53 protein-coding genes (2 of these 53 only partly in view) are annotated in these 56,435 nt (G+C 62.7%); 35 read left to right on the top strand and 18 right to left on the bottom strand.

The window, feature by feature from the left end; translation table 11 throughout:
- From AC1D3C_RS03930 to AC1D3C_RS03895, 8 genes are all read left to right on the top strand, one after another.
- Nucleotides 1-419: the 3' portion of an ABC transporter permease gene (locus AC1D3C_RS03930; protein WP_477481952.1), read on the top strand. Its footprint begins 610 nt before the window's first position; only the last 419 of its 1,029 coding nucleotides appear in the window; its start codon lies off the left edge, out of view; it ends in the stop codon at nt 417-419.
- A 97-nt stretch (nt 420-516) separates the two neighbouring features.
- A complete protein-coding gene (locus AC1D3C_RS03925; protein ID WP_040124508.1) occupies nt 517-1,458 on the top strand; it encodes an ABC transporter substrate-binding protein in 942 nt (313 codons plus the stop codon).
- Between the two features lie 74 nt (nt 1,459-1,532).
- Complete coding sequence (locus tag AC1D3C_RS03920) at nt 1,533-2,546, top strand: aldo/keto reductase (protein ID WP_477481951.1); 1,014 nt, start codon at nt 1,533-1,535, stop codon at nt 2,544-2,546.
- Nucleotides 2,547-2,549: 3 nt separating this feature from the next.
- Nucleotides 2,550-3,368 (top strand): amidohydrolase family protein, encoded by an 819-nt coding sequence (locus AC1D3C_RS03915; protein WP_477481950.1) that lies wholly within the window; start codon nt 2,550-2,552, stop codon nt 3,366-3,368.
- 4 nt (nt 3,369-3,372) lie between these two features.
- Nucleotides 3,373-4,380 (top strand): zinc-binding alcohol dehydrogenase family protein, encoded by a 1,008-nt coding sequence (locus tag AC1D3C_RS03910; RefSeq protein WP_477481949.1) that lies wholly within the window; start codon nt 3,373-3,375, stop codon nt 4,378-4,380.
- A gap of 11 nt (nt 4,381-4,391) precedes the next feature.
- Nucleotides 4,392-4,721 carry an L-rhamnose mutarotase gene (locus AC1D3C_RS03905; protein WP_247137278.1) on the top strand — a complete coding sequence of 110 codons (330 nt, stop codon included), beginning with the start codon at nt 4,392-4,394 and terminating at the stop codon, nt 4,719-4,721.
- A 50-nt stretch (nt 4,722-4,771) separates the two neighbouring features.
- Entirely contained in the window at nt 4,772-5,506 is a 735-nt protein-coding gene (locus AC1D3C_RS03900) for an SDR family oxidoreductase (protein WP_247137270.1), read from the top strand.
- 17 nt (nt 5,507-5,523) lie between these two features.
- Nucleotides 5,524-6,801 carry an L-fuconate dehydratase gene (locus AC1D3C_RS03895; RefSeq protein WP_477481948.1) on the top strand — a complete coding sequence of 426 codons (1,278 nt, stop codon included), beginning with the start codon at nt 5,524-5,526 and terminating at the stop codon, nt 6,799-6,801.
- Here AC1D3C_RS03895 and AC1D3C_RS03890 read toward each other — a convergent pair.
- The gene (locus tag AC1D3C_RS03890) at nt 6,798-8,219 is read right to left on the bottom strand and encodes a mannitol dehydrogenase family protein (RefSeq protein ID WP_477481947.1); all 1,422 of its coding nucleotides are present in this window, start codon (nt 8,217-8,219) and stop codon (nt 6,798-6,800) included. The genes AC1D3C_RS03895 and AC1D3C_RS03890 overlap by 4 nt on opposite strands.
- Nucleotides 8,220-8,422: 203 nt before the next feature.
- Between AC1D3C_RS03890 and AC1D3C_RS03885 the strand changes: the two genes are divergently transcribed.
- Nucleotides 8,423-9,706 carry a cystathionine gamma-synthase family protein gene (locus AC1D3C_RS03885; protein WP_477481946.1) on the top strand — a complete coding sequence of 428 codons (1,284 nt, stop codon included), beginning with the start codon at nt 8,423-8,425 and terminating at the stop codon, nt 9,704-9,706.
- Between the two features lie 46 nt (nt 9,707-9,752).
- Here the strand turns inward: AC1D3C_RS03885 and AC1D3C_RS03880 are convergent, their stop codons facing one another.
- The 3 genes from AC1D3C_RS03880 to AC1D3C_RS03870 all read right to left on the bottom strand — a co-directional run bounded on the left by AC1D3C_RS03880 (nt 9,753) and on the right by AC1D3C_RS03870 (nt 12,045).
- Complete coding sequence (locus AC1D3C_RS03880) at nt 9,753-10,145, bottom strand: hypothetical protein (protein ID WP_477481945.1); 393 nt, start codon at nt 10,143-10,145, stop codon at nt 9,753-9,755.
- Nucleotides 10,146-11,043: 898 nt separating this feature from the next.
- Nucleotides 11,044-11,607, bottom strand: coding sequence for a YdeI/OmpD-associated family protein (locus tag AC1D3C_RS03875; RefSeq protein WP_477481944.1), 564 nt, complete (start codon nt 11,605-11,607; stop codon nt 11,044-11,046).
- A gap of 108 nt (nt 11,608-11,715) precedes the next feature.
- The gene (locus AC1D3C_RS03870; RefSeq protein WP_477481943.1) at nt 11,716-12,045 is read right to left on the bottom strand and encodes a hypothetical protein; all 330 of its coding nucleotides are present in this window, start codon (nt 12,043-12,045) and stop codon (nt 11,716-11,718) included.
- 369 nt (nt 12,046-12,414) lie between these two features.
- On the opposite strand from AC1D3C_RS03870, the gene AC1D3C_RS03865 reads away from it, so the two are divergent.
- Nucleotides 12,415-12,705, top strand: a complete 291-nt coding sequence (locus AC1D3C_RS03865; RefSeq protein WP_477481942.1) for a GIY-YIG nuclease family protein — start codon at nt 12,415-12,417, stop codon at nt 12,703-12,705.
- Nucleotides 12,706-12,905: 200 nt separating this feature from the next.
- Here the strand turns inward: AC1D3C_RS03865 and AC1D3C_RS03860 are convergent, their stop codons facing one another.
- The 4 genes from AC1D3C_RS03860 to AC1D3C_RS03845 all read right to left on the bottom strand — a co-directional run bounded on the left by AC1D3C_RS03860 (nt 12,906) and on the right by AC1D3C_RS03845 (nt 19,635).
- Entirely contained in the window at nt 12,906-13,538 is a 633-nt protein-coding gene (locus AC1D3C_RS03860; protein WP_477481941.1) for a hypothetical protein, read from the bottom strand.
- A 482-nt stretch (nt 13,539-14,020) separates the two neighbouring features.
- Nucleotides 14,021-16,237 (bottom strand): FAD-dependent oxidoreductase, encoded by a 2,217-nt coding sequence (locus tag AC1D3C_RS03855; protein WP_477481940.1) that lies wholly within the window; start codon nt 16,235-16,237, stop codon nt 14,021-14,023.
- Between the two features lie 175 nt (nt 16,238-16,412).
- Nucleotides 16,413-17,621, bottom strand: a complete 1,209-nt coding sequence (locus AC1D3C_RS03850) for an acetyl-CoA C-acetyltransferase (RefSeq protein ID WP_477481939.1) — start codon at nt 17,619-17,621, stop codon at nt 16,413-16,415.
- A 220-nt stretch (nt 17,622-17,841) separates the two neighbouring features.
- Nucleotides 17,842-19,635, bottom strand: a complete 1,794-nt coding sequence (locus AC1D3C_RS03845; protein WP_477481938.1) for an acyl-CoA dehydrogenase C-terminal domain-containing protein — start codon at nt 19,633-19,635, stop codon at nt 17,842-17,844.
- 494 nt (nt 19,636-20,129) lie between these two features.
- Here AC1D3C_RS03845 and AC1D3C_RS03840 point away from each other — a divergent pair, with 494 nt between their 5' ends.
- The 3 genes from AC1D3C_RS03840 (at nt 20,130) to AC1D3C_RS03830 (ending at nt 26,040) form a co-directional block, all read left to right on the top strand.
- Complete coding sequence (locus tag AC1D3C_RS03840) at nt 20,130-24,062, top strand: peptidoglycan-binding protein (protein WP_477481937.1); 3,933 nt, start codon at nt 20,130-20,132, stop codon at nt 24,060-24,062.
- Nucleotides 24,063-24,310: 248 nt separating this feature from the next.
- The gene (locus AC1D3C_RS03835) at nt 24,311-25,237 is read left to right on the top strand and encodes a sulfite exporter TauE/SafE family protein (protein ID WP_040124482.1); all 927 of its coding nucleotides are present in this window, start codon (nt 24,311-24,313) and stop codon (nt 25,235-25,237) included.
- Entirely contained in the window at nt 25,237-26,040 is an 804-nt protein-coding gene (locus AC1D3C_RS03830) for a TIGR02186 family protein (RefSeq protein WP_477481936.1), read from the top strand. Before AC1D3C_RS03835 ends, AC1D3C_RS03830 begins: the two co-directional genes overlap by 1 nt.
- Here AC1D3C_RS03830 and AC1D3C_RS03825 read toward each other — a convergent pair whose 3' ends face one another.
- Nucleotides 26,041-26,559, bottom strand: coding sequence for a winged helix-turn-helix transcriptional regulator (locus AC1D3C_RS03825; protein WP_105401668.1), 519 nt, complete (start codon nt 26,557-26,559; stop codon nt 26,041-26,043).
- 94 nt (nt 26,560-26,653) lie between these two features.
- Here AC1D3C_RS03825 and AC1D3C_RS03820 point away from each other — a divergent pair, with 94 nt between their 5' ends.
- The 5 genes from AC1D3C_RS03820 to AC1D3C_RS03800 all read left to right on the top strand — a co-directional run bounded on the left by AC1D3C_RS03820 (nt 26,654) and on the right by AC1D3C_RS03800 (nt 31,018).
- Nucleotides 26,654-27,214, top strand: coding sequence for a dihydrofolate reductase family protein (locus AC1D3C_RS03820; RefSeq protein ID WP_477481935.1), 561 nt, complete (start codon nt 26,654-26,656; stop codon nt 27,212-27,214).
- Nucleotides 27,215-27,304: 90 nt separating this feature from the next.
- A complete protein-coding gene (locus tag AC1D3C_RS03815; RefSeq protein ID WP_477481934.1) occupies nt 27,305-29,095 on the top strand; it encodes a chloride channel protein in 1,791 nt (596 codons plus the stop codon).
- A gap of 159 nt (nt 29,096-29,254) precedes the next feature.
- On the top strand, nt 29,255-30,127 hold the full coding sequence (locus AC1D3C_RS03810; protein WP_477482007.1) for an alpha/beta hydrolase family protein: 873 nt from the start codon (nt 29,255-29,257) through the stop codon (nt 30,125-30,127).
- 85 nt (nt 30,128-30,212) lie between these two features.
- Complete coding sequence (locus AC1D3C_RS03805; protein ID WP_477481933.1) at nt 30,213-30,650, top strand: universal stress protein; 438 nt, start codon at nt 30,213-30,215, stop codon at nt 30,648-30,650.
- Nucleotides 30,651-30,766: 116 nt separating this feature from the next.
- Nucleotides 30,767-31,018, top strand: coding sequence for a hypothetical protein (locus tag AC1D3C_RS03800; RefSeq protein WP_477481932.1), 252 nt, complete (start codon nt 30,767-30,769; stop codon nt 31,016-31,018).
- A 243-nt stretch (nt 31,019-31,261) separates the two neighbouring features.
- Here the strand turns inward: AC1D3C_RS03800 and pdeM are convergent, their stop codons facing one another.
- Nucleotides 31,262-32,002: a ligase-associated DNA damage response endonuclease PdeM gene (gene pdeM / locus AC1D3C_RS03795; protein WP_477482006.1), complete on the bottom strand. Its 741-nt coding sequence runs from the start codon at nt 32,000-32,002 to the stop codon at nt 31,262-31,264.
- A 32-nt stretch (nt 32,003-32,034) separates the two neighbouring features.
- A complete protein-coding gene (locus AC1D3C_RS03790; RefSeq protein WP_477481931.1) occupies nt 32,035-34,557 on the bottom strand; it encodes a ligase-associated DNA damage response DEXH box helicase in 2,523 nt (840 codons plus the stop codon).
- A 95-nt stretch (nt 34,558-34,652) separates the two neighbouring features.
- Between AC1D3C_RS03790 and AC1D3C_RS03785 the strand changes: the two genes are divergently transcribed.
- Both AC1D3C_RS03785 and AC1D3C_RS03780 read left to right on the top strand, forming a co-directional pair.
- Nucleotides 34,653-35,153, top strand: coding sequence for an Rrf2 family transcriptional regulator (locus tag AC1D3C_RS03785; protein WP_477481930.1), 501 nt, complete (start codon nt 34,653-34,655; stop codon nt 35,151-35,153).
- A gap of 47 nt (nt 35,154-35,200) precedes the next feature.
- Nucleotides 35,201-35,665, top strand: a complete 465-nt coding sequence (locus AC1D3C_RS03780) for a carboxymuconolactone decarboxylase family protein (protein WP_040124467.1) — start codon at nt 35,201-35,203, stop codon at nt 35,663-35,665.
- Between the two features lie 32 nt (nt 35,666-35,697).
- On the opposite strand, the gene AC1D3C_RS03775 is transcribed toward AC1D3C_RS03780, so the two are convergent.
- On the bottom strand, nt 35,698-36,339 hold the full coding sequence (locus AC1D3C_RS03775; RefSeq protein ID WP_046635608.1) for a YitT family protein: 642 nt from the start codon (nt 36,337-36,339) through the stop codon (nt 35,698-35,700).
- Between the two features lie 105 nt (nt 36,340-36,444).
- Nucleotides 36,445-37,383, bottom strand: a complete 939-nt coding sequence (locus tag AC1D3C_RS03770) for a class I SAM-dependent DNA methyltransferase (RefSeq protein ID WP_477481929.1) — start codon at nt 37,381-37,383, stop codon at nt 36,445-36,447.
- A 128-nt stretch (nt 37,384-37,511) separates the two neighbouring features.
- Between AC1D3C_RS03770 and AC1D3C_RS03765 the strand changes: the two genes are divergently transcribed.
- The 3 genes from AC1D3C_RS03765 to AC1D3C_RS03755 are packed head-to-tail and all read left to right on the top strand — an operon-like array spanning nt 37,512 to nt 39,630.
- Complete coding sequence (locus tag AC1D3C_RS03765) at nt 37,512-37,778, top strand: DUF6460 domain-containing protein (RefSeq protein ID WP_247031264.1); 267 nt, start codon at nt 37,512-37,514, stop codon at nt 37,776-37,778.
- Nucleotide 37,779: 1 nt separating this feature from the next.
- A complete protein-coding gene (locus AC1D3C_RS03760) occupies nt 37,780-38,268 on the top strand; it encodes a CAP domain-containing protein (RefSeq protein ID WP_477481928.1) in 489 nt (162 codons plus the stop codon).
- Nucleotides 38,269-38,271: 3 nt separating this feature from the next.
- The gene (locus AC1D3C_RS03755; RefSeq protein ID WP_477481927.1) at nt 38,272-39,630 is read left to right on the top strand and encodes an MATE family efflux transporter; all 1,359 of its coding nucleotides are present in this window, start codon (nt 38,272-38,274) and stop codon (nt 39,628-39,630) included.
- On the opposite strand, the gene AC1D3C_RS03750 is transcribed toward AC1D3C_RS03755, so the two are convergent.
- Together AC1D3C_RS03750 and AC1D3C_RS03745 are read right to left on the bottom strand one after the other, a co-directional pair.
- Nucleotides 39,606-40,697: a quinone-dependent dihydroorotate dehydrogenase gene (locus tag AC1D3C_RS03750; protein ID WP_477481926.1), complete on the bottom strand. Its 1,092-nt coding sequence runs from the start codon at nt 40,695-40,697 to the stop codon at nt 39,606-39,608. The genes AC1D3C_RS03755 and AC1D3C_RS03750 overlap by 25 nt on opposite strands.
- Nucleotides 40,694-41,044, bottom strand: a complete 351-nt coding sequence (locus AC1D3C_RS03745) for a DUF952 domain-containing protein (RefSeq protein ID WP_173426776.1) — start codon at nt 41,042-41,044, stop codon at nt 40,694-40,696. Before AC1D3C_RS03745 ends, AC1D3C_RS03750 begins: the two co-directional genes overlap by 4 nt.
- Nucleotides 41,045-41,126: 82 nt before the next feature.
- On the opposite strand from AC1D3C_RS03745, the gene AC1D3C_RS03740 reads away from it, so the two are divergent.
- The 3 genes from AC1D3C_RS03740 to AC1D3C_RS03730 all read left to right on the top strand — a co-directional run bounded on the left by AC1D3C_RS03740 (nt 41,127) and on the right by AC1D3C_RS03730 (nt 43,161).
- A complete protein-coding gene (locus AC1D3C_RS03740) occupies nt 41,127-41,546 on the top strand; it encodes a hypothetical protein (RefSeq protein WP_040124458.1) in 420 nt (139 codons plus the stop codon).
- Nucleotides 41,547-41,633: 87 nt separating this feature from the next.
- The gene (locus tag AC1D3C_RS03735; protein WP_040124457.1) at nt 41,634-42,281 is read left to right on the top strand and encodes a response regulator; all 648 of its coding nucleotides are present in this window, start codon (nt 41,634-41,636) and stop codon (nt 42,279-42,281) included.
- Between the two features lie 214 nt (nt 42,282-42,495).
- The gene (locus AC1D3C_RS03730; protein ID WP_040124456.1) at nt 42,496-43,161 is read left to right on the top strand and encodes a S24 family peptidase; all 666 of its coding nucleotides are present in this window, start codon (nt 42,496-42,498) and stop codon (nt 43,159-43,161) included.
- Between the two features lie 38 nt (nt 43,162-43,199).
- Here AC1D3C_RS03730 and AC1D3C_RS03725 read toward each other — a convergent pair whose 3' ends face one another.
- Nucleotides 43,200-44,084 (bottom strand): transporter substrate-binding domain-containing protein, encoded by an 885-nt coding sequence (locus AC1D3C_RS03725; RefSeq protein WP_405029294.1) that lies wholly within the window; start codon nt 44,082-44,084, stop codon nt 43,200-43,202.
- Nucleotides 44,085-44,143: 59 nt separating this feature from the next.
- Between AC1D3C_RS03725 and AC1D3C_RS03720 the strand changes: the two genes are divergently transcribed.
- Complete coding sequence (locus AC1D3C_RS03720) at nt 44,144-46,066, top strand: glycosyltransferase family 2 protein (RefSeq protein ID WP_477481925.1); 1,923 nt, start codon at nt 44,144-44,146, stop codon at nt 46,064-46,066.
- A 79-nt stretch (nt 46,067-46,145) separates the two neighbouring features.
- Nucleotides 46,146-46,415, top strand: coding sequence for a hypothetical protein (locus AC1D3C_RS03715; protein ID WP_040124451.1), 270 nt, complete (start codon nt 46,146-46,148; stop codon nt 46,413-46,415).
- A 102-nt stretch (nt 46,416-46,517) separates the two neighbouring features.
- Here the strand turns inward: AC1D3C_RS03715 and AC1D3C_RS03710 are convergent, their stop codons facing one another.
- Nucleotides 46,518-48,056, bottom strand: coding sequence for a tannase/feruloyl esterase family alpha/beta hydrolase (locus AC1D3C_RS03710; protein ID WP_477481924.1), 1,539 nt, complete (start codon nt 48,054-48,056; stop codon nt 46,518-46,520).
- Between the two features lie 111 nt (nt 48,057-48,167).
- Nucleotides 48,168-49,136 (bottom strand): LysR family transcriptional regulator, encoded by a 969-nt coding sequence (locus tag AC1D3C_RS03705; protein WP_247031272.1) that lies wholly within the window; start codon nt 49,134-49,136, stop codon nt 48,168-48,170.
- 124 nt (nt 49,137-49,260) lie between these two features.
- On the opposite strand from AC1D3C_RS03705, the gene AC1D3C_RS03700 reads away from it, so the two are divergent.
- The 7 genes in view from AC1D3C_RS03700 to AC1D3C_RS03670 are tightly spaced (at most 41 nt apart) and all read left to right on the top strand, a layout consistent with a single transcriptional unit that may run on beyond the window.
- Nucleotides 49,261-50,181: an ABC transporter permease gene (locus AC1D3C_RS03700; protein WP_247137809.1), complete on the top strand. Its 921-nt coding sequence runs from the start codon at nt 49,261-49,263 to the stop codon at nt 50,179-50,181.
- A gap of 10 nt (nt 50,182-50,191) precedes the next feature.
- Nucleotides 50,192-51,031, top strand: a complete 840-nt coding sequence (locus AC1D3C_RS03695) for an ABC transporter permease (protein WP_477481923.1) — start codon at nt 50,192-50,194, stop codon at nt 51,029-51,031.
- Nucleotides 51,032-51,072: 41 nt separating this feature from the next.
- Nucleotides 51,073-52,650 carry an ABC transporter substrate-binding protein gene (locus AC1D3C_RS03690; protein WP_477481922.1) on the top strand — a complete coding sequence of 526 codons (1,578 nt, stop codon included), beginning with the start codon at nt 51,073-51,075 and terminating at the stop codon, nt 52,648-52,650.
- Nucleotides 52,647-53,486, top strand: coding sequence for a creatininase family protein (locus tag AC1D3C_RS03685; RefSeq protein ID WP_477481921.1), 840 nt, complete (start codon nt 52,647-52,649; stop codon nt 53,484-53,486). Before AC1D3C_RS03690 ends, AC1D3C_RS03685 begins: the two co-directional genes overlap by 4 nt.
- Entirely contained in the window at nt 53,483-55,135 is a 1,653-nt protein-coding gene (locus AC1D3C_RS03680) for an ABC transporter ATP-binding protein (RefSeq protein ID WP_477481920.1), read from the top strand. Before AC1D3C_RS03685 ends, AC1D3C_RS03680 begins: the two co-directional genes overlap by 4 nt.
- Nucleotides 55,132-55,809: an RraA family protein gene (locus tag AC1D3C_RS03675; protein ID WP_477481919.1), complete on the top strand. Its 678-nt coding sequence runs from the start codon at nt 55,132-55,134 to the stop codon at nt 55,807-55,809. The genes AC1D3C_RS03680 and AC1D3C_RS03675 overlap by 4 nt, the downstream gene beginning before the upstream one ends.
- Nucleotides 55,806-56,435: the start of a gamma-glutamyltransferase gene (locus tag AC1D3C_RS03670; RefSeq protein WP_477481918.1), read on the top strand. It continues 921 nt past the right edge of the window; 630 of the gene's 1,551 nt are visible here — the first part of the coding sequence; the start codon lies at nt 55,806-55,808; its stop codon lies off the right edge, out of view. The genes AC1D3C_RS03675 and AC1D3C_RS03670 overlap by 4 nt, the downstream gene beginning before the upstream one ends.

The following is a 56,435-nucleotide window of genomic DNA, read 5'->3' as shown; positions in this document are numbered from 1 at the left end:
CCGTCTCCTACATGCTCAACCGCTCGGTGCTTGGCCGGCATATCTATGCGGTCGGCTCGAACGCCGACGCGGCGCGGCTTTCCGGCGTCAACGTCACCCGCATCGTCAGCTTCACCTATGTTCTCTCCGGCACGCTCGCCGGCCTGACCGGCTGCGTGCTGATGTCGCGCCTCGTCACCGCCCAGCCGAACGAGGGCGTGATGTACGAGCTCGACGCGATCGCCAGCGCCGTCATTGGCGGCACGTCGCTGATCGGCGGCGTCGGCACCATTTCCGGAACCGCGATCGGCGCCTTCGTGATCGGCATCCTTCGCAACGGCCTCAACATGAACGGCGTCTCCGCCTTCACGCAGCAGATCATCATCGGCCTCGTCATCCTGGTCACCGTATGGATCGACCAGCTGCGCAACCGCCGCTGAGATAAGGGCACGCGGACCTTTACCCGCGAGACGTCAAGGGAGTGAGGAGCTCTCTAGAAAACCGGCCGTTTCAGGCCAACGAAAAGAGGAGGAAGACATGAAAAAGCTTGCTGCCGCACTGCTGACATCCGTGATCGCACTGACCGCGTTCTCGGCTCAGGCCGGCGAAATCGCCGTTATCGTGAAAACCGTCAATTCCACCTTCTGGCAGAATGTCCAGAAGGGCGCCGATGCCGCCATGAAGGCCGGCGGGGGCAGCAATACCATGACCTTCCAGGGACCGGCTGCGGAATCCGCGATCGCCGACCAGGTCAACATGGTCGAGAACGCCGTCAACCGCAAGGTTTCCGGCATCGTGCTGGCGCCGTCCGATCCGGACGCACTGGTTCCGGCCGTCAAGAAGGCTTGGGAAGCCCGCATCCCGGTCGTCATCGTCGACTCGCTGCTCGCCAAGGGATCCGAGCAGTATTACCAGTCGTTCCTCGCCACCGACAACAAGAAGGCCGGCGAGCTTGCCGCCAAGGCGCTGATCGACAAGGTCGGCAAGGAAGGCAAGATCGCCGTGATGTCCTACGTCGCGGGTGCCGGCTCGGAAATCGGCCGCGTCGGCGGCTTTACCGACTACATCAAGGCGAACTCGAAGCTGACCATCGTCGGACCGTTCTACTCGCAGTCCCAGATGGCGACCGCGCTCAACCAGACGACCGACGTGCTTGCCGCCAATTCCGACCTCAAGGGCATCTTCGGCGCCAACGAGCCGACGGCGATCGGCATGGGCCGCGCGCTGAAACAGTCCGGCAAGGCCGGCAAGGTAGTCGCGATCGGGTTTGACGGAAACCAGGACCTGCAGGAGTTCGTCAAGGACGGCACGCTCACCGCCATCGCGGTGCAGGGTTCGTTCCAGATGGGCGAACTCGGCGTCAAGACCGTGCTCCAGTCGATCAACAAGGAGAAGGTCGAAAAGTTCGTCGATACCGGTGTCGTCGTCGTCACCAAGGACAATATCGACAAACCGGAAGCCAAGAACGTTCTCTACTAACCTTACCCCCAGCGGGCGCGCATCGCGAATGGTGCGCGTCCGTGATCCTATTCCAAAGGACTTCGGACGATCCCATGAATGTCACCGAGCGCCGCAAGCTGCCCCACGCCTCCGTCGAATTGACCCAGATGGGGCTCGGCTGCGCGCAGATGGGCAGTCTCTACCACAAGACCTCCTACGAGGAATCGGCCGGCGCCTTTGGAGCCGCCTGGGAGGCCGGCATCCGTTATTACGATACGGCGCCCTTCTACGGATATACGCGTTCCGAACGGCGGCTCGGCACCATGCTGACGGACCTGCCGCGCGGCGACTTCGTGCTCAGCACCAAGGTCGGCCGGCTCATGCAGCCGGACGAGACGGTCGGCTCGCAGGAAGACGGATATGTCGAGCCGCTGCCCTTCCGGCCGGTCTTCGACTACAGCTACGACGGCATCATGTGGTCCTTCGAGGCAAGCCAGCAGCGGCTCGGCATCCTCAAGCCCGATATTCTCTACATCCACGATATCGGCAGCATGACCCATGGCGACCGGCATCAGCACTACTGGTACCAGCTGACCGCCGGCGGCGGCTTTCGCGCGCTGAAGAAGCTGCGTGAGGAAGGGCTTACCAAGGCGGTCGGCCTCGGCGTCAACGAATGGGAGATCATCCGCGACGCGATGCAGGTCTTCGATATCGACGTCGCCATGCTCGCCGGCCGTTACACGCTGCTCGAACAGCAGAGCCTTTCCTTCATGGACGACTGCGCCAGCCAGGGCGTCGGCATCGTGGTGGCCGGACCGTTCAATTCCGGCCTTCTCGCCGGCAACCGCAAATTCAATTATACTGACGCGCCTGCCGATATTCTCGCCCGCGTCGACGTGTTGCGCGCGGCCTGCGAGGAAGAGGGCGTCAGCCTGCAGGCGGCGGCATTGCAATTCCCCCTCGCCCATCCGGCCGTGGTGACCGTTGTCTCCGGCGCACGCACCGCCGAACAGATCAAGTCGAATGTCGACTGGTTCGGAGAAGAAATTCCGGCCTCCTTCTGGTCACGCCTGAAAGCCCGCGGACTGATCGCCGATGGCGCACCGCTGCCCGGTCAGGGGGGCTAAACCATGCGGATCGACGCGCATCAGCATTTCTGGCGAATTGCCGACCGGGTGGGCCAATGGCCGCCGCCCGAACTGCAGGCGATCCGTCGGGATTTCATGCCCGACGATATGCGCCCGCTTCTCGATGCGGCCGGCGTTGACGGCACGGTGCTGGTGCAGACCATGGAGAGCGAGGCGGACACCACGTTCCTGCTCGATCTCGCCGACAGGACGCCCTTCATCCTCGGCGTGGTCGGATGGACCGATATGAAGGCGCCCGACGCACCGGCAGCCATTGCCCGGCTGGCCCGGCATCCGAAGCTTAAAGGGCTGCGGCCGATGCTGCAGGATATCGCCGACGACCACTGGATCGGCGACCCTGCGCTCGATGCAGCCGTGACAGCCATGCTCGAACACCATCTGGTCTTCGATGCACTGGTGCTGCCGCGCCATCTCGAACCGCTGCTTGCCTTCGCCCGGCGACACCCCGATCTGCCGATCGTCATCGACCACGGTGCCAAACCGCCGATTTCGGAGGGCCGTTTCATCGACTGGTATGCGCGCATGAAAGTGCTCGCCGAACTGCCGAACGTTCATTGCAAGCTTTCCGGCCTGCTGACCGAGGCGGGCGACCAGAAACCCCAGGCGGTACGGCCTTATGCCGAAACCATATTCGACCTGTTCGGCGCTGGGCGGGTCATCTGGGGCAGCGACTGGCCGGTGCTGAGGCTTGCCGGAGATTACCAAGCCTGGCTGGATCAATGCCTCGATATCGTGCCCGCCGACGCTCATGGCGAGGTCTTCGGCGGCAGTGCCCAGCGTTTCTATCGGCTCGGAGCGTAAAATTATGTTGACGATCATCTGCGATGCACCGGGAAAGCTCAGCGCCATCGACCGTCCCAAGCCTCTTCGCGGTGACGGCGAGGTGCTGGTGAAGCTGCGGCGCATCGGCGTCTGCGGTACCGACCTGCATATCTTCACCGGCAACCAGCCCTATCTCTCTTATCCGCGCGTCATGGGTCACGAGCTCGCCGGAACGGTCGAGGAAGCACCGGCCGGCAGTGCGCTTGCGGTCGGCGATACCGTCTCGATCATGCCCTATATCTCCTGCGGCCACTGCCATGCCTGCCTCAAGGGCCGGACCAATTGCTGCCGCAACCTCGGCGTCCTCGGCGTGCATCGCGACGGCGGCATGACCGAATATCTGAGCCTGCCGGAAGCATTCGTGCTGAAGGCCGGCGGCCTTTCGCTCGACCAGGCGGCGATGGTGGAGTTCCTGGCGATCGGCGCCCATGCGGTTGCCCGCGCCAGGATCGAGCCGGGACAGAGCGTTCTGGTCACCGGCGCGGGTCCGATCGGGCTGGCGGTCGCAATCTTCGCGACGCTCGAGGGCGCAGCGGTGACGCTTCTCGACAGCCGTGCGGACAGGCTGGATTTCGCCCGCGACCAGCTTGGGCTCACATCCACGGTTCAACTCGGTCCGGACGACCACGCGCAGCTTTCGGCGCTGACCGGTGGCGACTTCTTCGACGCCGTCTTCGATGCGACGGGCAATCCGAAAGCCATCGAACGCGGCTTCGGTTTCGTCGCCCATGGCGGCACCTACGTCCTGGTCTCGATCGTTTCGAGCGACATTACTTTCTCCGATCCGGAGTTCCACAAGCGCGAGACGACGCTGCTTGGCAGCCGCAATGCGACGGCCGTGGATTTCGAGCGGGTGATGCAGGTCATGCGCGAGGACAAGATCCCCGCAGCCCTGATCACTCATAGAATGATGCTGTCGGAAGTGCCGGAACGTTTTGCAGGACTGACCGATCCGGCGGCCGGCGTCGTCAAGGCGCTGGTGGAAGTCTAGAGGAGGCGATGATGCAGCGAATGGGCATGGTGATCGGCATCGAGCCGCAGATGATCGCGGAATACAAGCGCCTGCACGCCGCCGTCTGGCCGGAAGTGCTCGCCCTCATCAGCCGTGCCAACATCAGGAACTACACGATCTTCCTGCGCGAGCCGGAAAACCTGCTGTTCGGAACCTGGGAATATCATGGCAGCGATTTCGAAGCCGACATGGCGAAAATAGCCGCCGACCCTAAGAATCAGGAATGGTGGTCGCTGACCATCCCTTGCCAAAAGCCGCTCGATAGCCGCAAGCAAGGTGAGTGGTGGGCGATGATGGAAGAGGTCTTTCATCTGGATTGAGGATTTCCTCAATCAGACTGACGGCCGGCCGGATAATTCGAGGATAAGACATGACGATCAGACTTGATGGAAAAACCGCATTCGTGACCGCCGCAGGCCAGGGCATCGGCCGGGCAGCGGCGCTCGCCTTTGCAGAAGCCGGCGCGACGGTCCATGCGACCGATATCAACGAAAGCCTGCTGGCTGCTCTGCCGAAACTCGACAATCTGAAGACGGCAAGGCTCGACGTGCTCGACAACGCGGCGATCGTCGCCTGTGTCGAGCGCATCGGCACGGTCGACATCCTCTTCAACTGCGCCGGCTTCGTCCATGGGGGCTCGATCCTCGATATGAAGGACAGCGATTTCGACTTCGCCCTCGACCTCAACGTCAGAGCGATGATCCGTACCATCCGGGCGGTGCTACCGGGCATGCTTGCGAAGAAGGACGGCGCGATCATCAACATGTCGTCCGTCGCTTCCAGCATCAAGGGCGTGCCTAACCGCTTCGCCTATGGCGTCACCAAGGCGGCCGTGATCGGGCTCACAAAATCCGTCGCCGCCGATTATGTGACCGACGGCATCCGCTGCAACGCCATCTGCCCGGGCACCGTCGAAAGCCCTTCGCTGCAGGACCGCATGCGGGCCCAAGGCAATTACGACGAGGCCCGCGCCGCCTTCATCGCCCGCCAGCCGATGGGCCGGCTCGGCACACCGGAAGAAATCGCCGAGCTCGCCCTCTACCTCGCCGGCGCCACCTATACGTCAGGCCAGGCTTACGCCATCGACGGCGGCTGGACCATCTGAGGCAATACGAGAGAACCATGACCCGCATCACCGATCTCCGCGTCTTCGACCTTCGTTTCCCCACATCGCAGAGCCTTGACGGCTCCGACGCGATGAATCCGGACCCGGATTATTCGGCGGCCTATGTCATCCTCGATACCGATAGCGGAGAGCTTGCCGGCCACGGCCTGACCTTCACGATCGGGCGGGGCAACGACATCTGCTGCATGGCGATCAAGGCGATGCGGCACCTGGTGGTCGGACAGGAACTCGAAACCTTCGCCAAGGCGCCCGGAAAGTTCTGGCGGCATCTGACCAGTGACAGCCAGCTGCGCTGGATCGGGCCGGACAAGGGCGCCATCCACCTCGCCACCGGCGCGGTCGTCAACGCCTTCTGGGATCTGCTCGCCAAGCAGAAGGGCAAGCCGGTCTGGCAGCTGGTTGCGGAGATGTCGGCGGAAGAGATCGCCGATATCGTCGATTACCGTTACCTGACCGACGTGCTGTCGCGCGAGGATGCGCTGGCGATCCTGAAACGGGCAGAAGCGGGCAAGGCAGAGCGCATCGAGGTGCTGAAGCGCGAGGGTTATGCCTGCTACACGACGTCGGCCGGTTGGCTCGGTTATCCGGAAGAGAAGCTCCGCCGGCTCTGCAGGCAAGCCGTCGATGCCGGCTTCAATCATGTGAAGATGAAGGTCGGGCGCGATCTTGAAGACGATATCAGGCGCCTGACCATCGCCCGTGAGGTAATCGGCCCCGACCGTTACCTGATGATCGATGCAAACCAGGTCTGGGAAGTCGGCCAGGCGATCGACTGGGTCAACAAACTTGCCTTTGCAAAGCCCTTCTTCATCGAGGAGCCGACAAGCCCCGACGACATTGCCGGCCACCGAAAAATCCGCGAGGCGATCGGTCCGGTAAAAGTCGCGACCGGCGAAATGTGCCAGAACCGCATCATGTTCAAGCAGTTCATCGCCGAAGGCGCGATCGACATCGTGCAGATCGATTCATGCCGCATGGGCGGCCTGAACGAGGTGCTGGCGGTGTTGCTGGTCGCCGCGAAATACGGCCTTCCTGTCTGGCCGCATGCCGGCGGCGTTGGTCTCTGCGAATATGTGCAGCATCTGTCGATGATCGACTACATCGCCGTATCCGGCACCAAGGAAGGCCGGGTGATCGAATATGTCGACCATCTGCACGAGCATTTCGTCGAGCCCTGCATCATCGAAAACGCGGCCTATATGCCGCCGGTGCGGCCCGGCTTCTCGATCGAGATGAAACCGCAATCGATCGCCGACTACACGTTTCGAGGCTAGAGTTTTTCAAGCTCTGCATTCACCCGCGCACGCCAAGCGCTATTCTCCGTGAGAGCCTGGGGGAACAGGCCCGCAATTGCGAAGAAGGGTGCCGACGGATCGTCCGCCGTCATCCCGGCGGCGGCAACCTTGAGCTCGGTCGCGCGTGGATCGTTGATCTCCGCGGTCTTGCAAACATAGGCGATCCAGAGAGCCACAACGTAAGCTGCAGACGACGCATCTCCACCATTCGCCAAGGCTTCCACTGCACCTGCGAAAATGCGCTGCGGCAGCTTCTGGGTGCCGTCCATGGCGATCTGCTGCGTCTTGTGAGCGATCGTCGGATTCTTGAAGCGCTCGATCAGCTGGTCCATATAGCCGTCGAGATCGATGCCCGGCACCGGATCGAGCGTCTTCACCGCCTCCGCCATGTGGCGGCGCACCAGTGCCCGGTATTCCGGCACGGCCATGACGTCGCGGACGAAGGTGAGGTCTTTCAGCTGGCCGAGATAGGCGACCAGCGAATGGGAACCGTTGAGCAGCCGCAGCTTCATCTTCTCATAGGGCTCGACATCGTCGACGAAAAGCGCGCCGCCGGCTTCCCATTTCGGCCGGCCGGCAAGAAAATGGTCTTCGACCACCCATTGCATGAAGGGCTCGGTGCTGAGCGCCAGCCTGTCTTCGGCGCCGATCAGCTTTTCCGCAAGGGCACGGGTTACGTCGGTCGTGGCCGGCACGATGCGGTCGACCATGCTGGACGGAAACGCGCCATGGCCGGCGATCCAGTTGGCGAGCGCCGGATCGCGGGCACCCGCCATCTCGATCACCAGTTTGCGGACGATGCGGCCGTTGGTCGGCAGGTTGTCGCAGCAGAGCACCGTGAAGGGCAGCAAACCGGCGGCATGGCGGCGCGAAAAACCTTCGACCAGGTAACCGATGACGCCGGTCGGCGATGTCGGATCGGCAAGATCGGCCTTGACCGACGGATGGTTGCGATCGAGACCGCCCGAGGCCGGATCGATGCCATAGGCCTTTTCGGTGACGGTGATGGTGACGATCCGGATCGCCGGATCGGCCAGCAGCGCCAGGATTTCCGCCCGGTCCTCGGTGCCGGAAAGGCCCTTGGTGACCGAGCCGACGACCTGGGCCCTATCTCCGGCAGCGCTGCTGGCGACAACCGAATATAACCCGTCCTGTGCCGCCAGATCCCGGACGATATCGACCGAACGTAAGCTGACGCCGACAATCCCCCAATCGCCGAACTCCGCGGCGAGCGCCGCATCGGTATAAACCGCCTGATGGGCGCGGTGGAACGCGCCGAGGCCGATATGCAGGATACCGGGCTTCAGAAGGGCTCTGTCGTAACCGGGTGCTGCGACATCTGCTGGAAGTTCGGTGGAGGCGGAAAGGCGTGGCATTTTGATCATGATGCCCGGCATGAGCGGACATCCTCCCTTGATTGACGGAGAAGTGATAGCCTTGCCGAAGCGCACGGGTCAACGGCAGACTTGGGACGTTCGCAGCCGCATCGCCCGATGCCGCACCGACCATCCGGCTTTCGCAGATAACGCCCCTTGGCGGCGGTTTTTCCGATATTATCTCCGGTCATGGCATCCGCTTTTTTCACGCCAGGAGACCGACCATGACCGCCCCGCATCCTTCGAAGACGCATATCGGCAATCACAAGCTCCATCCCGAAACGCAGATGCTGAACTACGGCTACGACCCGGAGCTTTCCGAGGGCGCGGTCAAGCCGCCGGTCTTCCTCACCTCCACCTTCGTGTTCAAATCCGCCGAGGAGGGCCGCGACTTCTTCGACTTCGTTTCCGGCCGCCGCGAGCCGCCGGCCGGCACCGGGGCGGGGCTGGTCTACTCGCGCTTCAACCACCCCAACAGCGAGATCGTCGAGGACCGGCTGGCGGTCTATGAGCGCACCGAGAGCTGCGTGCTGTTTTCGTCCGGCATGTCGGCGATCGCCACGACGCTGATGGCGTTCGTGCGGCCCGGCGACTGCGTGCTGCATTCGCAGCCGCTCTACGGCGGCACGGAAACGCTGCTTGCGAAAACCTTCCTCAACATGGGGGTGGCAGCAGTCGGCTTCGCGGATGGGGTCGACGAGGCGCTGGTGACGGCTGCGGCCGAGGAGGCGATGGGCAAGGGGCGGGTTTCGGTGATCCTGATCGAGACGCCGGCGAACCCGACCAACAGCCTGGTGGACGTGGCGATGATGCGGCGGGTGGCGGATGCCATCGGCGAAAAACAGGGGCATCGGCCGGTGATCGCCTGCGACAACACGCTGCTCGGCCCGGTCTTCCAGCGACCGATCGAGCATGGAGCGGATATCTCGCTCTATTCGCTGACCAAATATGTCGGCGGCCATTCGGACCTGATCGCCGGCGCCGCCCTCGGCTCCAAGGCGGTGATGAAACAGGTGAAGGCGCTGCGCGGGGCGATCGGCACGCAGCTCGATCCGCATTCCTGCTGGATGCTCGGCCGCAGCCTGGAAACGCTGTCGATCCGCATGGAAAAGGCCAATACCAACGCGCTCGCCGTCGCCGATTTCCTGCGCGGGCACCCAAATGTCGAAAAGATCCACTACCTGCCCTATCACGACCCGTCCTCGCCGGTGGGACAGGTGTTTGCGGCGCAGTGCACGGGCGGAGGCTCGACCTTTTCCTTCGACATCAGGGGCGGCCAGCCCGCTTCGTTCCGGTTTTTGAACGCGCTGCAGATCTTCAAGCTGGCGGTGAGCCTCGGGGGCACGGAATCGCTTGCCAGCCACCCGGCGACCATGACCCACTCCGGCGTGCCGGCCGAGGTGCGCCAGAGGATCGGCGTGCTCGATTCAACCATCCGCCTGTCGATCGGCATCGAGCACCCGGACGACCTGATCGCCGACCTGACGATCGCGCTCGACAAGGCGTGAGCGGGCCGACGATCGCGCCGCCGGGAACCGGCCGGCATCGGGGCCGTCATTCGTCCTCCTCTCCGGTTTTCCGGCGGCCGTCGTATTTCGGCTCGTCGTCGTCCGCGCCGCCGAGCCGCCTCATACCCGCCAGCACCTCCTGCTGACGCGCACCGCCAGGGCCGACACAGGGCGGGAAGCTGTCTTGGTAACCCGGATTGGCGCGATATTGCGCTTCTGTGAGAAACCCTCTGCAGGCCTTGGCCCGGCGGCAGGAAGAAAGGTCGCAGGTCTTCCAGAAGCCGAGATAGGTCGTGAAATACTGGGTGAACTTCTGGAGCTCGTGGGATTTCCGGCGTGGCGGCAACGCGCTGAACTCGCCCCAGGTCAGCCCGGGCAGATAGGGCTCCCTGTCCTCTTCCTCCATGAGGCGGCGGCACTCTTCTTCGCTTCTCGCCATCGTTCCTTTCTCCCTGATCCTTCTCTTCCGACGCGGTCCCGGACATCGGGCCGTCGCGCCCTTTGCTGCAACCGCTCCAAAGACGCATGCTTTCGTCCACGCGACCGTTTCCGGCTCCCGTGTTCGGTTCCGATCTTCCCGTTCCGGCGAACCGGCATGCCCTTGCGTCCTGTCGGAGAGCCCACACGAATGCGGAACCTCGATTGATTTTTTGAATGGTGGCTCCGCATTCGCGTGGCCTTCGGCGTCTTGTCGGGGCTTCCGGCCCCTACAGGTGATCATCTCGCCTCGCTGCGTGGCTTCGTTCGCGCCCATCCTTTCGGGACAGGCCTGCCACTTGCACGGCTCAACCGAACCGGACATGGCTGTCCGGGGGAGGCTTGATAGGAAGGCTTGCCTTTCAGCCCACCCTCCATGGCTTTCACCTCTTCCACCTTTCCCGCACGTTACGGTTCCGATGAAAGCGCCGGCTCCCGCCTGCCCGCGAACGTCTCGCGAAACACTCCGGCGACGGAAGCGGGAGGATTGTAGGCATGGTGGTGAGGGGCGGGGATGAACAATCGGGCAAGTTATTGAAAATGCCGGAAGGAGGCAGCTGTTTGTCCTCGGGTAAGGCATCAGCGTGACGATGTTGAAGGGTGTGCCGTGGGATACCCCCCTCTGCCCTGCCGGGCATCTCCCCCACAGGGGCAGGGCTTACGCGAGGAGCCCCTCCCCCTTGTGGGGAGGGGTTGGGGAGGGGATTTCACCCAGTATAAAAACCCCGCCCGCCTGCCGGCCACCCTCCCCACAAGGGGGAGGGTTAGGGACGACGCACCGCCTCGCATCCCATTTGTGATCCCCCTTGAGGGGGAGATGTCCGGCAGGACAGAGGGGGGTATCTCGGTAGAAACCGCCTCTATTTGTCTACCGCCAGCTTCCCCACCGCCTTCGCCACCCGCGCGGCCCGAACCTCCGGCGTGGTCGCCTTCAACAGCGGAAGCACCACCGCATACTGGCCGGTCTTGTCGAGCTTTTCGAAGGCAGCGCCGGCGGCGGCATTTTCAGCGAGCGCGGCCATCAGGTCGTCCGGCAGGCCGGCTTCGCGCTGCGGCGCGTAGGCGACCGCCCAGCGCCCGTCGGCCTTGGCCGCCTCGACTTCTGCCAGCCCCGCCGGCCGCATCCGCCCGGCCTGCGTCAGTGCCGCCACCCGATCGACATTGAGCTTCGACCACGGGCTTTTGGTGCGGCGCGGCGAATACCGCTGCAGATAGGAGGTGGCGTCGAAGCCCTTGCGCTGGCTGTCGATCCAGCCATGGCAGAGCGCCACATCCAGCGCCTCGTCGATGGTGATCAGGGTCCGCTTCGGGTTCTTCTTGCCGATCTGCAGCCAGACGCCGGACGAGGTGGCATGGTGGGCGGAGAGCCAGGAGGCCCAATCCGCGGGATCGGTGAAGACGAGGGCTTCGGTGGCAAGGTCCATGGGCGGCTCCCGGTTGGCGAACTGCCGATCCAGTTGGTGGCTATCGCTCGTTGCGTTGCCAGGATCGGCGAGTGGCCGCCGGATGAAAAGCTCCGGCGCCTGGCGCGATCAGTGGTAGCCGAGCGACTTCAAGGTCATGTCCATCCAGAAGAAGCCCGCGGTCGCGGCCACAGCGACGATCGCAAACAAGATCCACCCTGCCGTCGTCAACGTGCTGCGCTCGACATCGCGATAGGGATAACGGTTGCCGGTGAAGAGCAGATAGAGACCGAAAACCGCGCAGACCGCCAGCAGAACGACGACGCGCGGCATCCACGCGACGGTGTCGGCGCCCAACTCCGCCTGCTGAAGCGGCTGCCATATGGCCGACCACCCCACGGCCGCCCCGATAACCAGGACCAGCAACCCGCCCAGACGATATTTTACCGCTTCAAACATGACCCCTCCTGCAACCTGAGCTTGATGAATGCCAGGGAAGATAGAAGGAAAAACGGGATTGGGGAAGCGGGGTGGGTGGGGGAAATTGCGGAGGTGGCTTGAGCAACCCGATGGCGTGAGTGGCGGCCGGAGCGGGAGCGCCGGCGAGCAGTGTTCTGGCGGAACGGGGGGTGGATCCTCGGGTTAAACCCGAGGATGACGGGGTTGGAGGTGGTGCCACGGGTGCGAAACAACACCAGTAAAACATTTCAGCGTAGCTTCGGACCTCTGCTCTCCCCGTCTCGGTCGTCATCCTCGGGCTCGACCCGAGGATCCACCCCCGCAAACGCCCGGATTGACGACACCACACAACCATCCCATCATGCTCGCATGGCGGGATATGTCTACATCGTCACCAACCACAAGCACGGCACGCTTTATATCGGCGTGACCTCCGATCTCGCCAATCGCATCTACGAACACCGCGAGGAACATCATCCCGGCTTCACCTCGAAATACGGCTGCAAACGGCTGGTTTGGTACGAAGCCCACGACAATATCGTCAGCGCCATTCAGCGGGAGAAATCACTCAAGCGCTGGTATCGGCAATGGAAGATCGAGCTGATCGAGAAGCTGAACCCCGAGTGGCGGGATTTGTACGAGGAGCTGGGAGGATGGTAAGTCGGCGGGTGCGGCATGGATCCTCGGGTCAAGCCCGAGGATGACGATGTTGACGGTGGTGCCGGGATGCGAGACAGCACCGGGGATACACTCTCATCGTTTCTCTGGGCACCCAAACTTCCCCTCCCGGTCGTCATCCTCGGGCTTGACCCGAGGATCCATCTTCGCAAACTCCAAGATTGACGGCACCCAACGACAAGTTATATTTGAGAGGAAAGAGTTTTTAGAAAGTATTCCCGCAGTTTAGACATTTCAACCGAAGTCAAGTGGCGGCTTATTATCTTCCTTGCTTCAGTCAAAAGCTTTCTATCGATATTCTCGGGGATGCGATGATTTTCCTGATTATAAGAATTTGCATCCAAAAGTTCACCACTATCCAAATCTGCCAAAATTGAATCGACGGCGTTCTGATATTGCTCGTCCGTTATGGGGGGGCCGTTTTTGGTTGCAAGCGTCCAACCTGCCCTTCCATTAGATTGAAAAAGCTCTGAATTGGATAGCATAGCGCTTAAATTGTTGACGGGATCTTTCCCACCAATCTCGCCCCCATGCATCTCAATGTGATTGTAAATGTCTCTAGTAGCAGTCGGACCATTTCTATTTCTAAGATACAATTCAGCCAATTCGATGGCTTTTGCACGGCCCTCTGACTGCTGCCGGGTTACCGTTCTCGGTATCTCGGGGGCAACGACTCTCTCCCTAGCCACGCCAGTTGAGTCGTACAAAGAGAGAACCTGCTTTAGGCTTTTTAATTTTATGTATCTAGGATCAGCATCCAGTTCCCGCTCTATACCTTCAATTTCCCGCTGCAGAGCTTCGAAAAAGTCGCTCATGTTTTTCTTCCCAATACCGATTTTCAAGCAAACTACCATCACCCCAAGAAAATGGGAAGTCTTTGGCGTGGGAGACTTGCCGAATCTTTGGGAAGGGAGTAGACAAGGGACAGGATCACCGAAATGAAAACGGCTCTACGAGGTGGTAGGACACCAAGTAGAGCCGGTTCCGGTCCCGCCGAGGCCTTGCATGACTCGTTCGGCGGGTTAAGAGGGTTATGCACTCTCTGTTGTGCGTCTATAGCGCATAACCCTCTGAGATTCAAGAGTCCTCCAATACAGGAGGATAAAATGGCTCAGAAATGTTGCCATGTAGTCCGGCCGTACACGCGAATCCGATTTGGAAAAATCGAGTTCGTGCGTGGCCATCGACGCTGCTGCAATTGACACGCCACAGCGGTCAATATCGGCCGGAACATTAAGCTGTAAAGTAATAAACCACCCGGGTGCCAAAACCTGGGTGGTTCAATCTACAAAGCGCCTCACGCCGCCTCCCCCACCTTCGCGTACGGGTCAAACCGCCCGTAAAACGTCTCACCCTTCGCCGCCATGTCCTTCAAGAGCGGCGTCGGCTTGAAGTGCGGGCCGTAGCTTGCGGCCAGCTTTTCGCAGAGCGCGACAAAGTTCTTCACGCCCATGCCGTCGATGTAGGAGAGCGTGCCGCCGGTATAGGGGGCGAAGCCGAAGCCGAGGATGGAGCCGACATCGGCTTCGCGCGGATCGGTGACGATGCCTTCCTCGACGGTGCGGGCGGCTTCGAGCGCGATCGTCACCAGCAGGCGCTGTTTCAGGACGCTAACATCCACCTCCGAGGCCTTTTTCTGCGGGTAGAGGGTCTTTAGCTCGGGCCAGAGGAATTTCTTGGCGGGCTTGGCTGGGTATTCGTAAAAGCCCTTCAAATTCTTGCGGCCGCGGCGGTCGAGCACGTCGACCATCTGGTCGACCAGCGCCATGTGCTCCGGCTTGACGGCATTGGGGCCGAGGTCGGCGATCGAGGCCTTCATGATCTTCTGGGACAGATCGACGGCGACCTCGTCGTTGAGCGACAGAGGGCCGACCGGCATGCCGGCCATCTTGGCGGCATTCTCGATCATCGCCGCCGGCACGCCTTCAGTCAGCATGTCATAGGCTTCGTTGATATAGCGGAAGACGCAGCGGTTGACATAAAAGCCGCGGGTATCGTTGACGACGATTGGGGTCTTTTTGATCGCGGCGACGAAATCGAGCGCCACGGCGAGCGCCTTGTCTCCCGATTTTTCGCCGAGGATGACCTCGGTCAGCATCATCTTTTCGACCGGCGAGAAGAAATGCACGCCGATGAACTGGTCGGCGCGTTTGGAATTCTCGGCAAGGCCGGTGATCGGCAGGGTGGACGTGTTGGAGGCAAAGATGGTGGTTTGCGGGATGACCGCTTCGACCGCCTCGATCACCGCCTTCTTAACAGTGCGATCCTCGAACACCGCCTCGACGACGAGGCTTGCATCCGACAGCGCCTGGTAATCCGGGGTGGGGGTGATCAGCGACAGCAGCTTTTCGCCCTCCTCCCTGGTCATCCGGCCCTTGCCCACCTGGTCGGCCACCAGCTTTTCGGAATGGGCCTTGCCCTTGTCGGCGGCCTCCTGGTCCCGGTCGATGAGGATGACGGGGATGCCGGCGGCAGCCGTCACATAGGCGATCGAGGCGCCCATGAAGCCGGCGCCGACGACGCCGATCTTGGAGAATTCCGTCTTCGGGATACCGGCCGGGCGGCGGGCGCCCTTGCCGAGTTCCTGCATGGAGACGAACAGCGAGCGGATCATCGAAAACGCTTCGGTGGTGCGCAGGATCTCGGTGAAATACCGCTGTTCGACTTTGAGGCCCGTATCGAAGGGAAGCTGGAGGCCCTCATAGACGCATTTCAGGATGGCGAGCGCGCCCGGATAATTGCCGGCGCTTTCACGGCGCAGGATGGCGGGGGCGGCCGGCCAGAGCTGGGCTGCAGCCGGCGTCCAGATGCCGCCGCCGGGGACCTTGAAACCCTTCTCGTCCCAGGGGGCGACGGGTTTGAGGCCGTCCTTGATCATCTGCTTGGCGGCGTTGATCAGCTCGGCGGGCTCGACGACCTGATGCACGAGGCCCATGGCCTTGGCGCGCTGGGCGGTCAGCGACGAACCTGTCGTCATCATCTGCAGGGCATCCTGGGCGTTCGCCAGCCGCGGCACGCGCTGGGTGCCGCCGGCGCCCGGGAAGATGCCGACCTTGACTTCCGGCAGCGCTATTTTCACCGACTTGGAATTGGCAGCGACCCGGCCGTGGCAGGCGAGCGACAGCTCGAACGCGCCGCCCATGCAGGTGCCGTTGATCGCCGAGACCCAAGGTTTGCCGTTCAACTCGACCTTGCGCCACAGCCACGACATGCGGCCGGCGGCATCGAACAGTTTTTGCGCGGCGGTGGCCGGGTCCTTCGCCTGTTCCTCGGCGAGCATCGAGAACATCGACTTGATCATGGTAAGATCGGCGCCGCCGGAGAAGGACGACTTGCCGGACGTGAAGACGACGCCCTTGACGGCCGCATCCGCAACCGTCGCATCGACGATCGCCTCGATCTCGTCCATCACCTCCATGGTGAAGACGTTCATGGATTTGTCGGGCATGTCCCAGGTGACGAGAGCGATGCCGTCCGCGTCGGTTTCGACGGTGAAGTTCTTGTAGGTGCTCATGATGGGATTTCCTCTTCCCTGAAATTTCTGTGGCGTGCCGAACCGCCCCCTCACCCGGCCTCCGCTTCGCTCGGCCACCCTCTCCCCAAGGGGAGAGGAGGATCGGAGGCGTTGCGGCAATCCCTCTTCTCCCCTCGGGGAGAAGGTGCCGGCAGGCGGATGAGGGGGTTTCCCCTCAAACTCTCTCGATAATCGTCGCGGTGCCCATGCCGGCGCCGATGCAGAGCGTGACCAGCGCGGTGTTGAGATCGCGGCGTTCCAGCTCGTCCAAGACCGTGCCCAAAATCATCGCGCCAGTGGCGCCGAGCGGGTGGCCCATGGCGATGGCGCCGCCGTTGACGTTGATCTTGTCGTGGCTGATCTCGAAGGCCTGCATATAGCGCAGCACAACGGCGGCGAAGGCTTCGTTGAGTTCGAAGAGATCGATGTCGGAGATCTTCATGCCGGAGCGGGCCAAAAGCTTTTCGGTGACGTCGACCGGGCCGGTCAGCATCAGCGCCGGATCGGATCCGATATTGGCGAAGTGGCGGATGCGGGCGCGGGGTTTCAGGTTCATGGCTTCACCGCCGGCCTTCGAGCCGATCAGCACGGCCGCCGCACCATCGACGATGCCCGACGAATTGCCGGCGTGGTGGACATAATTGATCCGCTCGATTTCCGGATGGGCCTGGATGCCGACCGCTTCGAAACCGCCCATCTCGCCCGGCATCTGGAACGACGGGTTGAGCGAGGCCAGCGACTGCATGTCGGTGGTAGGGCGCATGTGCTCGTCGCGGTCGAGGATGGTCAGGCCGTTCTGGTCCTTGACCGGAATGACCGAGTTCTTGAAGTAGCCGGCGTCCCAGGCCCTGGCCGCGCGCTTCTGGCTCTCGACCGCATAGGCGTCGACATCATCGCGGGAAAAACCGTATTTGGTGGCGATCAGGTCGGCCGAGACGCCCTGGGGCATGAAGTAGGCCGGGAAATTGACCGACGGGTCCATGTACCAGGAGCCGCCGGACATGCCCATGCCGACCCGCGACATGCTCTCGACGCCGCCGGCGATGACGATGTCGTCGGACCCGGCTGCGACCTTGCCAGCCGCAAAGTTGACCGCATCGAGACCCGAGGAGCAGAAACGGGAAATCTGCATGCCGGGCGCCCTGTTGGAATATCCGGCCTCGAAGGCAGCGGCCTTGGGGATGACGGCGCCGGCATCCATGACCGGATCGACGCAGCCCATGATGATGTCGTCGACATAAGACGTGTCGAGGCCGTTGCGGTCGCGGATCGCTTCCAGCGTCTTGGCCGCGAGGCGCACGGACGGCACCTCGTGCAGCGCCCCATCCTTCTTGCCGCGACCGCGCGGCGTGCGGACGTGGTCGTAAATGAAGACTTCGGTCATGGTGTCATCTCCCTGGGGGGCGCCTGGGCGCCTTCGAATTCTTGCATCTGCTTCCCGCATCCTCCCTCTTCTCCCCAGCGGGGAGAAGTGCCGAGCGGATGCGAGGCGATGAGGGGGTCTCCGGCAAAGCCGGAGCCCGAAACAAGACGCGCCTACGGCGCGCCCCCTCATCCGGCCCTTTGGGCCACCTTCTCCCCGCCGGGGAGAAGAAAGACCCTACTCAAAACGCTTCCGCGGCAAGTTCCATCACGCTGTCGGCGCCGGCTTCGATGCGGACTTTCCGCATCGCGGTTTCCGGCATGATCTTTTCCATGAAGAACTTCGCCGTCACCAGCTTGTTCTTCAGGTAGTCGGCGCGGGCGTCGCCGGCGGCAAGTCCGCTCTGCGCCGCCTTGGCGATCTTGGCCCACATGTAGCCGAGCGTCACGATCCCGAAGAGGTGCATATAGTCGGTCGAACCGGCGCCGGCATTGTCGGGCTTGGCCATGGCGTTCTGCATGAACCACATGGTGGAGGCCTGCAGGTCGTTCAAGCCCTTCTTGAGCCCCTTGGTGAAGGGGGCCATCGCCTCGTCGGAACGGTTCTCTTCGCAGAAGTCGCCGATCTCCTTGAACATCGCCATCACGGCGCGGCCGCCGTTCAGTGCCAGCTTGCGGCCGACGAGGTCGAGCGCCTGGATGCCGTTGGCGCCTTCGTAGATCATGGTGATGCGGGCATCACGGACATACTGGCTCATGCCGTGTTCCTCGATATAACCGTGGCCGCCAAACACCTGCTGGGCCATCACGGCATGCTCGAAGCCCTTGTCGGTCATCACCCCCTTGAGGATCGGGGTCGCAAGGCCGAGGAGATCATCGGCGTTCTGGCGTTCCGCCGCATCCGGCGAGCGGTGGGCGATATCGGATTTCAGCGCGGTCCACAGCAGGAAGGCGCGGCCGGCCTCGTTGAAAGCGCGGATGGTCATCAGCGAGCGGCGGATATCGGGGTGGACGATGATCGGGTCGGCCTTTTTATCCGGCGCCTTGGTACCGGAGAGCGAGCGGCCTTGGATACGCTCGCGGGCATAGGCGACGGCGTTCTGGTAGGCGGTCTCGGCGATCGACAGGCCCTGCAGGCCGACGCCGAGGCGAGCCTCGTTCATCATCACAAACATGGCCGCCAGGCCCTTGTTTTCAGCGCCGATCAGGTAACCGGTCGCCTCGTCGTAGTTCATGACGCAGGTGGAGTTGCCGTGGATGCCCATCTTGTGTTCGATCGCACCGCAGGTAGCGCCGTTGCGCTTGCCCAGCGATCCGTCGGCATTGACCATGAACTTCGGCACGATGAAGAGCGAGATGCCCTTGGTGCCCTCCGGCGCGCCTTCAATGCGGGCGAGCACCAGGTGGACGATATTGTCGGTCATGCCGTGCTCGCCGGCCGAGATGAAGATCTTCTGGCCGGAAATCTTGTAGGAGCCATCGGCCTGCGGCACCGCCTTCGAACGCAGCAGGCCGAGATCGGTGCCGCAATGGGGTTCGGTGAGGTTCATGGTACCCGACCAGGTGCCGGCAACCATTTTCGGCAGGTAGGTCCTCTTCTGCTCGTCGGAACCATGCACGAGGATCGCGGCGATCGCGCCCTGGGTCAGGCCCGGATACATCATCAGCGACATGTTGGCCGACGACATGTATTCGCCGACGGCGGCATGCAGCGTATAGGGCAGCCCCTGGCCTCCAAATTCCTCCGGCACGGCAAGGCCGATCCAGCCGGCCTGGCAATACTGGTCATAGGCCTGCTTGAAACCCTTCGGCACCGAAACCGTACCGTCGTCGTGACGGGTGCAGCCTTCCTGGTCGCCAGAGAGGTTCAGCGGAAAGAGCACGTCCTCGGCCACCTTGGCGGCTTCCCCGATGATCGCTTCCAGCATGTCGGGCGTGGCATCGGCAAAGCCCGGCAGGTTGCCGTATCGCTCAAGGCCCAGCACATCGTTGAGAATGAAAAGCGTGTCGTTTACCGGGGCCTTGTACACGGGCATGGTCGAGCTTCCTCCAAATCCTCGTCGCTGAATCCCGCCCCTGGCCTTCGGCTCACGAGGGAATCCGCATTCTTGCTACCATAAATAATTGACGTTCGCGTAAACGTCAATTACGCGCGTCTGGAACTTTGCCGATCTCCACCGTCGCCATTCCTCCGTTCCGATCACAGTCTTAACGCGTCGAGCAGTTGCGAGGCTGGATGGGGAAAGCAGGAAGATAGGGGCCGGCAGGCGCTACGTTATCACCGCAAAGCAAACCGAACGCATCGAAAAGGTTAAAATTTTCGTCCCGGTTAACGAGTTGTTTACTACGTTTAAGGAAATAGTGGGCTCTTAAGCGACGCAGTGCATTTACCTCAAGACGTCCCGCGTGCGCTGAAATGGCAAGTCTTGCATAAGGCATTTCTAATATATGGCCGAATGACGGGATGCCCTATCCCTGAACACGGCCCGTTACGAGAGCCAGCAGGTACAACGTCGAAACGAGCGAGCACATGAACGGATCACGATCGACCCCTTCCCGTCCCGGCGACCGCTCTTCCCTGGATGCGTTGAACCGCACCATCGAAGGGCTCGAGGCGCGTATCGAGGGGTTGATGTCCGGTACCGCGCGTGATGGCCAGCCGCCGAAAGCCAACGATCCGCGCCATGACCGCCGGCCGACCGCAGCGTCCGCCTATCGCGAACCGCAATTCGCAAGCGACCCCCTTGCCGAGATCCGCGAACGCCAGCGCATGCTCGATGCCAGCCGTGACCGCAGCGTACGGCCCGAGCGCCCGCGTGCGCCGGAGCGGCGACAGGAGAGCCTGCGCCGGGAGGAGCCACGGTATGCCGAGCCCCGCCGAACCGAACTGCGCCCGCCTGAAGCTTACCGCCCGCCGGCTCGCCAGGCGCCCGTGCGCGCGGAAGCACCCCGTTACGCCGAACAGCGCCCGATCGCGCCAGCCCCGCGCCGCGAGGAACCCCGCCGTCCGGCCCCACAGCCCCCGCGCATACCGGTGCCGCAGCCGCAGGCAGACAATGGCATGCGCGACATCGCCCAGGCGCTGGTCAGCCTGCGCCAGGAGCTGAAGCAGGATATTTCCGAAAGCGTCGCCCGCGAAATGAGCGCGTTGCGCTCCGAAATCCGCTCGATCAAATCCATTGCCGAAGACCAGAACTTCAGCGAGGATCTGCGCGGCGACCTTGCCCGGCTTGCCGAAGGCATCAGCCAGCTTGGCTACCAGGCGACGCCGGAGGCGGCCGGCCTGCGCCGCGAATTCGAGGAACTGCGCGCCGTCATGGACGGCCTTGCCCGCGAGGATTCGGTACGGCGGATGGAAACCCGCTGGCAGGGTCTCGAAGATCGCATGCACGATCTCGACTCCACGGCGCTGCGCGAGGAGCTCGTCTCGCTCGCCTACCGGATCGACGACATCAAGGGCCAGCTCGGCGAGATGAGCGACAGCCCGGTCATCCGCGCGCTCGAACAGAAGCTGATCACGGTCGCGAGCGCCATGGAGCAGCTCGGCTCGCGCATGCAGCCGAACGATTCGGTCATTGCCGAACAGTTCGCGACATTGGACGAGCGGCTGGACGAGATCAGCCGCGCGATTGCCGCCGGCAGCCGCGCCTCGGCCTCAGCCTCGATCGACCAGTCCTTCCTGCAGCGTCTGGACGGCCGCATCAGCGCGCTTGCCGACCAGATCGAAGCCATAGGCCGGGTAACCCACACCCAGGCCGACCCGGCCGAAATGCTCTCCGCCCGCATCGAAGCGCTGACCGGCCGGATCGAGGAACTCACCGACGAACAGGCGGCCATGCGCCTGGAAGAGCGGCTCGAGCAGCTTTCGCTGATCCTCGAACAGGCCCAGAAGCCTTCCCAGGATCCCGAGCTTTCCGCCTACCTCGCCGATATTTCCCGCAAGATCGACGGGTTGGAACAGGGCAGCGTCAACGACGTACTCGCCGAGCGGCTCGACTATCTCGCCCGCCGGATCGAGGAGATCGGTTATCAGCCGCACGCCCAGTCGGCACTGGATGAAAACGCCTTCGGACGCATCGAAGACCGGCTGACCGACATTGCCGCCCGGCTTGACGAGGCGACGGCTTCGCCGCGTGGCGACGACGGCGCGCTTCGCAGTCTCGAAGACCAGATCGCCCATCTTTCGGTGCTGATCAGCCAGCCGCAGCATGGCGCCGGCGCTCTTCCCGCCGAATTCGAAAACCGCATGACGGCGCTCGAAAGCTATATGGCGACCAATGACGAATACATCATCGAGGCTGCCCGTCAGGCCGCCGAGACGGTGGTGGAAGCCTATTCGCGCAACGGCATGGCAGGTGGGCCGGGTGTCGCCGCCGACATGGCGGCACTGTCGGCGCTTGCCGACGACCTTCGCCATCTCGAAGACCTGACGCGCCATTCGGACGACCGCACCCACCAGACCTTCGAAGCCCTGCACGGCACCCTGGTGCAGATCGCCGACCGTCTGGACGGCATGGAAGAACGTTTCGTCTCCTCCGCCCACGCGGAGCGGGATCGTTATCATGAAGAACCAACGCGTTACGAGAGCCGCCCTGCCCCGGCCATGCCGGCAGCCGCACAGCTTTCCGTTGCCGCTGCCGAAGAGCTGATGAGCTATGAGCTCGCGGAGGCTGAGGCGAACGAGCAATCGGCCGCAACCTTCGGCCACCGCGCAAAGACCCCTGAAGAAGCGCCTTCCGACGAGACCGTCCTTCGCGCCGACTATGCCGACACCAAAGTCGTCACCAAGGACACCCCCGCCAGGGACAGGGCGGCCAAGACCAGCCTGCTGACCGAGCTTTCCCGCCGCTTCCTGCCCGGCGGAAAGGCCGAGGCGCCGAAGGGCGGCCGGACCGTCATCGAGCCGACGCCGCCGCTCGATCCTTCTGACGTGCTGCCGGCAGATCGCCAGAACGACCTTCTGGAGCCGGGATCCGGCGCCCCTGACGTCAAGAAGATCCTCGAGCGGGTTCGCGCCAGCCAGGCCGCCGGCGAATTCGACACCGACCGGACGAGTGCCGCCGAACGCGCCGACTATATCGCCGCCGCCCGCCGCGCCGCCAAGGCCGCTGCCCAGGAAACCGATCCCTCGCAGATCGGCTCGTCGTCCAAGGAGATGCGCAAGGCCGCCAAGGCATCCGCCAACAAGGGTTTCGGCGCCATGCTTTCGCAGCATCGCCGGCCGATCCTGATGGCTGTCGGTGCCGTGCTTCTGGTGCTGATGGCAATGCCGCTCGCCAAGACGCTAACCAGCGGCACAAAGGCTCCAGCAGTACCCGCCGCGACGATCCAGGCGCCGGCCCGGCCGGTTGCGCCGGCCAACGTCACCGGCAGCAACGAGGTCCCGACAGTCGAAGACCAGGCCGCGACCGATGGCGCCGACGGCGACACGACCACCGCAGCCGCGCCGACGCAACCCGTCGAACAGGCCCCGGCGGTTGCCGCAAACCATCTGACCGATCCTCGGCCCGCGTCGGGCGCTCCTTCCGTCATGGATCAGTCGGGTAATGCGCCGGCTGCTGCGAACACATTCGCGGCGGCCCCCAAGGTCACGGCTCCGGCTGCGATCGTGGTGCCGGTCGGCATCGAGCCGAAGTCGCTTGCCGACGCCGCCGCTGGCGGCGACGCCAACGCGCTCTTTGAGATCGGCGCACGTTTTACCGACGGAAAGGGCGTCAAGAGCGATCCGTCGGAGGCCGCCAACTGGTACAAGCTTGCGGCCGACCGCGGCCTGGCACCGGCGCAATACCGGCTTGCCAATCTCTTCGAAAAGGGCACGGGCGTCTCCCGCGACCTGGCCAAGGCGATGACCTACTACAAGCAGGCCGCCGATGCCGGCAATGCCAGCGCCATGCACAATCTCGCCGTGCTCTATGCATCGGGCGCCGCCGGCCAGCCGGACTATGCCGCCGCCGTCACCTGGTTCCGCCAGGCCGCCGACTTCGGCGTCGCCGACAGCCAGTTCAATCTCGCCATCCTGCTTGCCCGGGGCAACGGCGTGAAGCAGGATCTCGAAGAATCCTACAAGTGGTTTGCGGTTGCGGCCAAGGGAGGCGACAAGGACGCCGCCCAGAAGCGCGACGAAGTCGGCAACGCCATGCGCAAGGAACAGCTCGAAAGCGCCCGGGCCAAGGTCGACCAGTGGAAGGTGAAGCCGCTCGACCCGAAGGCGAATTCCGTCAACCTTCCGGACGAATGGGCCTCCGGCCAGCCGCTCACCACGGGCTCGGTCGACATGGAAAAGGCGATCCGCAACATCCAGGCGATCCTGAACAAGAGCGGTTTTGACGCCGGCACCGCCGACGGCAAGATGGGCGCCAAGACCGTGACCGCGATCAAGGCCTTCCAGACTTCGGTCGGCCAGGAACCGAACGGCAGGATCACCGACGCGCTGGTCAAGGAACTACTTGCGAAGAACAAGTAAGTCTACTTACCCGACCGATATAGGGGAGTTGCGGGATATTAATCACGCCCGCACAAAAACGGCAAAATTGCCGCATTATCTGACACTTGCGAATTGACTTGCGGCCAAGCCCGGGCGCATGACGGATGAAGTCCTTCATGCCCTGTTCACATGGCATGTGAGATCACGTTTCCTTCGCCGCACCGGGCGGACAACCACATCGCGAACGCCCGCGAGGGCGTCGCTTTTTGCCGTGTCGAGGTTCTGCCGTGACTGTCTACCTGCCGATCGCAGAGCTGTCGGTGAACATCTTCATTATTCTGGGCATGGGCGCGGCCGTCGGCTTTCTCTCCGGCATGTTCGGCGTCGGCGGCGGATTCCTGATCACGCCGCTGCTGATCTTCTACAACATCCCGCCCGTCGTGGCGGTCGCGACCGGCGCCAACCAGGTGGTCGCTTCGTCGATCTCGGGCGCGATCACCCATTTCAGGCGCGGCACGCTCGACATGAAGCTCGGCTCGGTGCTTTTGGTCGGCGGTCTTGCGGGGGCGACGGCGGGCGTCTGGGTCTTCTCCTGGCTCCGGCGCGTCGGCCAGCTCGATCTGTTCATCTCGATCCTCTACGTCGTGCTGCTCGGCTCGATCGGGGCGCTGATGCTGCAGGAGAGCCTGCGCGCGCTCAGGCGGGCGAAGAACAAGGAGCCGCTGCCGTTGAAACGGCCGGGCCAGCACAACTGGGTGCATCGGCTGCCGCTGAAGATGCGGTTCAAGAAGTCGAAGATCTACCTTTCCGCCATTCCGATCGTCGGGCTCGGCTTCGGCATCGGCGTGCTCACCTCCATCATGGGTGTCGGCGGTGGCTTCATCATGGTGCCGGCGATGATTTATCTGTTACGCATCCCGACCAATGTCGTCGTCGGGACCTCGCTGTTCCAGATCATCTTCGTCACCGCCTACACGACCATGGTGCAAGCAGCGACCAACTATTCGGTCGACATCGTGCTCGCCACGATCCTGATGGTCGCCGGCGTGATCGGCGCGCAATACGGCGTCCGCGTCGGGCAAAAACTGCGCGGTGAACAGCTGCGCGCGCTCCTGGCGCTGCTCGTGCTTGCGGTCGGCATCCGTCTGGCGATCGGGCTGATCGTCACGCCGGACGACGTCTATTCGGTCGCAGTCGGAGGGATGTCCTACTGATGCGCCGGCTTCTCCGCACTCTCCTTCTGCTGCCGCTTCTCGCACTCGCCTCGCCGGCCGCGGCGCAGGTGCCGTTCGGGCAGGCATCGGCGGTCAAGGAAGGGCTGGAGATCGGCGCCTCGACCAGCGAAATCGCCATCACGTCTGATTTCCGCGGCGCCGACCTCACCATCTTCGGGGCGCTCACCAATGCGGACGAGCTGTTTCTGGCGATCGGCCAGTACGACGTGGTGGTGACGCTCGAAGGGCCGAAGGACTACGCGACAGTGCGCAAGAAGGAGCGCGTCTTCGGGATCTGGATGAACACCGAGGGCATGACTTTCGAACAGGTGCCGGAAAGTTATTCGCTGGCCAGCACCCGGATGATCGACACCATCGACGAGGCACCGAGCCTCAACAATATCGGCGTCGGCATCGACCACCTGGCGCTGAACCCGGTCGGCTACATTCCCGATTCCGGCATGATCGGCGAGTTTCGCGACGCCTATCGGCGCCTGAAGCTGACAAACGGGCTTTACCAGCGCGACACGAGCGGCGTGCGCTTCGTTTCGTCGAGCCTGTTCCGCGCCTCGCTGAAACTGCCGGCCAATATCCCCGACGGGATGCACATGGTGCGCGCCTACCTGTTCAAGAGCGGCGAGCTGATCAATCAGCGGGAAATGCCGCTGCGCGTCGTCAAGACCGGCATCGAACAGGCGATCACCGACGCGGCCCACGACCGTCCGTTCGCCTACGGTTTCCTCTGCGTGCTGATCGCCGTCATCACCGGCTGGGGCGCCAGCATCGTCTTCCGCAAGGACTGATCATTCCGCAGCGTCAGCCGCCGCCGCATTGCGGGCGACGACTTCGAGATAGGCGGCGCGCAGGCGGTCGAAGACGGAAGGCTTGGCCGGATCGCGCGGCGCGTGCAGGTGCAGGACGCGCAGTTCGTCCATGAAATCCTCCCAGAGCGGCCGGCCGCCCTCCTCCAGCAATTGCGCCCGGATCGAGAGCTCTTCGGACACCGGCATGAACCGGCGGCCCCAGGCGCCCATTTCCGCAAAAATAGGCACCAGCCGGATCGACATCTCCGTGAGGCTGTAGATCCCCTTCTGCTTGTGGCTCGGATCGTCCTCGCGGGAAAGCAGGCCTCGCTCCACCAACCGCTTCAGCCGGTCGGCAAGGATGTTGGAAGCGATGCCTTCCTCGGAATTCTGCAGCAGTTCGCGAAAGTGGCGGCGATTGCCGAACATGATGTCGCGGATGACGATCAGGCTCCAGCGATCTCCAAGAACCTCCAGCGTCAGATTGATCGGGCAGCCCGACCGATATGTGTCGTTCATTTTTTTCTCCAATACCGCTTGCATTCTACAATCAGTTTGGCTAGCTTTCAACTGCTTGCTTTTTGCAACTGGTTTAAACGTGATGGAGGATGACATGAGAAAGCTGGTAGTCTGGAACCTGATGAGCCTCGACGGTTATTTCGAGGGAGAGAAGCCGTGGGATCTCGCCTTCCACAGCTATGCCTGGGGCTCGGAGCTGGAAAAGCTCTCCGAACAATTCGGCGAGGAAGGCGACCTCCTGGTGTTCGGCCGCAAGACCTACGAGGGCATGGCAGCCTATTGGCCGACCGCCGAGGAAGGCGGCAAGGTCAAGAACTACATGAACAATATCGCCAAGATCGCGGTGTCGAAGACGATAAAGGACATCGCGTGGAACAATACCCGGGTCGTCAGCGATCCGGTCGCAGAGCTCAACAGGCTGAAGGCCGAGGATGGCAAGACGATCTTCATCTTCGGCAGCGCCGAACTGGTGGCCTCGCTGATGAAAGAAGGCCTCGTCGACGAATACCGGCTCTGCATCGCGCCGGTGGTTCTCGGCTCCGGCAACCCGCTCTTCAAGAAAACTGGACACCAGGCCGAGCTCAAACTGCTGAGCTCCAGCGCAGCGGCCAACGGCGCGGTGATCCTGACCTACGCGGTCAGCAAGGCGGCCTGACGCCGCAGGCGAAGGGTATCAAGGGATTGATTGTTGGCCTGAAGGGATATTTGCGCTAGAGACGCGCCAACTCGTTTCTGCAAGATGTTCATGTTCAGCCGGTTCTCCTCCCTCCTGCCCTCCGCCCGGGTTCTGCTCAATCCGGGCCAGTTGCGGGTACTTGTCCGGCGCAGCGAATTCGGGCTTATCGCCGTCGCGGCCTTGGTCGGCGTACTCTCCGGGCTGGCGATCGCCGGCATGAGTTTCCTCTCCCAGGAAATGCACCGGGCGATCTTCGAACTCGGCGGCGGCGAGAGGCTGAGCTCGGCAACCGATATCAACCGGCTGGCCATTCTGCTCGCACCGATCTGTGGCGGCGCCCTTCTTGGCTTGTTGTTCCTGATCTTGCGGCGCTGGCGCAAGAAGCCGATGGTCGATCCGATCGAGGCGAACGCGCTGCATGGCGGACGCCTGTCCCTGACCGACAGCATCCTCGTCGCGATCCAGAACCTGGTTTCGAACGGTTTTGGCGCGTCCGTCGGGCTGGAGGCTGGATATACGCAGCTCTCTTCCGGAATCGCGTCAAAGATCGGGCTGCTACTGCAATTGCGCCGGTCGGATCTGCGCATCCTCGTCGGCTGCGGTGCGTCCGGCGCGATCGCTGCCGCCTTCAACGCGCCGCTGACAGGTGCCTTTTATGCCTTCGAGCTGATCATCGGCACCTATACGATCATGAGCCTGACGCCGGTCGTCGTCTCCGCGCTGGTCGCGACGATCGTTACCCGGCTGTTCTACGGCGAGGAATTCCTGATCGACGTCGGCGATTTCGGCGCTGTCGTGCCGGCGGATTACCTGCCGGCGATCCTGCTCGGCGCCTTCTGTGCAGGCGGCGGCATCCTGCTGATGAAAGGCGTCACCTTCGTCGAGGAGACGGCGCGCAAGAGCTCGCTTTCACCCGCCTTCCGGCCGGCGATCGGCGGCATCCTGATCGGGCTCCTGGGGCTGGCCGACCAGCAGGTGATGGCGGCCGGCCATGGCGCGCTGCATCTCAATCTCAGCCAGAACCCGACGATCCCGGCGCTGCTTGCAATCCTGGCGCTGAAATCGCTGGCATCGGCGGTGTCTATCGGTTCCGGCTTTCGTGGCGGCCTATTCTTCGCGTCCCTGTTCATGGGAGCGTTGCTCGGCAAGATCTTCGCCTATTCGGCGCCCTATATTTTCGCCCACGCGACGCTGACGCCGGTCATCTATGCGGTCGTCGGCATGAGCGCGATGGCGGTGGCGGTGATCGGCGGGCCGTTGACCATGACCTTCCTGGCGCTCGAAATCACCGGCGATTTTCCGATCACCGTACTGGCGCTTGCGGCCGTGATCACCTCATCGCTGACCGTGCGCAACACGTTCGGTTATTCGTTTGCCACCTGGCGCTTCCACCTTCGCGGCGAGAGCATTCGCAGCGCCCATGACATCGGCTGGATCCGCAACCTGACCGTCGAACGGATGATGCGCGCCGACGTCCGCACCGCGCCGATTTCCATGAGCATCGAGCAATTCCGCAACGACTTCCCGCTCGGCTCGACCCAGCGCGTCATCCTCGTCGACGATGCGGAGAAATATGCCGGCATGGTGCTTCTGCCGGACATTTACGCGGCGCCGACCGAGGATGCGGCGGAAAAACCGACACTTGCCTCCTTCATCAAATACAAGAACGACGTGCTGCTGCGCTCGATGAACGCCAAGCAGGCGGCGGCGATCTTCGACAGGCTGGAGGCGGAAGCGCTGGCGGTCGTCAACAACCAAGTCGAACGCAAGGTCGTGGGACAGCTCAGTGAAAGCCATACGCTGCGACGCTACGCGGAAGAACTCGATAGGCGGCGGCGCGAAGTTTCCGGGGAGATCTGAGCCGCCTTCTCCCTTCGGCTAATTGCACCTCACGAAGCGCGATATATGGTCACCGTTCCAGGGAGAAGGACGATGGCCAATACGGAATGCGAAGCGCCTGCGGTTCGGCAAAGCGACGGTGACGCCCGATCGTCGCGTCCCGCCGGGGAGCCGGTCGGCATGGCCTGCCGGGACGGCATCGTTCTCCACGGACACCTCTGGCCGGCCCGGTCCCCCGCCATCGGCAGCGTCATCGTCAACCCGGCAACCGGGGTGCTCGCCCGTTATTACCACTATTACGCCGACTTCCTGGCCGGCGAAGGTTTCGACGTTCTGACCTACGACTATCGCGGCATCGGCCTTTCGCGTCCCGAAAGCCTGAAAGGATGCGGCTATCGCTGGCGGGAATGGGGCGAGCAGGATTTCGACGCGGCGCTGGGGTTCATGGATGCCATCCGGCCGGGGCAACCGCTTTATGTGGTCGGCCACAGTATCGGCGGCTATCTGCCGGGGCTTTCAGCCAAGGCCGATCGCATCGACCGGATGCTGACCATGGGGGCGCAATATGCCTACTGGCCGGACTATGCCAGCGGCCGTCGCCTGCGGCTGTTCCTCAAATGGCATGTGGTGATGCCGGCGCTGACGGCGATATTCGGCTATTTCCCCGGAAAGCGCTTGGGATGGCTGGAGGACCTACCGGCGGGCGTCGCCAACGAATGGAGTTTTCGCGGGGCACGGATGGAGTCGACCCATCCGGCATCGGAACGAGACGATGTGCTGCGGCGGTTCGAAGCGGTGACGGCGCCTATCCTGGCGGTGACCATGTCGGACGACGACATCGGTACGGTGGCGGCAATCCGACGGACGCTCGGTTATTATCGCAATGCCCAGGTGACGCAGGTGCTACTGAACCCGGAGGATTACGGTCTGGCTGCCATCGGGCATTTCAGCCTGTTCCACTCCCGGCACAGGCAAGGCTTCTGGCAGGATACCGTTCGCTGGCTGCGGGACGGCATCAATCCCTGGTCCGGGCATGGGATTGCATCGTTCTGAGCATGTGGCCGTTGCGGCTTGCTTTGGATCAATGAATAATCCCCGGAAAACTGCGACGATGCCACCAACTTAGAAGGAGGAACAGATGTTCAAACACGTTCTCATTCCGACCGACGGCTCTCCGCTTTCGACCAGTTCGCTGGAAAAGGCACTCGACTTTGCCCACGAAATCGGTGCGGAAGCCACCGTTCTGGTGGTGATGGAGCCGCTACAGGTCTTCACGCTCAATCCGACCGGCATGGAAGTCGCCTATGCGGAATATGACCGGCAGAACAACGAGGCGGCCGACCGCATTCTCGCCGAAGCCAAGGAAGCTGCGAAACAACGGCTGGTCGCCTGCGAAACAGTGAAACTTGGCAGCGTCGACCCCGCGAGCGCCATCATCGAGACCGCCGGAACCTATAATTGCGACGTCATCGCCATGGCCTCGCACGGCCGCTCCGGCTTCAAGGCTTTCATGCTCGGCAGCGTGACGATGAAGGTGCTGGCACATTCCAAGACGCCGGTGCTGGTTTATCGGTGAGATCTGGTCTACGCCGGCGCTGGCTGCGGATGTTCGTTCAAAACCGGCCGGTCATGCGGTGCTTTACACCTTCGATATTGCGGCGCACAATGCTCCCTTGGCCCGGGGGACAGCAAATGATGACCGTATTTGAAGGCCTAAAAGGGGAACTCGCCGCCGGCACGACAGTCTTGGCGCTGGTCGACTACAATGTCACCGAATTTCGCGACGGCGACAATTGCCGTTATGTCGGGCACGTTCGCACCAAACCGTCCATTCTACGAACTGCACTGAACGCTCCGACCCTCCGGCTCGGCGGTCACCGCATAACCCTCAATGCGGTCGAGCATGAGGATTGGGTATCGTTTCATCTGGACAGGTTTCCCTAAGCGGAACGCTGGTTGTTGGATCTGGTGAGATCGTAATCGTTGTCAGTCCAGCCTGTTCGGCGTCGTCAGGGCTGTCGATGATGGATGGCATCCGCGTCCGCGCATGTGGTAGGGCGCTTGGACAGATTTAAACCAAAGCATGTCGCGCAAAAGTGTGCAGCGGTTTTGCGATAACGACATGCGTAAAACAAAGACTTGAAGGGTGTCGAGCGAATCCGAAGGATCGCGGCACGCTTTAGACGGTCAACCGATCAGATTGCCGTAGCGGACCGAATAGATGCGGTCGCGGCCGAGAAGGTGCGCGACCAGGGCCTCGCGGTCGAACAGGCCGTGCATGGCACGATGGCGCAGATCGAGGCCGCCGGCCAGCACGCCGAAGGCCGGCATGAGGAGCCGGATGCCGTCGCTTGCGAAACACGGGCGGCGGACGGATTTTTCGCGGCGGCGGACGGTGGCCGACGGATGCAGGTGGCCGGCGATCTCTCCCTTGCTCCCGCCTGGCCCGGAAATCAGACTCGGCTCGTGGCGGAAGACGAGGCCGCCATAAAAGAGTTCGTCAGTGCAGGTGCCGGGCAGGTCGACCGTGCCGTCCGGATCATGGTTGCCGTTGATCCAGATCCAGTCGCGGCCGCGCGCCATGGTCGTGATCAGCGAACGCAGGTCGGGGGGAAGATGCTCCGAGCCCTTGCGATCGTGGAAATTGTCGCCGAGCGAGACGACGATCTTCGGATCATAGCGGGCGATGACGGCCGACAGGATGTTGAGCGTGGCGATCGTATCGTAGGGCGGCAGCATCATGCCGCGGCGGGCAAAGGCAGCACCCTTTTCCAGATGCAGGTCGGAAACGACGAGCAGGCCGGTTTCGGGAAGATAGAGACCTCCGAGCGGATCGCAGACGGCGAGGACGCCGTTCACGACGATCTCTTCCGCACCGGTTGCGGCAGGTCCCCCTGTGATCGTTCGCGCCAAAGCGAGGCGGTGCATCAATTCAATGTCTTCCAGTCCAGAATACCGCATCAGCCAAGCGCCTCCGCGATCAGTTCGTCGGCGGCTTCCTGCAGCACCGCGTCATGCGCCTCGCCCGGTACCGGCTCTTTGCCGATCTCCAGCATGATCGGGATGGCGAGCGGCGAAACGTGGTCGAGATCGCGGTGGGTGATGTGCCCCCTGATTCGCGCCAGCATATCGCCTAATCGGGCAAGATCCAAAAGACCGGATGCCGCATCCCGCCGCGTCGCCTCCAAAAGCACGTGATCCGGCTCGTGACTGCGCAGCACGTCGTAGATCAGATCGGTCGAGACGGTGACCTGCCGTCCGGTCTTTTCCTTGCCCGGATGGCGGCGCTCGATCAAGCCGGAAATCACGGCGCAATTGCGGAAGGTGCGCTTCAGCATGTAGCTTTCGTCAAGCCAGGCTTCCAAGTCGTCGCCCAGCATGTCCTCGTCGAAAAGGTCGGAGAGGCTAAGGCGCCCGGCGCGGATCATCGCGCCGATGTCGTTGAGGCCCCAGATGGCCAGCGAATAATCGGTGGCAACGAAACCGAGCGGGTAGGCGCCCATGCGTTCCAGCCGGCGTGTCAGCAGCATGCCGAGTGTCTGGTGGGCCAATCGCCCCTCGAAACAATAGGCGATCATGAAGAATCGTTTTCCGCGCGGAAAGGTCTCGATGAGAAGTTCATCCCGGGCCGGCAGCATCGAGCGCTCGCGCTGGATGTTCAGCCAGTCGCGGACCTGGTCCGGCAGCACGCCCCAGCGATCGGGATCGGCAAGCATGCCGCGCACCTGGTCGGCGAGATAGGTGGAAAGCGGAAATTTTCCGCCCGCATAGGCGGGGATTTTCGGATCGAGCGAGAAGGCGTTGGAGACGAGGCATTCGTTCTCGCGGATACCTTCGAAACGCAGCACCTTGCCGGCAAACAGGAAGGTATCGCCCTGCACCAGCTGTTCGAGGAAATATTCCTCGACCTTGCCGAGCGACATGCCCCCACGCCCGACGGTACCCTTGGCGTTGCGCTTCACCAGCCGGACATTGAGCTCGGTCGCCTCGACGATTGTGCCAAGGTTCAGGCGGTATTGCTGGGCGACCGCCGGATTGGAGACCCGCCAGCGGCCTTCCTTGGTCTTGCGGATCTTGGCGTAGCGCTCATAGGAGCGCAGTGCATAACCGCCGGTCGCGACAAAATCGACGATGCGCTCGAACATTTCCCAGGAGAGGGTGGCATAGGGCGAGGCGCTGGTGATCTCCTCATAGAGTTCGACCGGATCGAAAGGTTCGGCGCAGGCCATGCCGAGCACGTGCTGGGCGAGCACGTCGAGCGCGCCCTCGCCGACCGGCGGCGTATCCTGGGCGCCGAGATAATTGGCGTCGAGCGCCGCCTGGCATTCCATCACCTCGAACCTGTTGGCCGGCACCAGGATCGCCTTCGACGGCTCGTCCATGCGGTGGTTGGAGCGGCCGATGCGCTGGGCGAGCCGGGACGCGCCCTTCGGTGCCCCGACATGCACGACGAGATCGACATCGCCCCAGTCCATGCCGAGATCGAGCGTCGAGGTGGCGACGACGGCCCGCAACTTGTTGGCCGCCATGGCGGCTTCGACCTTGCGGCGCTGGCCGGCGTCGAGCGAGCCGTGATGCAGCGCGATCGGAAGGTTATCCTCGTTGATGGTCCACAGCGTCTGGAACAGCAGCTCCGCCTGGAAGCGGGTATTGACGAAGATCAGCGTCGTCTTGTGGCGCTTGATCTCCTCGTAGACCTCGGGGATGGCATAGGTCGAGACATGGCCGGACCAGGGGATGCGGTCCTCGGTGCGCATGATGGTGATATCAGGTGCCGCACCGCCTGTGACATGCACGAGGCCGGCGGGCGGGACGGGGTTTTCACCCTGCGAGACCAGCCAGCGCTGCAGGTCCATCGGATCGGAGACGGTGGCCGACAGGCCGATGGTGCGCATGTGAGGCGCATGTTTGCGGATGCGGGCAAGGCCGAGCGACAGGAGGTGGCCGCGCTTGGAGGTGACCAGCGAATGCAGCTCGTCGAGGACCACGTATTTCAGGTCCTTGAAGAACCGTTCGGCCTCCTTGTTGGCGAGCAGCAGGGCCACCTGTTCCGGAGTGGTCAGCAGGATATCCGGCGGGTTGAGCTTCTGGCGCTGGCGTTTGGCCTGCGGCGTGTCGCCGGTGCGGTTCTCGATCGAGATATCCAGACCCATTTCGAAGACCGGCTTCATCAGGTTGCGCTCGATATCGACCGCGAGTGCCTTCAAGGGCGAGATGTAGAGCGTGTGGATGCCGGTGAAGGCCGAGCCCGGCGGGATCTTGCCGCGGCGGGTGAGGTCGGTCAGCGACGGCAGGAAACCGGCAAGCGTCTTGCCGGCGCCAGTCGGCGCGATCAGCAGCATGTTTTCACCCGATGTGGAGCGGGCCAGCAATTCCAGCTGATGGGCGCGCGGCTGCCAGCCCTTCTCCGCGAACCATTTCTGGAACGGCCGGGGCAGAAGCGCGGCGTCACGGCCGGAGGAATGGGTTTCGACGATATCCACGCCGCTAAGTTAAGAGAAAGCGCGCGAAAAAGAAGGGGCTTGACGATGACGCGATAATCGTGGATAAATTTTATCCACGATATGGAGATCAAGCGATGAAACTCGGCGACGGTGTCGAACAGGCGATCCACAGCATCAGCATGATGTCCAGCCTTACCGAGGGCGGCGTCCTGTCGGCTGCGGCGCTGGCGGAATTCCACGGGGTTTCGACCAGCTATCTGCTGAAACATCTGCAGGCGCTTTCCGGCGCCAGGCTGGTGGAAACGGTGCCGGGTCCGAAGGGCGGTTACCGGCTCGCGAAGAAGCCGGCGGAGATCACGCTTCTCGATATCGTGCTCGCTGTCGAAGGACCGGCACCCGCCTTCCGCTGCGCCGAAATCCGCCAGCGCGGGCCGAACCCGCTGCCGGGTCGGTATTTCACTAAACCCTGCGGCATCAATGCCGCGATGCTGAAGGCCGAAAAGGCCTATCGCGCCGAACTCGCCAAGGTGACGATCGCCGACATCCTGGCGGACCTCAGCGCAACCGACGACGGCGGCATCGCCGCCCGAGGCTGCGCCTTTCTGGAAATCAACGAACGCAGAACCGCCCGTTAAAGGGCCATAGGCACGCCGAAGGCGGCCATAACCAAAGGAGAAGACCCATGCATCAACGTCTCAACATGCTCAAGGCCGCCCCTGAAGCCGTCAAGGCCGTCACGGCACTCGAAAACTACGTGCAGGCTTCCGGTCTGGAGCGCCGCTTCATCCACCTCATCAAGCTGCGCGCTTCGCAGATCAACGGCTGCGCCTATTGCGTCGACATGCATGTGAAGGAATCACGGCATGACGGACTTTCGGAACAGTGGATCAACATGATGTGCGTCTGGTGGGAATCGCCGGTCTATGACGACAAGGAACGCGCCCTGCTCGGCTGGGTCGATGCCGTGACCCGCATCGCCGATACCGGCATTCCGGATGCCGCCTTCGACGCGCTGAAGGCGCATTTCACGGAGGAAGAGATCGTCAAGATCACCGTCGCTCTCGGCGTTATCAACACCTGGAACCGGCTTGCCGTCGGCTTCCGCAACCAGCATCCGGTCGATAAGCCGGCCAGCAAAGCGGCCTGATCGGGGCCGCCTGACGCAAGCTCCCGCCTCGATCACCGCGCGACGATATACCGGTCGGAGCGGTGATTGATGGCGAGCACAAGATTGAGCACGACGGCGCCCAGCACCGACCATGCGACGGTGATGGGCGAAACCACGGCAAAAGCGCAGAGCATGACGCAGAGATCGAAGGCGAGCTGGATGAGGCCAGCCTGGATGCCGAAGCGCTCCTGGATATAGATCGCCAGGATGCCGACGCCGCCGAGCGAGGCGCGGTGGCGATAAAGCCCGAGCAGGCCGTAACCGAGCACCAGTCCGCCGAGAAGGGCTGCCCAGAACGGGTGCAGGTACTGGATCAGGAAAAAATGGCTTTCCAGTTCGGTGATGACCGAGACCAGCGCGATGGCGATGAATGTCTTCAGCGAGAAGGCGAGGCCGAGGCGCTTGAACGACAGGTAGTAGAACGGCAGGTTGACGATGAAGAACAGCAGGCCGAACGAAATCCCGAACGCATAATGCAACAGGAAGGCGACCCCCGCCGTGCCGCCGGTCAACAGACCGACCTCGTTTAGAAAATAAAAGCCGAGCGCCGACACCATGGCACCGATGAACAGGCCTTGCCCATCTTCCAGCAGCGTGTGTTGTGCCGGATCGGCGCTGTAAAATCCGAGACCGCGCCTCTGCTGCTCAGCCAATTTGAACCCCTCAGGTTTTCGGTGATATTGCACTGCAATAAAACCGTCGGCAAGGGTCTTCAAGCGATCATCGGAGGGCTCTCAAAAAAGCAACAATCGGCCGGTTCAACCGCGCTTTTGCGACAGAAACAGAATGCCGTGAATGCGTTTTCCGGCATCCATGCGAATGACGGTGTTTTCCACCTTGAGCAAATCAAGGCCGAAGCGGGAAAGCAGCGCGCGGATAAAAGCCTCGGAATGAGCATAGCGCAGGGAATCCCGCAGCACGAAACCCTCTCCCTCGCCCGCATCCTCGACCGAGAACGCGAAGAGACCAGCCGGCGACAACAGCTCAAGCACCAGCGGGAAGACGGTTTCGAGCGACCCCAGATACATCAGCACGTCGGCTGCCGAGACCAGATCGGCGCGGTGGGGCGCAAGGGAGCCGAACAGACCGGAGATCTCCGGCGCGAGGCTGAGGTCGGACTGGCCCAGATGGTCGTAAAGGCCCTTGGCCTGCGCCTTCGCTAGCATGTTGAGCGAAAGATCGAAACCCTCGAGGCGCGCGGTCCTGCCACGGATTTCGGCACCGAACAGGCCGGTGCCGCAGCCGAGATCGACGGTATTGCTGAAAGGTCCGTGCGGTGTGACCAGCGCCGCCAGCTTGCCGGGCACGGAATAGCCAAGCTTTTCGACGAGCGCGGTATCGAACCGGTCGGCATAGTCGTCGAACAGGCCTTCGACATAACGGCTCGGCGGCCGGTCTGGCGTCTGCTCCGCGCCGATCAGTGCGAGCTTCAGGCGGGCCCCGAACACATCGTCCGGCCGCAGGGCCAGTGTCTGGCGATAGGCGTCCGCGGCCGTGCCGAGACCAGCCTTGTCGCGATATTCGCCGAGCCGGAACCAGCCGGCGGCCCAGTCGGGCGTCAGTTCGAGCGCCTGTTCGATCAGTTCCGCCGCAGCCGCGAAATCTCCGCCCTCCGCCAGCATGCGGGCGTAATCGGCGCGGCGATCGGCGGTGGCATCGCCCGAGGAGAATTGGCTGGAAAACGGGCTGGGCGGCATGGACGATCCTCTAAGGTGGAGGTTCTTTGCCGAAGCCACAAAAAAACTCAAGTTCTATCTGAGGGGAAACGCTTGCGGTGGCAACCGCTGCCGATTATCTCTCATTTGCAATTCGGAGAAGGACAAGGATGGCGGACGGGGTCAACAAGTTCCTGGGCGATACGCCAGGTCGCACGATCGTCAAGCTGATCGTGGTGTGCCTGGTGGTGGGTTTCGTGCTGGCATTCTTCGGCTTCACGCCGGACAATATCGTCAGCGAGATCCGCTACTGGTTCCTGGACCTCTGGTATAACGGCTTCCGGGCGCTCGGACGGGTCGGCAATTATCTCGTGCTCGGCGCGATCATCGTCATTCCGATCTTCGTTATCCTGCGCCTGATGAGCTACCGCCGCTGACATGACTTCACTGATCAAACCTTCCCGGCGGGACCTTCTCGTCTTTTCCGGCATGGCGCTGGTGCTTGCCGGCTGTTCCACCACATCAGTCCTGACGCCGACGGCCGGCGCCGAGGACGAAACGCAAGCAGCACTTCCGATGGTCAACAAGCTGCGGCAGAGCCGCGGCCTGTCCACACTGACGCTCGACATGCCGGCCCGCAAGGCAGCGGCCCGCCAGGCGGTTCGTATGGCGAAAGCCAACGAAATGAAGCACCTGATCGGTTTCGGCGACGATTTTGGCGCCCGGATGAAGAGCAATGACGTGGCGCTGCCGGCAGCCGAAAACATCGCCAGCGGGCAGGATACGGTCGCGGCCGCCGTGCAGGCCTGGATCGATTCGCCGAAACATCTCGAAAACATGCTCGGCTCCTACCGGGGGCTCGGGGTTGCCATGGCACGCACCTCCGCTGGCGCCCGGCCCTATTGGGCCATGGTCCTTTCCGGCTGACCGATGGAGAGCGGGGGGCGTAACCACGAGACTGGGTCGGGAAAGCCGTTCGATGTAACGCACCGGCTGGTGCTCGGCATTGCCATTCCGATGACGCTCGGGTTCCTGACGACGCCGCTGCTCGGCCTTACCGATACGGCGGTGGTCGGTCAGCTCGGCCAGGCGGAGGCGCTGGCAGGTCTGGCGATCGGCGCCATCCTCTTCGACCTTATCTACGGCAGCCTCAGCTTTTTCCGCACCTCGACCACCGGACTGGTGGCGCAGGCGTTCGGCCGAGGAGACAATAGAGAGCAGCAGGCGGTATTCTGGCGAGCCTTCTTGAGCGCGCTTGGCCTTGGCGTGGTCATGCTGGCGCTCTCGCCGCTAATCCTTCGATACGCGCCGGACATGATGACCAGCGATCCGACCGTCGCCGAGGTGACACGGCGTTATTTCGCGATCCGGGTGCTGACCAGCCCGGCGACCTTCGCCAATTTCGCGATCCTCGGCTTCGTCCTCGGGCGGGGCCAGGGCGTGCTCGGGCTGACGCTGCAGATCATCCTCAACGGCACCAATATTGTGCTCGCCATCCTGTTCGGCCTGGTGTTGGGCTGGGGTGTGGCGGGCGTCGCCTGGGCGACCGCGGCGGCGGAAGTGACCGCCGTGGTGATCGGCCTCGTCATCGTCAGCCGGCAATTTTCCGCCGCTTACCGGCCGACGCGCGCGGACATTTTCGATGCGGCCAAGCTGCGCCAGCTTTTCCAGCTCAATGCCGATATCCTGATCCGCTCGCTGATATTGAACGGCGCATTTGCGGTGCTGACCCGCGTCGGATCGAGCTTCGGGGCTGTGACGCTGGCGGCGAATGCGGTGCTGATGAACATCTTCATGCTCTCGGCCTTCTTCCTCGACGGGCTCGCGGGCGCCGCCGAACAGCTCGCCGGCCGAGCGGTGGGCGCGAAGTACCGACCGTCCTTCGATCGGGCGCTGAAACTGACCGGCCTCTGGTCCTTCGTGATGGCGGGCGTGGTCGGACTGTTCTTCGTGGTCTTCGGCCAGCCGATCATCGAGCTTCTGACCACCTCGCAAGACGTGCGGCAGGAGGCTTATGTCTATCTCGGCTGGGCGGCCGTGACCGGCTTGTCCGGCGCGCTCGCCTTCCAGATGGATGGGGTGTTCATTGGCGCCACCTGGTCACGCGAGATGCGCAACATGATGCTCGTCTCATTCGCGGGCTATTGCGTCAGTCTCGCCGTGCTCGTGCCGATGATCGGCAACCACGGGCTCTGGTTGTCGCTCAACCTGTTCCTGCTGATGCGCGGCTTTTTCCTGGCAGCCATGGTGCCGCGCAAGGCGCGTCAGAGTTTCGTCTCCGCCCATTGATCGAGGCGGCTATCGCGCAGCTCGCGGATCGAGGAGACCTTTTCCCGGTCAAGAAGGGCCGAAAGCCCCTTGACGATCGTCGCCGGCAGCCCGGGGCCTTCATAGACCATGCAGGAATAGAGTTGCACGAGGTCGGCACCGGCGCGGATCTTCTCAAGCGCATCCGCAGCACTCGAAACGCCGCCGACGCCGATGACGGCGAGATCCGGCCCGACGCGCTTGCGCATCTTGGCGAGAACCGCAGTCGAGCGCTTGAAGAGCGGCGCGCCGGAAAGACCGCCCGCTTCCTTCGCCTGGGCCTGGTCCTTCAATCCATCTCGGGCAAGCGTGGTGTTGGAAACGATCAGCCCGTCGAGTGAGTGCCCGGTCGCCTCGGTCGCGATGTCGTCGAGACCCTCCTCGGTCAGATCGGGTGCGATCTTCAGAAGGACGGGAACGGTGCGGCCATGGCGCAGCGTCTCTTCGGCGCGGGCAGCAAGAACGGCCTCAAGCAGCGCCTTCAGGCTGTCTCGCGCCTGAAGATCGCGCAGGCCCGGTGTATTGGGCGAGGAGATATTGACGGTGAAATAGCTGGCGAGCGCATAAAATTTGCGAATGCCGGCGACGTAGTCGGCGATCCTGTCGACCGCATCCTTGTTGGCGCCGATATTGACGCCGACGATGCCCGGCGCGCTACGCCGCGCGGTCAGGCGGGTGAACGCCGCCTCATGGCCCTCGTTGTTGAAGCCGAGCCGGTTGATGACGCCGCGGTCCTCCACCAGGCGGAAGATGCGCGGCTTGTCGTTGCCCGTCTGAGCCTTCGGCGTCACGGTGCCGATCTCGGTAAAACCGAAGCCGAGCTTCAGCATCGCGTCCGGCACCTCGGCGTTCTTGTCGTAACCGGCCGCAAGCCCGATCGGGTTTGCAAACCGGATGCCGGCGACGGTCTGGGCAAGCCGCGGATCGGCGGCCAAGCGGCAGGCAGGCACGAGACCCGTCTTCAGCGCGGCGATCGACAGGCCATGGGCGGTTTCCGGATCGAAAACAAAGAGGCTGCGCGAGGCAAGTCCGGCGAAGGGGCCGATCATGGCATCTTCTCCGGAAAGGCATGCAGGCCATCGACGCCGATCAGCAGCGGCATCTCCCAGAGGACCGAGGACACCGGAAGCGTGCCGTAAAGATGCGGGAAAAGATCGCCGCCGCGCGAGGCTTCGTATTTCAGTTCCTCGCCGAGCAGGGTCGCATCGACCGCGACCAGCATCAGGCCCGAGACGCCGGCGAAATGCAGCCTGGCGGTCTCCTTGGCCTGTGTACCGGTCGAAAAATGGATAAAGCCGTCCTTCAGGTCGATTTCGGCGCCTTCGAAGACACCTTTCTGCTTTGCCTGACGCCAAAGCGTTTCCGGCACGATCTTGTACACTATATCCGTCATCATCAACTCTCGGAGACCTGCTATTCTCCGACCGTTTGCCGCAAAGCCCGGCGCTTGTCCACCGTTACAGCAGGAGGACCACAACATGAAAACGCTCGCATTGACGACTTGCGCACTGCTCGTGCCGCTCGCCGCCTCGGCGCAGCAGCCGCAGACCAACCGTTTCCAGCTTCAGCGCACCGAGACCGGCATCGTCCGGCTGGATACCGAAACCGGCGCGATGACGCTCTGCCGCGACGAGAACGGCACGCTCGCCTGCCGCATGCAGCCCGACGAAAGAGCGGCCTACGAACAGGAGCTCGATCGGCTGGCAAAACGCGTCACCGCGCTCGAGGAGCGGCTCAGCAACATTCCGCCGGATGCCTTGCCGAAAGCGCTGCCGAGCGACGCGGAAGTCGACCGGTCGCTATCGATCATGGAGAAGTTCATGCGGCGCTTCATGGCGATCGTCGGTGAGTTCGCGAACGAAAAAGAGCCCGATAAACCACAGCCCAATCGTACGTGATTTCCCGCACTTGTTTCGGGTCTGGGAGAGGTTTACAACCTACTAAGATTCATTGGCACGACTATGCTCTTGGGAGGGGGCGTGGAAATGCAGACACTCACGATCATCATCGCAGACGACCACCCGCTGTTTCGCGGCGCGCTCAGCCATTCGGTGCGGGGCATTGCCGAAGAACTCGTGATCATCGAGGCTGGCGATTTCGAGGCGGCGCGACGGGCGGCCGAAAACAATCCCGATGCCGACCTGATGCTGCTCGACCTGGCGATGCCAGGGGTCAGCGGCTTTTCCGGACTGATGTCGCTCCGCGCCGAATTTTCAGGCCTGCCGATCGTCATCGTCTCGGCCAGCGACGATTGCGCCACCATCCGCAGGGCGCTGGAACTCGGCGCCTCCGGCTTCATCTCGAAATCCTCCGGGCTCGACGATATCCGCGCCGGCATCCAGGCGGTGCTGAGAGGCGACATCTGGGTGCCGGAAGGCTACCTCACCGCACCGGACGAAGATCCGGGCCTCACCGAGATCATCGAGCGGCTGAAGACGCTGACGCCGCAGCAGAACCGCGTGCTTTCCATGCTCGGCGAGGGGCTGCTCAACAAGCAGATCGCCTATGAACTCGGCGTCTCCGAGGCGACCATCAAGGCACATGTCTCGGCAATCCTCCTGAAGCTCAATGTCGACAGCCGCACCCAGGCGGTGATCAAGCTCGGCAAGATCAACATGGCGCTGGTGGCCTGACGAGGGCCGCCGCGGGAACAGGATTTTATTCCTCTCATCCCTTTACGCGAAGCTGCGGTTCCGTTAAAATTCGGGTGCGCGCGAGCCGGCAGCCCGCTGGAACGGAGCGTTCGAGAGTCTGGTCGACAAAAGTCTGATCGGTCAAGGGCGAGAGGTTCGCAGAGCGCTGGCTTGTCCGGCTTGTCTCGCGCACCGGTCACGGGTACGGACGACGATGCTGTCACATGATACGATCTGGAGCGCGATCGATACGCTCGCCCAACGCCACCAGCTGACGCCCTCCGGATTGGCGCGGCGCGCCGGCCTTGATCCTACCTCGTTCAACAAGTCGAAGCGGCTCGGACCGGACGGGCGGCTGCGCTGGCCCTCGACCGAATCGATCGCCAAGGTGCTCGAAGCGACGGGTGCCACGATCGACCAGTTCATGAGCTACCTGCCCGCCGTTCCCGGCCGCTCCTCGATCCCGGATGGCAATTTCCCGCCGCAGGGCGGCTCCATCCCGCTGCTCGGATTTGCCCAGGCCGGCGCCGGCGGCTTTTTCGACGACGGCGGATTTCCGGCCGGCCAGGGCTGGGACGTGGTGGAATTTCCGGTCGACCCCTCCCGCAAGGCCGGCGTCTATGCGCTGGAAATCCAGGGCGAATCGATGATGCCGCTTTATCGCGACGGCGACGTGCTGATCGTCGAACCGGGCGCGCAGGTGCGCCGCGGCGACCGGGTAGTGCTGAAGACCAAGGAAGGCGAGGTGATGGCAAAAGTGCTCGCCCGCCAGAGCGCCCGGACTGTGGAACTGCTCTCGCTCAATCCTGAACATCCGAACCGCAGCTTCGATCTCTCCGACGTGGAATGGATCGCCCGCATCATCTGGGCGAGCCAGTGAGCTTGAATAGCGGGTAGGAAACTGCTCCTACTCGCCGATCAGTAAAGCCCGTTCGGGAAATAACGCAGGTAGATGTCCTGCAGGCGGCCGTTGCGCGACAGAACGCTGAGCGCCTGGTCGACGGCGGCCGTCAGGAGCGGGTCGTTCTTGCGCAGCATGATCGACAGGCCTTCGCCGAGGAATTTCTCCGAGAGATAGGGACCGTCGAAGAGGGCGCAGCATTTCGCCGAACCTTCGCCGGCGACCCAGAAGGGCAGCCTCAGGCCATCGGAAAAGACGGCATCCACCTTGCCAATCTTCAAAGCCTCCAGCATCGCCTCGTAAGTGTCGAACGGTGTGGCGGTGACCTTCGGGAAAAACGCCTTCAGCATCAGCTCGTGGGCGGTGCCCCGGACGACGCCGACCGGCTTGCCGGAAAGCGCTGCCGCCGTATCGCCGTCGATCCTGGCCTTCAGGTTGCGGGCGAAACGGGCCGGCACGCCGAGATACGGCCGCGAGAAGGCAAACCGCTGGCGCCGCTCCGGCGTCACGGCAATGCCGGCGATGACGGCTTCGCCGGCCCCGCCTTCCAGGGTCTTTTCCAATTCGTCGAAGGGCAGCGCCTGGATCTGGCACTTCGCCTCGATCTTCAGTTCGGAACAGATTTCACGGGCGAGGTCGATATTGAAGCCGGCAAGCCGGCCGGTCTGGTCGGCGAAATTGAACGGCGGGAAATCGACGCTCGTCAGGATGCGCACCCGGATGATCGTGGAAAGATCAGGGCGGGCGAGCCGCTCCTTGGCATCGAACATCAAAGGCAGCGGATTGCTGCCTTCGGCGGCACGGGCCGGGATTGCGGCGGAAACGATCCCGCCGGCTACAAGGCAAAGCTGCAGAAGATTGAAAACCCCCTTGATTTTCGGGGATGCAATCATGGGATGCATCTCTATGATCCAGATCGGGACAGGTTGGGGCGTTCGCTTGCGGGCGGTGTAGCAGAAACATGCGGTTAGGGGAATATCCGCCAGCAACGCTGCCGGTGCAAGACGATGCGCGGCATAATCCGGCCCTGATCGGAAATCTGCCGACCGACCAGGGCACTGCAGCCGACGATCCGGAACTCGTCGCCCTTTCGGCGCTCGGCTTTTCGAAGCCATTGCTTGCGACGCTCACTGACAGGGCACGGCGCAACGGCACCAGCATCGAAAGCGAGCTGCTTCACAGCCGTCAGGTTGATGAGGCGGCCTATTACGGCGCCATGGCGCGCTACCTTCGCCTGCCCTTCATCGCGGAGATCGATCCGGGCTCAGTCGCCGATATGCCGGGGCTCGACACGCAGTTGCAACGCCCGAACCAGATCAGGATCAACCATCGGCACAAGGCGCCGCAGGTGGCGGTCGTGCCCGAAGCGACGCGGCTTGCCGACCTCAAGGCGGCACTGCTTGCAATGCCGCTGCTCGGGCAGGACCTTGCGATCACCACTCCATCGGCAATCCGCGGAGCTGTCTGGAGAACCGGCGCGGCGCGGCGCGTGCGCGAGACGATTGACGGGCTTTTCGACCGTTTTCCCGAGTTTTCGGCCCGCATCGTGCTCTCCGGTTCTCAGGGATTTTATGCCGGACTTGGACTTGCCGCCCTTATTTTTGCGCTGATCGCAGTGCCGATCGAGACCCTGCTTTTCCTGCATATTCTTCTGTCGCTGATCTATTTCGCGTCCCTTGTCCTGCGGCTCGCCGCCTTCACCCGGCAACAATTCGCAGGGCCGGTCCCGCCAGCCGCGCCGCCTCGAGAGGATGCGCTTCCCTGTTACACGGTGATGGTCGCGCTCTACCGGGAAGCTGCGGTGGCAGAACAGCTGATAGCCAGCCTCGGGCGGCTCGACTGGCCGCCCTCCCTGCTCGACATCAAGCTCGTCTGCGAGGCAGACGACCAGGAAACGATTGCGGCGCTGAAGGTGCTGAAGCCCGCCTCACATTTCGAGATCGTCGAGGTACCGCCCGCGACGCCGCGCACGAAACCCAAGGCGCTCAGCTATGCATTGATGGCTGCTCGAGGCGAGTTTCTGGTGATCTACGACGCAGAGGACAGGCCGCATCCGCAGCAATTGCGCGAGGCCTATGCACGCTTCCGCGCCTCGGCAGCGGAAGTCGCCTGCCTTCAGGCGCCGCTGATCATCACCAATGCCCGGGAATCCTGGATCAGCGCGTTGTTTTCGCTCGAATATTGCGGCCTCTTCCGCGGGCTGCTGCCGATGCTGGCGCGCAGACAGATGCCGCTGCCGCTCGGCGGCACGTCCAATCATTTCCGAACCCAAGCGCTGCGTGCCGCCGGCGGCTGGGATCCCTTCAACGTCACCGAGGACGCCGATCTCGGTTTTCGCCTGTATCGCCTCGGCTATCACTCGGATGTCATCACCCGCCAGACACTTGAAGACGCACCGACCACGATGCGCGTGTGGATGGGCCAGCGCAGCCGCTGGTTCAAAGGTTGGCTGCAGACCTGGCTGGTGCTGATGCGCGACCCGCGCCGGCTGATCGGCGAGATGGGGTTTCCAGCCTTCTGCATCTTTCAGCTGATGATCGGCGGCATGCTGGTCTCGTCGCTCCTGCATCCGCTGATCATCATCTTCATGGGCGTTGGCACTTATTCCATGCTGGACGCGCCGGCGGACGGCATTCCAGCCGGGGTGCTTTCGCTTTTCATCATCGACACCATCAACATCCTCGGCAGTTATCTGATCTTCGTCGGGCTCGGGAGAGGCCCGATGGTCGAGCACGAACGGCGACTGGTCGGCTGGCGCTGGATCGGCGTGCCGCTCTACTGGATGATGACCTCGGCCGCCGCCTGGCGGGCGGTGATCGAGCTGCGGTCAAAACCCTTCTTCTGGAACAAGACGCCGCACCGGCCGACCGGCAAAAGGACCTGATCCACGATCACGCCTCGCACGCCGGAACATTTCCGCTCCCCGGACGTCAGGTATAAGGCTCTGACTATGGAGGAGACCCATGCATACCTATTACCGTTATCACGGCGGCGCACCCGCGCCCGGCGCTCTCATCATCAAGTTCTATCACTCCGGCGACCAGATCCGCGGCTTCATTCGCAAGATCGCCGAGCCCTCCGAAGACGACGCGATTTTTCCGGGCGAGGAAATGGAGCCCGAAGCCGCCTTCCGAATGGCTGAAAACAAGAACCGCGGACCGGACAAGCCGCCGATCTTCGTCGAGCTTTCCGAAGGGGTGCAGTGGGACCCGGCCTGGGGCAGATTGATGTGAAGTCAGCAGGGATGACAGATTGAAAATTTACGCGCAGGAAACGGCCGCGCTATTCACATGAAGTTCCGACCGCTGTGCGGGCATCTCATGGACGCGCCCGCGTCAGTTATTGCGGCACTCAAAGCTTGCCGCGCTGTCGGCACTCCCCTCTCCCTTGTATTGCGCGTGCGACGGATAGGGGCATAGCGGTCGTGTGCGGTTCGGAAAAGCCTTGCCCGACGCTTCGACGCTTCGTGGAGCTTCATCTTTTTCCACCCAGTCGATCAGCCTGGTCAACATGTCGAACTGGTCGAGACCGGCTGGTCCGCCGCTGCAATGGCTCATGCCCGGAACGAGATAGAGCTTGGCCCAGTCCTCCACCGGCTTACCTGTCTTGGTCGCAGTGCTCATCCGGTTGAAGAAACCGACCGTATCGTTGGAGGAAAACCACGGATCACTCACCCCATGGAAGAAGATGATCTTGCTTCCTCGGGCGGCAAAGGAACTGAGATCCGCCCATTGATCGGCGTTGATCAACCGCTGTTGCGGATCGCCGATATCGGCTTTCTCGACGGCATCGTCCACATCGAAACTCATGGCGTTGTTCTTGAACTGCCGATTGCGCTTGTCATCAAAGCGCATGAGTCCCGGAATGGGATCTGTCGTACTCATGACGCCGGTATCGTAGGGAAACGCCACATAGGCCGGCCGGCTCGATGCATCAAGCGTCGGCGAAAATGTCTCGGCCACGACGTCCGCCTGCTGCTTCGTGAGACAACCGTCGGTCTTGCCGGCAGGGCAGACAAGGCTCGCCGGATCGAACTTGCATGCGCCCGGATTTGAGATCATTCCGTCCTCGAGGCCGTCAAGACCGTCGCAAGCCTTTAGTATTCCCTTAAGGACCAGATCGCGGTCGGCATCCGAAAAGGCTTTCGAGCGGTCCGGCGCGCCATCGGCACCGGCTGGAGATATCTTGTTCATCGCGACGTTCTTGGCGGCGAGCGACATGTTCGAACGGCTTGTGCGCATGGCAGGAGCCCCGGCGATAATGCCGTCGAACAATGTGGGAAAGCGTTGCGCCGAGGCCATCGCCTCGCGGCCGCCGGTCGAGCATCCCGCAAAATAGGAGCGATCGGCGCCCTTGCCGTAGTAGGCGGCGACCAATGCCTTGCCGAGGGCCGTGACCTTCTCGACCGACCAGCCGGCGAAATTCAGCGTGGCAATCTGGTCCGCCCTGAAGGAGGCGTCCCATGCCTCGCCCTTGTGGCCGCTGTCATGGGAAATGACGGCGAAACCGCGGGAAAGAGCATTTTTCCCTCCGGAGGCCACGTCCCCCACCGCCGGCCGCACGACGCCATTCAGGCCCCCGCCGCCCTGCACCAGAAACCTTCCGCTCCAATTGTCCGGCAAGGCGATCGAAAACCCGATCGCATAAGGCTTGCCGTCCGCGCCGGTCCGGTGCTCGAACGACCCGCTGACGAGACAATGCGCTGGTCCCTTGTCCTTGACGTGATCGGCGCTCGCGACCTTCATGTCGAAAGTCGGCAGCTGAAGGTTCTTCGCCGCCGAGCATTGGGCTTCGGGCGAAGAATCCGCGGCGACGGCCGGCGTCAAGCCGGGCATGAGGGCGACAAAAGCTGTGGCTACAAGCAGCTTGACCATATCCGATCGTCCTCCTCCGTGACGCAGCCTCCTCAAGCCGCGCGACAATCGCACCAGATTTCAGGCTCCCTGTCAATCAAGGCTGCACGATGTGCCTGGCCGAGTTGACCATCATCCGTCGACCGATTCCAATTGGGTCGGCGGGATAGACTTGATCGGCCACCTGATCGCGGTTCTCACATCCTTCATTGCTGCAACCCGACGCGTCGTCTCGACGAAATCGAGCACGATCTTCGATTTTTCCTCCGCATGCCAGGCGACGAGCAATTCGACTTCGGCGGGTATGTCGTCGAGCCGCCTGTAGACGAGATATGGGCTGGGATTGTGGGCGAGCCAGGACGGCGCAATCGCAATCCCGACGCCGGCCGCCACCAGCGTGCCGATCGCCAAAGTGTGCGAGACCTCCTGCACGATGACCGGATAGACGCCGGCGCGGCGCAACGCACCCATGATCGCGTGATAGTAGCTCGCTCCGACTGTCGGGGCATAGGTGATGACGGGTTCGCCGGCGAAATCTTTCACCGTCAGGTTTTCCTTCTGCGCCAGCCGATGCTCCCTGGGCAGCACCGCCACGAAACCTTCCTGCAGGATATGCTCCGTCTTCAGAAAGCCTGCCGGATTGGTCGGGCGGATGAAGGCCACCTGAACCTTGTTGTTCTGGAGCAGTTCAAGTTGCTGTGCCGTGCCGAGCACCTGCACGTCGACGGTCATCGCCGGATAGCGCTTTCGAAAGTCCGAAATTACCGGCGGCAGGACATGCGATAACGCCACATGCACACCGCTGACGGAAATCGTTCCGCTATCGTCACCGGAAATGGAACGGGTATGCGTGACCGCCCTGTCGATCCCGCCTAGGATTTCCTGGGCGTGGCGCAGGAAGATTTCGCCTGCCGGCGTCAGCTTTACGCGCCGCGTCGTACGGCGGAAAAGCTTGGTGCCGAGGCGATCTTCGAGCTGCCGGATCTGCTGGCTGAGAGGCGCCTGCGCCATGCCGAGCTTGTCTGCGGCTCGGCTGAAATGCAGCTCTTCGGCGACGCAGGCGAAATAGTGGAGGTGACGAAATTCGATGCCGTATTTCATATCTAAAACATATCAATGCTCGCTCGATTTTGTAATAGATAATAATCTATTCCCGTGATTAGTTTTCAAAAAAAAGACGATAAAGTTGGAACAGCTGGAGCTTCGGCTCCCGGAACGGAGCGTGATGACGCGTTTCTGGGTATTAAAAATTCTGCGCACCGTGCTGACGCTTTGGTTCGTGGTGACTTTCGCATTCGTGGTACTGAGAACGTCCGGGGATCCGGTCGTGGCACTTGTCGGCGCCGATGCCACACCTGAGGAGGTCGAGCAGTTCCGCCAGCTCTGGCGTCTCGACGATCCGCTCTGGATTCAGTATTTCCGCTACGTCATCCAGATGGCGACCGGCCAGTTCGGCATTTCCTACCGCGACGGCCGCGAAGTCATCGACATCATCGTCGAGCGCGTTCCCTGGACGCTGATCCTCGGCCTTTTCTCCTATATCGGCGCCATCCTGATCGGCGTTCCGGCCGGCATCATCGCTGCCATCAAGCGCGGCTCGACCTTCGACAATCTGATCATGGCGACCGCCGTGTTCGGTTTCGCCCTGCCGAACTTCTTCCTCGGCATCCTGATGATCCTGCTCTTCTCCTTGAGCCTGCAATGGTTGCCGAGTTCCGGAACAGGAACCATCTGGCATCTGATCATGCCCGCCATCACGCTTGCGACCTTCACAGCCGGAACGCTGGCGCGGTTCACACGCTCGGCCATGCTGGAAGTGCTGGACAAGCTCTATATCCGGGCCGCAGCCGCGAAAGGCGTCGGTTACTGGAAACGCATTATCTTCCACGCGCTGCCGAATGCCAGCATCCCGCTCGTCACCATTATCGGTCTCAATCTCGGCGAGCTGATCGGCGGCGCCATCGTCGTCGAAACCGTGTTTGCCTGGCCGGGCGTCGGGCGCCTGCTGGTGACCGCCGTCTCCTCGCGCGACCTTGCCGTCGTGCAGGGGCTGGTGCTGATCATGGCGGTGACGATGGTACTCGCAAATCTTGTCGTCGACCTGCTCTACGGCCTCCTCGACCCGCGCATCCGCGTGCAGAATTGAAGGCCGGCAAATGAAGCGCGTTTCCCCCATTCTCGTTCTCGCCATCATTATCCTGGCGGCCGCCGTGACCGTCGCGATCGTCGGCAATGTCTTCACGTCGCATGGCATGTCGCAGCAGAACCTGCTCGCCCGCCTGAAGCCCCCGGCCTTCATGACCGGCAGCAATCCGAGCTTCCCGCTCGGCACCGACCGCATCGGCCGCGACATGGTGGCAAGGGTGATCGCCGGCCTGCGGATGTCGCTTTCGGTGGCGATCGCCGGGACGATCATCGGCGCTGTCGTCGGCTCCGCGATCGGCTTCATCGCCGCGCATTTCCGCGGCTGGGTCGAGGAAGGACTGATGATGCTGGTCGACTTCCAGGCATCGCTGCCCTTCATCCTCATCACGCTGACGCTGCTTGCCTTCTTCGGCAACAGCATGACGCTGTTCATCATCCTGATGGGCCTGTTCGGATGGGAAAAATACGCCCGCCTCTCCCGCGGCGTGGTTCTGTCGGCGATCAACCAGCCCTATGCCAAGGCGATTGTCGCGCTCGGCGCCGGCAACGGCCGGCTCTATCTCAAACATGTGCTGCCGAACGTGGCGAGCGCCCTGATCGTCCAGGTGACGCTGACATTCCCGCAGATCATCCTGCTGGAAACCTCGCTCAGCTTCCTGGGTCTCGGCATCCAGGCGCCGCAGACCAGCCTCGGCCAGATCCTCGGCGACGGCCGCGATTATCTCTCGACCGCCTGGTGGATCTCGGTCTGGCCCGGCTCGGTCATCTTTCTCGTCACTCTTTCGATGAGCATCGTCGGCGACTGGCTGCGTGACCGCCTCGATCCGATGCTGCGTGCCCGAACAACCTGAAAATGCCGCTCGAATATAAATGAACAAGGGAAGGTGGAACGATGTTTACAAGACGTGAAGTGGGAAGTCTCATCCTCGGAGCGGGGGCCCTGTCGATGGTGGGCAACCTTCCGAAGGCAAACGCTGCGGACAGGCCGTCGCTCAATATAGCGGTCGACAATCTCTGGGCCAATATGGCAACGATCAACGGCATCTCGACGACGTCGCGCCGTATCTTCCCGAATTTCTACGACAACCTCGTCGACCGCGACTACATCAAGGACGAAAACGGCCTGATCTTCGCACCGAAGCTGGCCACCAAATGGGAGCAGAACGGCAACATCTGGAAGTTCACCCTGCGCGAAGGGGTCAAGTTCCACGACGGCACGGAGATGACGGCGGAAGACGCGGTCTTCACGCTATCGCCGGAACGCCTCTGGGGCGCAAAACCCTTCGAGCCGCGCGGCAAGACTTTCACCGCCGGCTTCAAGCGCGTCGAAGCGACCGGCAAATATACGTTCGAGATCGAGACCGAGCGGCCGGACCCGAACATCCCGAGCAAGCTCACCGGTTATATCGGCTTCGTCGTGCCGAAGAAGTACTATATGGAAGTCGGCGTCGATGCCTTCGGCCAGAAGCCGATCGGCACCGGTCCCTACAAGGTGACGACCTTCCGCTCCGGCGAAATCATGGTTCTCGAAGCCTTCGACGACTATTGGGACGGTCCGCCGCCGGTCAAGCAGATCTCCTGGAAGATCGTTCCGGAATTTGCCGCCCGCATGGCAGGCCTGGTCTCCAAGGAATTCGACTTCATCGTCAACATTCCGACCGACCAGGAAGCGGCGCTCGAAAAATACCAGGGCGTGACGCTGAAGCGGGTTCTGGCCGACAACTACCCGGCTCTCGCCTTCAACACCCGTCCGGACCCGGTTGATAATCCGCTGGTCGATCCGAACCTGCGCTACGCCATGGTCCAGGCGATCGACATGAACGCGATCGTCCAGGCGCTGTTTAACGGCACCACGGAACATCCGGCAGTGCCCTTCAACTTCACGGAATACGGTAAGTTCTACGATCCGAAGGCGCCGGTGAAGCTTCCCTACGATGTCGCAGCCGCCAAGGCGCTTGTCGCCAAGACCAAATACAAGGGAGAAAAGCTCCTCTGGCATATCACCCGCCAGTATTATCCGAACTACGAGGCGGCAGCCGAAATCATGGTCGAGCAATGGCGCGAGGTCGGCATCAATGTCGAGGCGCAGATCCTCGACAATTTTGAACTCGTCTACCGCCGCCCCTACCATCTGATGAACATGTCGATGAGTTCCGATTTCATCCCCGGCGATCCCTATCAGCCGCTGTGGCTCGATTGGGGCCCGACCGCATCGCGCTCCACGGCCACCTGGAAGACCTGGGATCCGACGCCGGAATATCTGGCCGCCGGCAAGAAGTTCGACGAGGCGATCGAGTTCGAGGACCGCAGACGAGCCTATCTGGAACTTTCGGACGCTTGGCAGAAGGTGACGCCCGGCTACTACATGTGGAAGAGCGTCTACAACTGCGCCCACCGCGCCGGCATCCAGTTCAAGTTCAAGCCGAACGGCGAGATGCGCATCTACGGCGATTATTTCAAGTTCGTATGATGAGCATCAAACGCAAGCATGCGCTGAAGGACATGACGTTCGCGGAGTTCCGCGAACGTCTTTCCGAAAAGCCCGTCATCCTGCTGCCCTTCGGAAGCCAGGAGGAACAGGGACCCCACGCCCCGATGGGCGATTTCATGCTGACCGAAGCGGTGGCGGCGAAGGTGGCGGAAGCCTCCGACGCGATCGTCGCCCCGATCATCCCGTTTGGTTATGCCGATTTCTTCAAGACCATTCCCGGCGGCATCCAGTTCCGGGCTTCGACCTTCTCGGCCGTGGTCGAGGACACCGTAACCGCCTTTCTGGATCACGGCATCGAGCATATCCTGATCCTGAACGGCCATACCAGCAATGCGCCGCTTTTCGACCAGACGCTTCGCCGCATCCGCGCTGAGCGCGGCGTTTCCGTCGCCTTCATCAATCTCTGGCAGGCAATCCCGGATACACTCTGGAAGGAGCTGCACGGCGCCTCGGCCACGGCCGCCCGCGGACATGGCGGCGATCCGCTGACCTCGATCTACCTGCATCTCTTCCCCGAACTGATGCGCATGGATCTCGCCCGCCCCTCGGTGCGCGAAAAAGCCTTCGGCCTGCCGACCGGCGGCGTCAACAACGTCCAGTTCGAAGGCATGCCGGTGCATGTGCCGCTCAATTGCGACGAGGTGAATGCCGATGGCATGCTCGGCGGCGATCCGCTGCTCGCCAGTGCCGAAAAGGGAGAGAAAATGGTCGAACATCTCGTCGGTTTCTGCGCCCGCTTCGTTGAACATCTGCGCCGCTGCGACATGCGCTCGGTGACGGCCTTTTCACCGCAGACGGACAAGGCGGCCTCATGAGCAACGAGCGGCTTTCCATCGAACATCTGAACGTGCCGCTGCCACGCGGCGCCGATCGCGCCTTTGCGGTCGAAGACCTGTCACTATCGGTCAGCAAGGGCGAAATCCTCTGCATCGTCGGCGAATCCGGCTCCGGCAAATCGCTGACCGCACTCGCCACAATGGGCCTCCTGCCCCGCAACCTCGGGCGGCCGGCGGGCAAGGTGATGTTCGAGGGCAAGGACCTGCTGACCCTCGACGAGGCGACCCGCCGGGACATTACCGGCCGGCGCATCGCGATGATCTTCCAGGAGCCGACGGCGGCGCTCAACCCGATCTTCCGGGTTGGCGAACAGGTGTCGGAGACGTTCCGCATCCACACGTCGCTGAGTGGGGCCGAGATCCGCAAGAAGGTGATCGATCTCTTCCGCGAAGTTCAGCTCCCAAATCCCGAGCAGATCTACCATTCCTATCCGCACCAGCTTTCCGGCGGTCAGTGCCAGCGGGTGATGATCGCCACCGCCCTCGCCCTCGATCCGTCCGTGCTGATCGCCGACGAGCCGACCACCGCGCTCGATGTCACCACCCAGGCGCAGATCCTCAAGCTGATGCTGGACCTGCGCGCCAAACACGATACCGGCATCGTCTTCATCACCCATGATTTCGGCGTCGTCGCCGAGATCGCCGACCGCGTCGCCGTCATGCAGATGGGCAAGCTGGTCGAGATCGGCACCCGCGACGAAATCCTCAACCACCCCAGGCAAGACTATACCCGCCGCCTGCTCGCCGCCGTGCCGACACTGACGCCGCGGAAAGAACGCGAAGGCCTCGGCAACCCAGTGCTGATCGCCAGGAACATCGTCAAGACATTCGCCCGCTCCGGCCTCTTCGGCGGCGGCCGCACCGTGAAGGCGGTGGACGACGTCGATATCACCATCCGTCGTGGCGAGACGCTGGGGCTCGTCGGCGAGTCCGGCTCCGGAAAATCGACGCTGGCGCAATGCGTCATCCGCCTCGTGCAGCCGGAAAGCGGCGACATCCTGATCTCCGGCGGAGATTTTGCCGGCCTCAACGGCAAGGCGCTGCGCGAGGCACGCCGCAAGGTTCAGATCGTCTTCCAGGATCCGTACACCGCACTCGATCCGCGGCAGAAGGTCGGAGATTCCATCGCCGAAGGTCCGGTCATTCACGGCCTCGACCGCAAGGCGGCGATGGCGCGCGCCCTCGACCTGCTCGAAGCCTGCGGCCTCGACCGCGCTTCGGCCACCCGTTTCCCGCACGAGTTCTCCGGCGGCCAGCGGCAGCGCATCTGCATCGCCCGCGCACTCGCGGTCGAACCGGAATTGCTGATCGCCGACGAGAGTGTCTCCGCCCTCGACGTCTCTGTGCAGGCGCAGGTGTTGAAACTGCTCGCCGACATGCAGGAGAGACTTGGGTTCGGCATCCTGTTCATCACCCACGACCTGCGCGTCGCGAGCCAGATCTGCGACAACATCGCGGTGATGCGCAACGGACGGATCGTCGAACGGGGCGATCCGGCCTCGCTGTTCGGTGCGCCGAAGGAAACCTACACGAAGGAACTGCTCGCCGCCGTGCCCGGCAAGGGCTGGCAGCACCATGCCAGTGAAAACGAGGCCGGGACGGTAAAATCCCGGGAGGAAACCCCATGAAGAAATATCATATCGGCAGCGTGCCGAAACAGGTCGACCCGGAACTGATCGCCAAATTCGAAAGCGTCGAAGTGGCGACCATCGGCCATTTTCGCCACCGCGGTTTCGTGCATCATTCGATTTCCCCCGTTGTCGAGCCGGGCAGGACGCTGGTCGGCACGGCGGTAACGGTGGCGATCCCGGCAACCGACTCCACCCTTCTCCACCACGCGATCGGTTTCATCCGCCCCGGCGATTTCCTGTTCGTCGACAGGCTCGGTGACGACCGGCATGCCTGCATCGGCGGCGGCGTCGCCTTCGCGATCAAGACCGCCGGCGCCATCGGCGTCGTGCTCGACGGTCCCTGCACCGATGTCGAGGAAATTCTTGAACTCGATCTGCCGTTCTGGTCACGCGGTGTCTCCGGTATCACCACGCGGCTCAACGATCTCGGCGGCTCGCTCAACCTGCCGATCTCTTGCGGCAACGTCCCGGTCATGCCGGGCGATATCGTGGTTGCCGATGCAAGCGGCGTCGTGGTGATCCCGGTCGATGAAGCTGAAGATGTCGTCGAGGAGGCAATCTCGCGCCAGGCCCGGGCGGGCCGCAACAAGGACAAGATCGCAGCCGGCGAAAAGCTCGGCGACCTCTCGGGTGCCAGCCGTCTGGTTGCCGCTGCGCTGGAGCCGAAATGATGGAAAATCCGCAATACAATCATCTCCGCGTCGAGCGCGGCGTCTATCGCAAGGTCGCCGGCGTCAGCGAACGCGGCGTCGTTACCTCCCAGCACTACGCGGCGGCCGAGGCCGGGGCGGCGGTCCTGTCAGCGGGCGGCAATGCCGTCGACGCTGCCGTGACCGCCGCCTTCACCTTGCAGACCGTCGAACCCTGGATGACCAGCCTCGCCGCCTGCGGTTACATGCTGGTCGCCCAGCCGGACGGAAAGGTCGAGATCGTCGAATTCACAGGGCGCGTACCTTCCACTTTCGACGAGGAATTCTATAAGCCCGATCCCAGCATCAAGACCTTCATCGGCCACCCGGCTTCGATCGACAACCGCAATGTCCGCGGTTTCACAGCGGCGGTCGTGCCGGGCTGCGTGCGCGGCTTCGCGGAAGCCTTGAAACGCTACGGCTCGATCGGCTTCGATCGCGCACTTCAGCCCGCGATCGATCGTGCCCGCAAGGGCATGTATGTCGACTGGCATACGACGCTGGCCATTGCGATCGCCGAGGGCGAACTTGGCATGGATCCCGGCGCCCGTTCAATCTTCCTGCCGAGCGGCCATGCGCCGGAACCCAGCTCCACCCTGCCGCTCCAC

It is taken from the genome of Neorhizobium sp. P1_A6, from assembly GCF_056406795.1.
The sequence above is the reverse complement of the archived record's forward strand: the minus strand, read 5'-3'. Positions and strand labels throughout refer to the sequence as shown.

Coding starts and splice junctions, on each gene's coding strand:
- AC1D3C_RS03925 (WP_040124508.1), top strand. CDS start 517: ATGAAAAAGCTTGCTGCCGCACTGCTGACATCCGTGATCGCACTGACC.
- AC1D3C_RS03920 (WP_477481951.1), top strand. CDS start 1,533: ATGAATGTCACCGAGCGCCGCAAGCTGCCCCACGCCTCCGTCGAATTG.
- AC1D3C_RS03915 (WP_477481950.1), top strand. CDS start 2,550: ATGCGGATCGACGCGCATCAGCATTTCTGGCGAATTGCCGACCGGGTG.
- AC1D3C_RS03910 (WP_477481949.1), top strand. CDS start 3,373: ATGTTGACGATCATCTGCGATGCACCGGGAAAGCTCAGCGCCATCGAC.
- AC1D3C_RS03905 (WP_247137278.1), top strand. CDS start 4,392: ATGCAGCGAATGGGCATGGTGATCGGCATCGAGCCGCAGATGATCGCG.
- AC1D3C_RS03900 (WP_247137270.1), top strand. CDS start 4,772: ATGACGATCAGACTTGATGGAAAAACCGCATTCGTGACCGCCGCAGGC.
- AC1D3C_RS03895 (WP_477481948.1), top strand. CDS start 5,524: ATGACCCGCATCACCGATCTCCGCGTCTTCGACCTTCGTTTCCCCACA.
- AC1D3C_RS03890 (WP_477481947.1), bottom strand. CDS start 8,219: ATGCCGGGCATCATGATCAAAATGCCACGCCTTTCCGCCTCCACCGAA.
- AC1D3C_RS03885 (WP_477481946.1), top strand. CDS start 8,423: ATGACCGCCCCGCATCCTTCGAAGACGCATATCGGCAATCACAAGCTC.
- AC1D3C_RS03880 (WP_477481945.1), bottom strand. CDS start 10,145: ATGGCGAGAAGCGAAGAAGAGTGCCGCCGCCTCATGGAGGAAGAGGAC.
- AC1D3C_RS03875 (WP_477481944.1), bottom strand. CDS start 11,607: ATGGACCTTGCCACCGAAGCCCTCGTCTTCACCGATCCCGCGGATTGG.
- AC1D3C_RS03870 (WP_477481943.1), bottom strand. CDS start 12,045: ATGTTTGAAGCGGTAAAATATCGTCTGGGCGGGTTGCTGGTCCTGGTT.
- AC1D3C_RS03865 (WP_477481942.1), top strand. CDS start 12,415: ATGGCGGGATATGTCTACATCGTCACCAACCACAAGCACGGCACGCTT.
- AC1D3C_RS03860 (WP_477481941.1), bottom strand. CDS start 13,538: ATGAGCGACTTTTTCGAAGCTCTGCAGCGGGAAATTGAAGGTATAGAG.
- AC1D3C_RS03855 (WP_477481940.1), bottom strand. CDS start 16,237: ATGAGCACCTACAAGAACTTCACCGTCGAAACCGACGCGGACGGCATC.
- AC1D3C_RS03850 (WP_477481939.1), bottom strand. CDS start 17,621: ATGACCGAAGTCTTCATTTACGACCACGTCCGCACGCCGCGCGGTCGC.
- AC1D3C_RS03845 (WP_477481938.1), bottom strand. CDS start 19,635: ATGCCCGTGTACAAGGCCCCGGTAAACGACACGCTTTTCATTCTCAAC.
- AC1D3C_RS03840 (WP_477481937.1), top strand. CDS start 20,130: ATGAACGGATCACGATCGACCCCTTCCCGTCCCGGCGACCGCTCTTCC.
- AC1D3C_RS03830 (WP_477481936.1), top strand. CDS start 25,237: ATGCGCCGGCTTCTCCGCACTCTCCTTCTGCTGCCGCTTCTCGCACTC.
- AC1D3C_RS03825 (WP_105401668.1), bottom strand. CDS start 26,559: ATGAACGACACATATCGGTCGGGCTGCCCGATCAATCTGACGCTGGAG.
- AC1D3C_RS03820 (WP_477481935.1), top strand. CDS start 26,654: ATGAGAAAGCTGGTAGTCTGGAACCTGATGAGCCTCGACGGTTATTTC.
- AC1D3C_RS03815 (WP_477481934.1), top strand. CDS start 27,305: ATGTTCAGCCGGTTCTCCTCCCTCCTGCCCTCCGCCCGGGTTCTGCTC.
- AC1D3C_RS03810 (WP_477482007.1), top strand. CDS start 29,255: ATGGCCTGCCGGGACGGCATCGTTCTCCACGGACACCTCTGGCCGGCC.
- AC1D3C_RS03805 (WP_477481933.1), top strand. CDS start 30,213: ATGTTCAAACACGTTCTCATTCCGACCGACGGCTCTCCGCTTTCGACC.
- AC1D3C_RS03800 (WP_477481932.1), top strand. CDS start 30,767: ATGATGACCGTATTTGAAGGCCTAAAAGGGGAACTCGCCGCCGGCACG.
- pdeM (WP_477482006.1), bottom strand. CDS start 32,002: ATGCACCGCCTCGCTTTGGCGCGAACGATCACAGGGGGACCTGCCGCA.
- AC1D3C_RS03785 (WP_477481930.1), top strand. CDS start 34,653: ATGAAACTCGGCGACGGTGTCGAACAGGCGATCCACAGCATCAGCATG.
- AC1D3C_RS03780 (WP_040124467.1), top strand. CDS start 35,201: ATGCATCAACGTCTCAACATGCTCAAGGCCGCCCCTGAAGCCGTCAAG.
- AC1D3C_RS03770 (WP_477481929.1), bottom strand. CDS start 37,383: ATGCCGCCCAGCCCGTTTTCCAGCCAATTCTCCTCGGGCGATGCCACC.
- AC1D3C_RS03765 (WP_247031264.1), top strand. CDS start 37,512: ATGGCGGACGGGGTCAACAAGTTCCTGGGCGATACGCCAGGTCGCACG.
- AC1D3C_RS03760 (WP_477481928.1), top strand. CDS start 37,780: ATGACTTCACTGATCAAACCTTCCCGGCGGGACCTTCTCGTCTTTTCC.
- AC1D3C_RS03755 (WP_477481927.1), top strand. CDS start 38,272: ATGGAGAGCGGGGGGCGTAACCACGAGACTGGGTCGGGAAAGCCGTTC.
- AC1D3C_RS03750 (WP_477481926.1), bottom strand. CDS start 40,697: ATGATCGGCCCCTTCGCCGGACTTGCCTCGCGCAGCCTCTTTGTTTTC.
- AC1D3C_RS03745 (WP_173426776.1), bottom strand. CDS start 41,044: ATGATGACGGATATAGTGTACAAGATCGTGCCGGAAACGCTTTGGCGT.
- AC1D3C_RS03740 (WP_040124458.1), top strand. CDS start 41,127: ATGAAAACGCTCGCATTGACGACTTGCGCACTGCTCGTGCCGCTCGCC.
- AC1D3C_RS03735 (WP_040124457.1), top strand. CDS start 41,634: ATGCAGACACTCACGATCATCATCGCAGACGACCACCCGCTGTTTCGC.
- AC1D3C_RS03730 (WP_040124456.1), top strand. CDS start 42,496: ATGCTGTCACATGATACGATCTGGAGCGCGATCGATACGCTCGCCCAA.
- AC1D3C_RS03725 (WP_405029294.1), bottom strand. CDS start 44,084: ATGCATCCCATGATTGCATCCCCGAAAATCAAGGGGGTTTTCAATCTT.
- AC1D3C_RS03720 (WP_477481925.1), top strand. CDS start 44,144: ATGCGGTTAGGGGAATATCCGCCAGCAACGCTGCCGGTGCAAGACGAT.
- AC1D3C_RS03715 (WP_040124451.1), top strand. CDS start 46,146: ATGCATACCTATTACCGTTATCACGGCGGCGCACCCGCGCCCGGCGCT.
- AC1D3C_RS03710 (WP_477481924.1), bottom strand. CDS start 48,056: ATGGTCAAGCTGCTTGTAGCCACAGCTTTTGTCGCCCTCATGCCCGGC.
- AC1D3C_RS03705 (WP_247031272.1), bottom strand. CDS start 49,136: ATGAAATACGGCATCGAATTTCGTCACCTCCACTATTTCGCCTGCGTC.
- AC1D3C_RS03700 (WP_247137809.1), top strand. CDS start 49,261: ATGACGCGTTTCTGGGTATTAAAAATTCTGCGCACCGTGCTGACGCTT.
- AC1D3C_RS03695 (WP_477481923.1), top strand. CDS start 50,192: ATGAAGCGCGTTTCCCCCATTCTCGTTCTCGCCATCATTATCCTGGCG.
- AC1D3C_RS03690 (WP_477481922.1), top strand. CDS start 51,073: ATGTTTACAAGACGTGAAGTGGGAAGTCTCATCCTCGGAGCGGGGGCC.
- AC1D3C_RS03685 (WP_477481921.1), top strand. CDS start 52,647: ATGATGAGCATCAAACGCAAGCATGCGCTGAAGGACATGACGTTCGCG.
- AC1D3C_RS03680 (WP_477481920.1), top strand. CDS start 53,483: ATGAGCAACGAGCGGCTTTCCATCGAACATCTGAACGTGCCGCTGCCA.
- AC1D3C_RS03675 (WP_477481919.1), top strand. CDS start 55,132: ATGAAGAAATATCATATCGGCAGCGTGCCGAAACAGGTCGACCCGGAA.